We start from the raw sequence: 57,671 nt of genomic DNA, 5'->3' as shown, positions 1-57,671 counted from the left end.
CACGATCATTCCATAGCCACCGGAAACGCCGATGTCAGCCGTGTAGGTGAGACCGCTGGTTGCCTCTGTAGCGGTCACCGTGCCCGATCGAATGGCCTCGCCAATTGAATAGAAATTATCGCCGTCTGTATCCGTGTAAGCGACACCCGTAATGAATGGATTGACGCTGCGAATCCCAAAGTTCTCTGTCACCAGAATCGCGTTGTAGTTGGTACCTGCATCCAGAAACTTACCGTAGCGAATACCAACGCCAATTTCTTCGTAAGGTATATGCAACATATTGGCCCGATGCCCTGGACTCAGGAACAACGCTTCATGCTGCAGATAGACCGCAGCGTTGTTGTCCAGTACTCCGGTTGTGCCTTCCCATGCGATGTTTTCGCCGATGGCTGCGGTCGGATATCCAGCCGCTTGTCCCCGATCGACTTCAGTCAAATTGTCAGGGTTCGTATGATCAAAAAAGTCTCTGTTGATCATGTCCTGAGAATGGAGACCCGCCGCGTTGGTCAGGCTTTGATGAGGTGCCAGAGGCTGTTTGGCGGCGGTAGAAATCTGACCGGGATCAAGCCCCTGATTCAGTGCGACGCCGTATCGATTTGCCTCTGCCTGCGGATTGGCCCGTGCGCGATTGACCAGCTCCAGCAGCAGTTGCTCCTGATCCGTCATCGAAACAGCCGTCAGCAGCTGTCTGAGTTCCAGGGCGTCGCTGACACTGGCCATTGCGAGAGACCGACGTCGACGGTTGCGCCCACGAATGCCCGAATCAGATCCAGGGAGAAGCCGACCAATGGTTCGAGTCCAGACTGACATTCCGATTGCTTTCCGATCTATTTGAATTTCGTCGGGACCGCAGAGCGATCACCCTCACATCAAATATATCGTTAAAGCAGACTCGGATCCATGCGAGTCATATATTCGAACAAATCTCAGCCTGTTGAATCGTTACAGCCCACAAAAACAGAGTAACCCACGCAGAATGCCCCGCCTGAGCAATCTAGGCTGACTAGGCGAGCCCAACGAAGCCCATTGCCGTGAACCGTGGCATTTCAATGGCATCAATAATCTTGATGGCAAGGATTCCATCTAACCCCATGATGACGCGCCGGCCGCCAGCGGCGTCGGGAGTCTTCCTTTCAACGAGGATTAAGTCGCCACACAACATGAAATTGCAGAACGGCAGCGATTCACCGAAGTTGCTGACGATGATTCCCTGCCGTGGGATGCTGGACGGCCATTCAGCAAAAATGCGACGAATGTCTTTCATGGCTTTTCCGGGGTCTCTCTGAACCTCTGTGTTCGATTTAGAATTCGCACGATGACTGAAAGAAACATAAGCCCTGTTTCCCAACCAGCAACTGCCATTTCTGCGGATCCGTGCAACACACTTTTTGCACGGCGTCTCGTTCCTTTCCGCCCTGCCAATCGCCACCTTCGGCATCATCCGAAGAACTCCCTGCCCTCGACCCGTTCTACTCGACTCTTCCAACGAACATGGCAAGTGATGCGCTGAGCCTGCGATAACGCCTCCGGGCTGCGAGTCTGACGTCTTGCTCCTTTCAGAGCATTCAGCAGACAGCGTTCCCCCTTTCCCTTCGAAGATGCACCTGGACGAAGCAACCAGAATACCCGGAATGGAGTTTGCCCACCGTGACTACTGTTGGGGACGGAAAATTCAGCTGGAAAGCACTTCGTGCCGAGACCATCGATGCGTTTGATCCCGATCACCTTCCGAAATCGATCGAACTTCCCGCATTGCCGCACGCCGTAAGTGAATTCGTTGAGAAGGCTGCGAACCCGGATTTTGACATCAAGGTGCTTTCCGCCATCGTCGAACGGGATTCCGGATTGACGGTTGAGCTGCTCAAGCATGTCAATTCAGCCTCATACGCATTGCGCGCACCTGTGCGATCCGTCAAAGATGCTGTCATGCATATCGGAATTAACGCAGCGAAAATGTATCTGCTTGCTGCCGGGATGAGAGCTGCATCCCGCGCCATTAAGTCAAAGCTCATCAATCAACGCAATTTCTGGAATGAATCGCTGCAGCGCGCGCTGTTTGCTCGAGAACTGGCACGAAAACTGAAACTTGACTCTGGCCTCGCATTCCTGGGAGGACTGCTGCAGGACTTTCTTCTGCCGGTGCTGACAAACCACTTCGACGGCGACTACATCAGTTACATGTCCACTGATTTCATGGACGGTCGGGATCTGTGTGACTGGGAGCAGGAACGATTCGGGTGGAATCATGCGTCAGCAGGAGCCTACTGTGCGGCTCGATGGCACTTTCCGGATGACCTGCTTTGTGCCATCCATTTTCATCATTCACTGAATACGACTCTGGAACCTCGCGGGCCGGAATTCTTTAAGCTTTTCCCGGTGGCCATGTCTGGCCTTCTACCCGACCAGCTTCGCCAAACGCAGTACGGCTTTCGCGAACTGATTCAGGTGGACAAACGAAGCGCCTCCATTGGCCTCGAAGAGATCTGTCGAGTTGTCGATGAAGAACAGATGCGTCTCGCTGAGGGGTATGAAATCCCCAATCATCTTTCTAATGTACTCGCAGATACCCGCCGAAAAATGGCGCTGGACTCAGCAATGGCGGGTTAACAGCCTGTTGAATAACGGGACTGGATCGAGCAGGAGACATTAAAACACGATAGTTTCCAGTCGTCCTGCGTGCCTGTCCCGATTTTTTTAACGGACGGATAAAGGTCCTGCATCCGCCACGGAACATTTGTGCTGCGTTCGTTGAGCCAGTTTCTCAAAACATATCTGTCTCCGCGTCCTTTAACGGGTCCGCGGATCGCTTTATTTCAGGCCCTGCTTTCGTTGTCCGTCCTGACGTTCGCCGGATGTCAGGATACTGGGGTGAAGCAGGTCGAAATCTCGCATCCGTTTGAAAATGATGCGAGTCAAACCGTTTCTGCAGATGCGGCGTCCACGGGCGAAACGAACCACACGGCTTCGATCGGCTCAAACACTCCGCTCCCCGGCGAAACGGCCCCGATCATCACGCGATGGGTTGATGTGCCTCAGTTACCAGTGAGCCTTGCAATATTTGAATCGGTCTTCTGGGAGCCGGACGACACCCGCAGCCTGCGTGCAATGATTCAAACAACCAACCTGGTACAAGGTAAAAAAGTGCTCGAAGTTGGAACAGGCAGCGGGCTCATCTCACTTTGCTGCCTGAAATTCGGGGCGGCCCAGGTCGTCGCTACCGACATCAATCCCGCCGCAATTCAGAACGCAATCTTCAACGCAGGAGAACTGGGGTTATCAGAAAATCTCGAATGCCGGCTCGTGCCGCGTCGCGCTCCCGGTGCCTGGACAGTTCTCAGAGATGGTGAGCGTTTTGACCTGATTATCTCAAACCCACCCTGGGAAAATCAGACACCAACGACGGTGGCAGATTTTGCACTCTATGATCCGAATTTCGAACTACTCAAGTCCCTCGTACACGGGGCGCAAGATCGACTGCAACCCGGAGGTCGAATGTTGCTGGCTTATGGCTGCGTTTCCGCAATTCGCAGGATTGAATCGGAGTGCCGCAACCAGGGGCTTCAATTCAGCATACTGGACGACCGGCAGCTGGATCAGTTGCCCGAAGTCTTTCTTCCCGGCATGCTGATGGAGATTTCCGTTCCCGATCGACCGCCCGGGGAACAAGTGGGCTCCGGGAACTGAAGCTTCGCAACAGCTGTTGCAATGTCAGACCGTTGCCATGACGGGCCGCGCGATGTTGAAGCATGCCCTGGATTTCGACTTTGGGGTTGAGCCCGGCCGGTTAGGGCGCATCGGGCAGATTCTTACGGCCTGAACAGAACTTTGCATGCAGGATCCGTTAGCATTGTGCGAAGGCACAACTGAATAACTGATTTCGGGAGCAGGTTCTTGTTCACTCGACTCTTCCTCTGGGCGATCACATCAGCACTGGCTGGATTTCTTTTCGGATTTGACACCGTCGTCATATCCGGGGCCGAGCAGAAGATTCAGGAAGTCTGGAGCCTGGATGGAACGATGCACGGGCGTTGTACCAGTGCCGCCCTTTGGGGGACGGTTCTTGGAGCGGTTTTCGGTGGCATTCCCACTCAGCGATTTGGTCGACGTCGGACCCTGATCTGGATCGGTCTTCTCTATTTCGTTTCAGCGATTGGTTCGGGGCTGGCAACTGGTCCGGTTTTCTTCATGATCGCGAGGCTGATCGGTGGTGTCGGGGTGGGAATCGCGACGGTGGCATCCCCGTTGTACATCTCCGAGATCGCTCCGCCGAATCGTCGAGGGCAGTTGGCCGGTCTGTTCCAGTTCAATATCGTCTTCGGCATCCTTATCGCGCTGGTTTCCAATTACGTCATCGGCAGATTCATGGATGCAGATGTCGCGTGGAGATGGATGCTTGGGGTCGAGGCGATACCAGCATTGCTCTACACACTGATGTGTCTGACGATCCCCGAAAGCCCTCGATGGCTCATCAGCGTCGTCGGAGATCGTGAGTCTGGGACCACAATTCTCAGAAACATCGCTCCGGATCTCTCTGACGTTCAGATTCAGAACCTCGTGGATTCCATCAGCGCTTCTGAGGACGAACCAGCGTCAGGAAGTCGGTTCTTTTCATCCCGACTGAAAATTCCAATCGCGATGGCTTTTCTGGTGGCATTCTTTAATCAGATGTCCGGCATCAATGCCATCCTCTATTACGCTCCTCGAATTTTTGAATGGGCCGGGCTTGGCAGGAATGCAGCGCTGCTACAGTCTGTGGGCATCGGTGTTACCAATCTTATTTTCACATATGTGGGACTTTGGTTGATTGATCGAGCAGGGCGCCGAACGCTGCTTTTCATGGGATCGTTTGGCTACATTGCATCGCTTGGACTGTGCGCCTGGGCGTTCCATGTTCAGAACTTCCAGCTGGTCCCGATTTGCATATTCGCTTTTATTGCCGCACACGCTATCGGTCAGGGGGCTGTTATCTGGGTTCTGATCAGCGAGATTTTTCCCGGCCGGTATCGGGCCGCCGGGCAGGCGTTTGGTAGTTCGACGCACTGGGTTTTCGCTGCCCTGCTGACGATGTATTTTCCGTTGATGGCGGAGAAGTTCGAACCATCGCTGATATTTGGTTTTTTCTGCAGCATGATGGTGCTGCAACTCGCCTGGGTGAAGTTCTTTGTTCCCGAAACCAGGGGTGTGCCGCTGGAACAGATGGAAGCGATGCTCACCAGTCAAGGGAAAGGGATGATATGAACCAGTCAGCCAAATCAACACCGTTACCCATCGTTGTTGGATTGGGGGAGATCCTTTGGGACGTTTTCCCGGAAGGACCACGTTTCGGCGGCGCTCCTTCAAATTTTGCCTGCAGCATTGCAGAACTTGGACAGCCACTGGTTGGGGTCCATATCGTAAGTGCTGTTGGAAACGACGACCTTGGCCGAAACGCCATCGCCGCACTTCAGAGCCATCACGTGCAGGTTGGAAATGTCCAGTTGAAGGAGTTTGCAACGGGACGAGTGGATGTCACCCTCGATGCATCGGGAGTTGCCAGTTACCGGTTCTCTGAAGACATCGCATGGGACCACCTGAGCTGGACTCGTGAATTTGCGGAGCTCGCCGCAAACTGTTCTGCCGTCTGTTTTGGAACGCTCGCCCAACGATCTGAACGATCCCGCCAAACCATTCAGCGTTTCGTCGCGGAGACACCTGAAAATGCTTTCCGCGTCCTGGATATCAATCTCCGCTCGCCTTATTTTGATGTTGGAGTGATTCAGGAATCGTTGCAATTAGCCAACGTACTGAAGCTGAACGATGACGAGCTTCCGCAGGTGGCAGCTGCATGCGGGATTGAAGTCAGTGAGAAACAGGACGACGAAGCTTGTCTGCGGTTTCTGATGGCACAGCTGCGACGGATGTTTTCGCTGCAGCTTGTTGCAGTAACTAGTGGGCCCCGAGGTGCCACGCTTTTGTCTGCCGATGAAATGTCCGAGCACCCGGGCGAAGCCGTCGCAGTTGCGGACACCGTCGGAGCGGGCGATGCATTCACAGCCGCAATGACGCTGGGTCTGTTACGGGGAGACCCCATTGAGAAGATTAATGCTCGTTCTGTTGCCGTAGCCGGTTTTGCCTGTACGCAGCATGGCGGAACAATGTCGTTTCCAGAAGACCTGCGAATTCGTTTTGATGAAGGTCGATCATGAGAGCCCTGATACTACGCCTGTCGCAACTTGTGATGTCGCTACTGACCGCAGGAATCAGCACTGCTTTCGCAGCTGACGACGTATTGATAGAGGATTTCGAATCGGGGACTTATGAGCACTGGAAATTAACGGGCACGGCATTCGGCGATGCCCCGGCCGCGGGCACGCTCCCGAATCAGATGACGGTATCCGGCTTCCGAGGTGCCCGTCTGGTCAATACGTATGCTGGTGGAGACTATTCCGTTGGAACCGCAACAAGCAAAACGTTCACTATTGAACGAAGCCACATCGCGTTTTTGATTGGTGGCGGTCCCCACGCAAACGAAGTGGGTATCGAACTTCTGATCGGCGATGAATCCGTTCGTTCCTCCACCGGGTCCGAATCAGAAGAGCTCGAATGGAAGTCATGGAACGTCAGTGATCTGACTGGTCAACAGGCTCGCATTCGCATCTTTGACCGCGCAACCGGTGGCTGGGGACACATCAACGTCGATCAGATTGTTCAGACTGATACTGTGCCAGGGCGGTTTGATCTCGAACACCAGCTCGCCGCGTACCGAACATCCGCGGACTACATGAATGAACCTCTGCGCCCCCAGTTTCACTTTTCTCCTGAGATCAACTGGATGAACGATCCGAACGGATTGGTCTGGCACGATGGCGAATATCATCTGTTCTACCAGTATAATCCCGCGGGAAACTCATGGGGCCACATGAGCTGGGGGCACGCCGTTAGTTCTGACCTGATGCGCTGGAAACATCTGCCGCTGGCCATTCCGGAGACCGACGGCATCATGGCCTTTAGTGGTTGCTGCGTCGTCGATCACAGGAACTCATCTGGATTTGGTGAAGGCGATCGGCCCCCAATGGTTGCCATCTACACGGGGCACGGCTACGGCAAACAGACGCAGTGCCTCGCGTACAGTAATGACAATGGACGGTCATGGACCATCTACCAGGGTAATCCCGTTCTTGATTTGAACAAGGCAGACTTTCGCGATCCCAAAGTCTTCTGGCACGCGCCGACCGAACGGTGGGTCATGGTGGTGTCGCTTGCGAACGAAAAGATCCTGGTGTTCTACACGTCGAATGATCTGAAGAACTGGACAGAATCGAGCCGATTCGGCCCCGCCGGCGTCACCAGCAAGCCAAACTGGGAATGTCCGGACCTGTTCGAATTGCCGATTGAAGGCACTGACGGAGAAACGCTCTGGGTGCTGGAAGCCGACATGGGAAGCGGGTCAATCGCAGGCGGCAGTGGCGGCGAATACTTCGTGGGACGATTCGATGGTTCCAGGTTCACGGCATTACAGCAGTCACGCTGGGTCGATTTTGGACGCGATTTTTACGCACCCGTGAGCTGGTCCAACATTCCTGAATCTGATGGCCGCCGAATCTGGCTCGGCTGGTTCAACAACTGGGAAACTTGTCTGGTGCCTACTTCTCCCTGGCGCAGTTGTATGTCGATTCCTCGCGAACTAAGCATTAGGAATGTCGGTCTGCCGGAATTTCCCGAGTATGTGCTGGTCCAGCGTCCGGTGCAGGAGCTGGATTCACTTACAACGTCAATTCCGATCAGGCCGGTGACTGCCACCTGGCCACCCGTTGAATTGACCAGCAGCGGTCAGCTGGACGATATGAGATTCCGCATTCAGGCCGAGCTGTTGCCCGGAAAGGCGAGGTCCTGCGGACTGCGAATTCGAACCGGCAATGATGAGTTCACAGAAATCGGATATGACACAAAGGATCAGGCGGTGTACGTTGACCGCAGGAAGTCCGGCAACGTCGATTTCCATCCGGCTTTCGCGGGGCGGCATCACGCTCCCGCGCGTCTTCTGAAGGATTCTGTATTGATCGATGTCGTTGTTGATCGTTCCACAATTGAAGTCTTTATTAACGACGGTGAAGCGGTCATTAGTGATCGAATTTTTCCGGCATCACTTCAGCCAGTGATTGAGGTTTTTGCCGGTGATCCATCGGCCAGCGTTCGATGTTCGTCCCTTCAGGTGATCAATTCCGTCTGGAAAAACTGATGTTCGGATCGTCAGCCCCATACTTCCGTTTCCGTTGGATCAGGAAGTGCCGATTTCGGCAGCCGCAAGTTGCCTGCTACTGTCTGGTGCTGTCCCTGTTTCTTGCCAGCCAGCCCGGATGCATCGAGTTCGCCGATCACTCCAGCGAACCCCGGAACCAGTCTGGCCCGCTGGAAGCAGCAGCCACAGTCGGAATGGTGGCAGACCTCGTTCGCATTGTGGGCGGCGATCAGGTCAGGGTCACACAAATGATGGGAGATGGGGTCGATCCGCATCTTTACCGTGCAACACGCGATGATGTTCGAACAATCATGCTGTCGGATGTTGTCTTTTATTCAGGTTACATGCTTGAAGGGCGTCTGACGGATACACTTCGAAAGACGACCGATTCAACTCCTTCGATCGCAATCACTTCTGCCCTGGCGCCCGATCGCGTGATTCACCCGCCGGATTCCGAAGGTCACGCCGATCCGCATATCTGGATGGATGTCAGCCTCTGGTCGACCTGCGTCGAAACCATCGTTAAAACGCTTTCAGACTTTCGACCGAGTTCGAGGTTGCAGTTCGAGCAAAGAGGAGAAGAACTTCAGGAAGAACTGCTTCACCTGCACGAATACGGCAAATCGGTCCTCGGTTCGGTCCCCGAACAACAGCGCGTCCTGATCACTTCGCACGATGCCTTTCGATACTTCGGGCGAGCTTACGGGCTGGAGGTTGTGGGGGTTCAGGGTTTGTCAACAGAGTCAGAGGCTGGATTACAGCGTATCAACGAACTGGTCGACATGCTGGTTGATCGGAAGGTCGCCGCTGTGTTCGTTGAAAGCAGCGTCCCCAGAAAAAACATCACTGCTTTGATTGATGGTGCGGCCTCCCGAGGACAGCGGGTCGAAATCGGCGGTGAATTGTTTTCAGATGCCATGGGGCCAACTGGTTCGTGGGAAGGGACATACACTGGTATGATGGACCACAACTTTACTTCCATCGCCCGAGCACTCGGTGGGACCGTTCCCTCCGGGGGCTTCAAGGGCTCGCTTCCAAACCATTGACCGCCGACTGTCCGTCTGATGAACCTCACCGACAGCACTCCACTTTCCGTTTATGACCTGACCGTTGCGTATCATCGCAAACCCGTCATCTGGGACGTTGGTTTCGATATCCCTCCGGGGGCACTGGTGGGAGTTGTTGGACCGAATGGTGCCGGCAAAAGCACCCTGTTGAAGGCTGTCCTGGATCTGATCCCTCGCGCATCCGGACGTGTCAGGGTCTTCGGTCAGACTTATCACCAGAATCGACACCGTGTCGGCTATGTCCCACAGCGCGAAAGCGTGGACTGGGATTTTCCGATTAGTGCCCTTGATGTCGTGACAATGGGCCTTTACCGCCAGATTGGATGGTGTCGACCGGTCCGCAGGCGTCACCGTCAGAACGCATTAGAGGCGTTGAATCGAGTCGGGATTGCTGACCTGGCAGGGCGGCAAATCAGCCAGTTGTCGGGCGGACAGCAGCAACGCACATTCCTGGCCCGTGCTCTCGTCCAGAATGCAGATCTTTATCTGATGGATGAACCGTTTGCAGCTGTCGACGCAGCTACCGAGAAAACCATCGTCGAAATCCTGCGAGAGATGAAGCAAAACGGAAAAACGTCACTGGTGATCCATCACGATTTGCATACGGTCCCTGAGTACTTCGACTACGTCATTCTGCTCAATATGCGAGTCGTAGCTCACGGTCCGGTCGACGATGTCTTCACCAGAGAAAACCTGGAAAAGACTTACGGTGGACGTTTAACGCTGCTTGAAGAAGCCACTGAAGCGATGCGTCGCCGAGAACGTTCGATGTAAGCTGACTCGTGCATGCCCAATTGTGCCTGCTTATCAGCAACTCGACCCATTCAGGTTCATAAATCGTGTCCGGAGATCAACCATTACCATTCAATCACTCTGATCGATTCCGGCAGCGATTGAAGATTCTGAAGCGATGTTACACCAAGAAACGTTGGATACAGCATTCTTTGCTTCTTCTCATCTGCGTGCTGACATCCACGATTGTCTTGTGGCCAACTCTGAAGCCAGAGTCTCTGACAACAACCGTTCCCACCGGTTCTACGCAATGCAGTACAGTCCCCGTATTTAATGCGTGTTCGATGTGGTGGAATGCTGATCGGGCCGCTTCCGGTTTCGCCAACTATTGGCACGCGCCTGTTTTCTTTCCTGAGCGGGGGACCTTTGCATTTTCAGAACCACAGCCTGCGACTCTGGTTGTGGCTCCACTATTCTGGCTCAGGGTGCCACCGGTCGTTTCCTACAAAGTCTACATGTTGTTATCACTGACGCTGAACGGCCTCTTCGGGGCGAAGTTGCTGCGAAACAGATTCTCGCTGCCTCCATTCTTGTCTGCCACCGCATCGATCGCGGTGATACTGCTGCCGATTGTCCACCAGCAGATTGACGTCATTCAGTTGATGCCAGTCTGGGCCATTCTCTGGACCTGGGAATCATTCGACCGGCTCTGCGAACGACCTGGCCTGCGGCGCGCTGTCGTTGCCGGTCTCGCCTTCGGAGCGACCTTCTGGCTGAGTATTCATCACGCGATGTTCCTTGGAATCGTGCTCTGCGGCCCGGTTCTTCTCCTGGTCAGAAAACCGCAAGACTGGCACCTTTGGACCGCAGCAGCGGTGGCCATTCTGACCGCTGCAACGATGGTACTGCCCCTGGTGCTGCCGATCCGAAAGTATCTGAGTCAGCATGAATTCGAAAGGCAGGAAAAGACCGTCGCGGCACTGTCAGCAGTAGCCGCCGACTACCTGCATCCTCAATCCAACAGCATCACATCGACTTTCAGGCCCGTCGCTACCCGTCGGCAACTTTCCGTCGGGTGGTTGCGCTGGGGGCTGGGACTATTGGGGATTTTCCTGGGAGTCTGTCGCCCGCGCACGCAAAGGATGACTTTGTTCCTGTGCGCAACAGCAGTTCTTTCATTTTTTCTGTCACTCGGCACTAACCTGCAGGTCAGTGATTTCAATATCTGGAAGTCACTTGTGGAAATTGTTCCCGGGCTTGGCTGGGTACGAAACGTTTTTCGGTTTGCCTATTTTGTCCAGCTGGTTCTGGTGGTGTTTTCCTTCGTAGCAATCCATCGCTTGTCGTTGCAAATTCGTATTCACATACGCCGACTCAACGCACAGCCGAATCGGACAGCAGGGTATCTTTGGTGTGTTGCCGTAGCGGCCGTGTGTTTGATTGCTGTGATCGAACAACCGCCTGCCCCCTTCCTTCTGGTCGCGGTTCCGGATCTGGATTCGGCAAGTGACTGGACCGATTATGTGCAGTCTCATCTGAAACCCGGAAACAGCATTCTATGCCTGCCATTTCCACCGGGACAAACTGTTCGGGATCTGGAGATAACAGCGCACTGGATGTACTACCAGATTCGACATGGCCGACCAATGCTAAACGGCTATTCGGGCTTCTTCCCGGCGAGATGGTTTCAGTTGCAACACGCCGTCAACACTATCCCAACGCCGTCATTCCCTGAGTTCGGGCGACCATCACTCAATACAATTCTCCGGGGGGCCAACGTGCAGCTGATCGTTGTTTCCCGCAAGGATTACGACGCTGCCTCGTTAGTGCAACGGTTGTCGGTTGATTCAGAATGTCGACTTATTTTTTCGTCCGCCGATGGGAAGGACATCTACCAAATCACATGGCATCCAATCACTGCCCGGCAGATTCCCTGAGCTCTCGAATAACAGCAGTCATGTCGATGACAAATTGTTCATCCCCGGCCAGCTCTGGAAACTGGCTCAACCGAAGGTGCCGTTCAAGCCACGCCGTCTCATTCCGTTGTTCATATCGCAGCAACGAAGCGACCAGTGCCGACGCCAGGGCCTGCTGTTCCGGATTGCCTTCGAAGAGGCGGTCTTCAACAGCCGCTCGAACATCACGAAGCGGAAGTTTGCCGCGGCATTGTCGGCTTCCTGCACCACGACAGATTCGCTTTTTGCAGAGCGGGTCGACAATTGTTTCATGACGATCATCCATCGGTCGCTCGCTGCGTCTGACGCAGGCAATCCACTCTGGTCAAGCATTCGGAGCAGATCGATCTGGTCCGTTAACCGCCGCAAATTTGAGGACGGATTGCTTCCCAGTGATTCGCTGTAAACGGTGCCGCTGATGGTTTTCCTGAATTGAACCCAGCCTGGCTGACCTCTCTGAACTTTTGTCAGAGCCCGTGCAACGACATCATTCCGCACCGTGGAGTAGCTGTTCCGATTTCGATTGGAGATCTTCTGATCAGCCAGGAAACGTGCCTGAATCGCACGTGGCGTCCCGATTTCGCCGACGGCGCGTACAAAGACAACGATATCGCCGGTCTCGGCGACGAACTTCTTTGTCGGGAGAGACACGGACCACGTTGGGAAACTCTCACGTACTTCCAGTGTCCCCAACGGTTGATATTCGTTGTCGCGTGATCGAAAAACCGTGACAACATCACCTTCCCTGAGTGAATGTGCGTCGCCCAGGTCAAAAATTGCCCGAGATTCCAGCACCTGCTCGACAGATCCAATAAAGTACACCATCGATTCGGGGAGTTCCTCAGGACTTTTACCCGATACGTTTTCGTCTGCCTTCACAGTGGAAAACAATGACAACATCCCAATATGAACGAAGAGAAGACCAGACAAAAGTAAAAGCGACTTCATCGATAATTCCTGTCTGCCCGGGATTTCATGAACATGAATGACGGCGCGGATTGAAACGGCGTGAAATGAATCACATGGCAGGCGGAATAATACGGCGCGGCGCCGGGGAATCGCAAAGACAAATCAGTCGCCAGCGGCATTGCACCTGAGAAATCAAGCTTCCAACAGATGTCATTCCACATTGGTTCGGACAATCAGACGGTAGGGCTTTGTTGCCGATTCACAACAACTTCTTCAGAAAATCCCGATGATTCCACTTCGCGACAGTATCCCGTCAAGCACAACACCATTCGTTAACTATTCCATGATTGCCGTTTGTATTGCAGTGTTTGCATGGCAACATTCATCTGGCGAAGCAGAATCGGTCCTGCGATTCGGAATGGTTCCCGCGAGGGTTAGTCATCCCGATCAGGATATCCTCGTGAAGGAACCGATTGTCGTCGAAACATCGCTTGGCCGCCGCGAGATCGTTCAGGCGGTCAAATTAAAGAAAGCATCCGTGCCGGAATGGGCCACACTGTTGACCTGTGTTTTTCTCCACGGTGGCCTGATGCATCTGGCTGGCAATCTGTGGTTTCTGCACATATTTGGCGACAATGTGGAAGACCGGCTCGGTCATCTTGGCTATTTCGTGTTCTATATCGTCTGTGGTCTCGCGGCGAGCACCATTCATTACCTCTCATCACCTGAATCCACGGTACCAACAATTGGCGCGAGTGGAGCAATTGCGGGTGTGATGGGGGCGTATATGCTTCTTTATCCGCGTTCACGAGTTGAATCGATTGTCCCAATCTTCTTCATCCTTCAGATCATTGTGATTCCGGCTCCGATCTTCCTTGGTATCTGGTTTGTCATGCAACTGGCCAATGGAACGTTTGCCATGGGGGATGTGTCTGCAGGCGGCGTCGCCTGGTGGGCACACATCGGTGGATTTGTGGCGGGATTCATCATCGCATGGTTCCTGCGCAACGGTGGAGCGACCCGACCGCAGGTCACCGTTATTCGACCAGCTTCCGAACAACGAATCTACTATCGCCGGTAAATCAGAATCACGGGGTTTGCATCTGCAGTCGAACACCACCAGACATTTCATGCCTGCCGCCATCAATCGTTGCCACATTGAATAGTTGCCACAATCATGGTCCCCGAACCTGAAGATACGACGTTTCATCTGATTGGGATGCCACGGGTGAGCGACGAAAAAGGCCTGCGTTCACGCGAACCCTTTGAAGTCCTCGCAACGCAATATGTCGACGAATTGCGTAAGGGACTCCGACCTTCGGTCGAACTTTACGCTCGAAGATTCCCTCCTCACGCAGATCGTATCCGGGAATATTTCCCCGTCTTAAACATTCTCGAACAAGCTCGCGTGGAGAATGAGGCCGGGGTTTTCAGGAGGACCATGCCCGAAAAATTTCCATTCAAACGGCTGGGGGGCTATGAGCTGCATTGCGAAATTGGCCGTGGCGGGATGGGCGTTATTTTTCAGGCCAAAGACACACAGACGCAGCAGATTATTGCCGTGAAGCTGCTTCCATGGCGAACCTCTGTTGTGCCGGAGTGGATGAAGAAGTTTCAACGTGAAGCTCATATCGCCTCTCAGATTCATCATCCCGGAATCGTCCCGGTTTATCAGTGCGGTGAAGAATGGGGCTACGTTTATTATTCGATGCAGTTTATCTACGGTGTTGGTCTGGACCGATTAATCACACGGTTGCAGCACACACGCAGTGTCAGCATCCGGGATGAAATTGAGCTCATGAACCGCGCGCGGCCAACGGGATTTCAGCCGGAGCTTCATGCGAATCATCCGGTGGAACAGTTGCCGCAGTCACGACGGCAACTTTCGCGTGAATCCTGGATTGGATTTGCTGACATAGCCACCAGAACAGCGGGGGCTCTGCAGGCCGCGCATGCCGCCGGCATCCTTCACAATGACATCAAGCCAGGTAATCTACTGGTTGATGGCACCGGTCACGTTTGGGTGACCGACTTTGGTTTGTCACAGCCGTTTGATCCAGTCTCCATCGCTGGATCCATCGCTTCGAACAGCGATGGTGGAAAATCTGCAGGAATCCTCTCGAAACAACAGGCCATTCAGCTGTACGGCATTCGCAATCGCCCAGTACGCAACATGGATGAAGACCATGAGCAGCGCATGGCTGGGACGCTGCGATATATGTCGCCCGAACGCCTCATGGGGAAACCAGCAGATGTCCGAAGCGACATCTATGCTCTTGGAATGACCTTGTATGAACTGAGTCTTCAGCTGCCACCCTTCGCAGCAGTAGGTCGAGACCGTCTGCTGGCCTGCATTCTTGATGAGTCTCCACAACCGCCTCGGGAAATCCGGAAGGAGCTCCCGAAAGATCTCGAATCGATCATTCTTCGATGCATCGCACGCGATCCTGACGAACGCTACCAATCGGCCGAGGCGCTTCACAACGATCTGATGCGTTTTATCGCCGGCCAGCCACTCGCTGCGTCCAGAACATCGCGAGTCGGGAACATGATTCGCAATGTACAAAGCCGCTTGTCCGATCGGAATCCCTGACCCGACACCCTTTCGCTCCTCCCTTCTATTGTGGTAGTGAATGCGGAGCCTCATACAGCCAATCGGTCAGAACGATCGGGTTGGGTATGCGCTGACGACGGTTGATTCCTCTTCGATCACAATCCGAATGAACCGGCATTCCGGATTCTTCTGACGCTGGCCTTCTCGTCCCCCGACGTAACCGACTCGATTGTCCATACGCACGGTGTAAACCAGTCGATCATTCTGACGTTCTTTTCGCACATCCCTGCCCCCTTTTTTCGCTTTCACCCATGCCTTATCAATCAGGGCAAAAACCACATCACGGTCCCCATCACCGTCGAAGACTCCGTGAACCGGTTTCGACGTATCATCCTTTGCATGCTTCATCACATGACGTAGTCGATGCCCGTCAGCGCTGCCCGGAGGATAGATCAGGCCTGCAGATGAACGAAAAGTGTTGTTTCGGATTTCTGTGAACTGCCCGAGTTGAATGTCACCGGACTTGTCCGCCGTGCGGCCTGTTGCTGAATCAGGCTCCGGTTGGGCATTGCCAGAAGTTCGCGATTTCGAATCACTCGCACGATCCCCAAGTCGGGAACTGGAGATCCCAGACGAGTCGTCCTTCCGGGAGGATCCTGCACCTTCATCCCGATTCTTATTCGCAACTCGCACGCTGTTCGCGCTGGAAGGTGACGCGGTGTCATCTTCGTATGGGGACCGGGGAATGACCACATCTGACAGGTCCAGCTCAGCTGTCGCCGGAGCATTGCCTGAACCCGCACGTTCTGGATCATCATTTCGCGGTTCGGCTCGGATCTCGGGGCGTGGTACGTCCGCCCCACCGACCTCAGTGACGTCAACGCCCGCTGTTTCCTCACCTCCCAGCCAGGCGTTGATTCGAGGCCGCAGAGCGGAAACGGCAAGCAGAACGACGACCAGAAGAATCCTTGCAAGAAGACGTTTCTTATATGCAGACGTTAGCATTAGTCTTTGTTCTTACCTTTCTTTCCTTCACGTTTTCCAGTCGACCGTCCCGGGGTGCTGTTCACATCAGCCTTTCCCGGGCCTGCCTTTCGCGCGGTCATGGAAGAAGCTGGAAATGTCATGAGAGAGTCGCCAACAGGCTTTCGAAAATTCTGCGGCAACCCATCCGTTTGTTCCGCAACCTGAAACCAGAGATCGGCCAGCTCTTTGGTAAGCCAGGGCATCTCGGTAGAGCGGTCGTTCAATTCCGTGCGGTCTTCAGCCAGATTATACAGTTCCCACCGTCCCCCGGCAGCGCTCACGACTTTCCAGTCGCCACGACGAAGAGCGCGGTTATTCGCAAACTGGAAGTACAACCATTCATGTGGCTCCCGTTGCTGGCCTTTCAGCAGAGGCAACAGCGATTTTCCCTGGATGGGCGTTGTCCGTATTCCGCCGTATTCCGATGGATACTCAGCGTCAGCTGCATCGACGCAGGTTGCAAGCAAATCAATCAAATGCCCCGGCTGATCACTGACAGAACCCTTCGCTGCAGTAAGTCCGTCTGGCCAGTGTGCAATCAGCGGCGATGAGACTCCGCCTTCATGCTGGTTCTGTTTATACCAGCGAAAAGGTGTGTTGCCGACATGGGCCCAGCCGACATCGTAGCACCAGTAGGAACGGTGATCCCAGGGTTGAAACTCCCGCCCGCGTGTGCGTTCGAACGGACACGCCCCATTGTCAGAAACAAGTAGTATCAGCGTATTATCGAAGACTCCCCTGGATTTCAGGTGAGCAACAAGACGCCCGATGTTCTGGTCCACGCAATCCACCATCGCAGCAAAGACTTCCATGCGGTCTTCTTCCCACCTGCGTTCATCCGCCGTCAGCTCTTCCCATGCCGGGATATAATCGGGCCGCTCACTCAGTTTGAACCTGCTGTTGATGATGCCCAGCTTCAACTGTTTCTCGTAGCGATCATGGCGGACCGCATCCCAGCCATCGGAATAGACGCCCCTGTATTTTTCAATGTCTTGTCTCTTTGCCTGCAGCGGATAGTGTGGCGCATTGAAGGCGATGTAGTGAAAAAATGGCTTCTTTTCTGTGATGGCTTCATCGATGAATTGGATGGCGTAATCGACATTGGCATCCGTTGTGTAGAAGTCCTTCCCAAAGTCACTCCACGGCTCGCCATTCAGTCGAAATGTATTGTCGCCAACAAAATAGTTCGTCGCGCCAGACAGGTGTCCCCAGTAGCGTTCAAATCCACGATCAGTCGGTTGCTGGCGAAGGTGCCACTTGCCTGTCATCGACGTCGCATAACCGTTCGCCTTCATTACCTCCCCCGCAGTCAGCGCCTGATCCATCGCTTCGTTGCCTGCCTGAAAAGTGTACTTTCCGGTCAGCAGGCAGATTCTTGAGGAATGACATTTGGCCGTGTTATAGAACTGAGACATCCGTATCCCGCCGGCGGCCAGCGCATCAACGTTCGGTGTGCGAATTTCGCTGCCATAGCACCCGAAATCAGAAAAACCGAGATCATCAACCATCATCAGCAGAATGTTCGGGCGATCCGAAGCAACGCACACTGGCTCTGGAAAAAGCAGCAGCGTCGCCAGACAAAGTGCCTGCAAAATGATTGCCACGCACCTCCCAGGCATTGCTGAGTAGGAATCGGGCAAAGTTGATATGGGGATTCGGGACTTCTTTCTCATCATTCCGATTGCCTCACCGTTTTGGACTACAACCCTGATCCTGCCACAGGAACCAAGGCTGCCGGGAATATCCGCCGGGAATACAGGGATTCAAACCGGCAATTCGCGTTGGTCGTTGTAACGGAAGTTGCGAGAATTCCGAGGGTTTGCGTCAGACTTTTGCCGTGTTCCGCTGAATTTGCCATGCGCTGATGGTGATTGCGAAGCTTGCCATCAGATCCGTGCGCCACACTTCCGTCGCAGCAAACTTTGCTCCCGATGAAAGTGGGCGGTGCGCCTGAGTTCTTATAGAAGAGATGCATCTTCTGCGAACTCGGTGTGCCAAAGTCTGCGACAGGACAGGGAAACGGAAGTCCCAGATCCTTCATCGAATCTTGTGCGCTGCGGTGAATATGATGCCCGTTCGGGATACCATGGTCCCAGGCAATGGACCGAGGCAGCCGACGCGTTCTTGCGAGAATTCATCGTTGAATTTGACGCAATCGGCAAACATCAGAAAACACAGACAATCGGACAGGTTGACGCAACATGATCAAGCGGTTTATTCGGAATTATTTACCACGCCACCGTAACCGTTTCAATCAGGCACTGCACCTCCTGGGCGTACCTCTGACTTTTGTAGGAACACCATGGTGTATTGCAGCTGGATCTGAGTGGTACTGGGCATTGGCGTGTTTTGCCGGTGGCTATTGTTTGCAATTTGTCGGTCATGCGGTTGAGGGAAACGATGCGGGTGAGGTTGTCTTTGTGAAGAAGTTGCTTGGATTGCCTTATACGGAGTATGGCCCTGGTTCCAATTCATCAAGTGCTGCGAATTCCTCCGTCGATACGAGTTGTGACCAGGCGGTCGATTGATCCAGAGATTTGGATCACGCGTATCGTTCGTTGCGTGCAGAAACTGCCGTCGAGCTGACCTGGTCGACCGAATTCAAATCGAATTTCTCGACGAACAGGTGCTCCTATGCAACTTGGTCCCGTTCAAAGAAGACAGCGCGCGCTCCCTGACGCGTGGATGAGCAGATCTGAAGCAGATTCTCCGGCTGAAGGATGCTCGACATCGTTATTCCTGAAACTTGCGACCCGCATCCTCAAACGCAGCTTTGTCGCTTCGCTCTGCAGCACTCTGCTGTTGAGTGGTTGCTCCACGACGAGGAAGTCCACTGTATCAGATCTTCAGTATCTGCTGGAGCCGGATTGTCGCGTAGACGACAACCGAAACTACGACACGCGGATTTCGTGGCCTAACCTGGATAACACCACGGCGCAGGCGGTTCAGAGCACAATTGAACCTCGAAGTCTTTCGCGACGGGTCGAAGATGAGGTTCGGGAAATACAGCTTTCGGAATGTTTCCACATCGCTCTTTCGCATAACGACATCATCGAAACCAGCGCACTCGGTGGCGTCGGCGCGAAGGTTGTCCTGACGAATCCACAGGGAGCGAATTCAGTTTACGATGCCGCGATTCAGGAAACCGGGATCTTGTTCGGTCGCCGCGGACTGAATGCTGCGTTGTCAGACTTTGACACAACATTCGCCACAGGAATTACCTGGGGGCGTGCCAGCGGACGCAATAACCTAGCCGCGACACCGCTTACCCTGAACACGGCCGAAACGGCTGCATTTCGATCGTCGCTGACGAAGGCCTTTGCATCCGGTGGATCCATTCAGTTTTCACACGACTGGGACTACCTCGGCACCAACAGCCCCGGCGCTTACTATCCATCGTCTTACGCAGGTAGTATCGGAGCACAGATTCGCCAACCTCTGCTTGCCGGAAGCGGCACAGAGTTCACTCGGGTCGCGGGGCCAGTGAATCCATCCTTCGGTTCCATTGCCGGGGTGAGCCAGGGCGTTGTCATCGCCCGCATCAATCAGGATATCACTCTGGCAGATTTCGAAACGGCCGTCCGAAATGCGATGGCTGACATCGAAAATGCATACTGGGATTTGTATCTGGCCTACCACTCGTATGACACCGCCGTTGTCGCGCACAAGAGTGCTCTTGAAACCTGGCGGATTTCCAACATTGCAGTGGAAGTTGGTGGAAACGGAAAGATCGGACCAGTTGACGAACTCCTTGCCAAGGACCGTGTTTACGAAACCAAAGCAAGTACAGAGACGGCTCTGAACGGAATCTTCCGAGCAGAATCTGAGCTGCGTCGCCTGCTGGGAATGCCGATGAATGATGGCACAGTACTGCGACCTGTCGACGAGCCTTCGGTTGCCGAATTTGTCCCTGACTGGCAGGGATCATTGACAAAAGCCCTGACCCAGCGGTCAGAACTGCGTCGCCAGAAATGGCAGATCAAAAGTCTGCAATTGCAGTTGAACGCGGCACGAAGTCTCGTTCGACCTCGCCTGGATGCCGTTGCCAGCTACGACATTAACGGCTTTGGCGATAAGCTGCTGGGGCAGAATACGCAGGATCCCGTGACCGGATTGCCGACTCGAAATGGCTTCGGGTCCATGGCTCATGACGATCTGGAATCATGGACGCTTGGTTTGCAGTTCAGTATGCCAATCGGCTTCCGGCAGGCCCACAGTCAGGTCAGGAATTACGAACTTCAACTAGCAAAGGCCAATGCCGTTCTGGCGGCACAGGAACGAAATATCGCTCACGATGTTGCAAATGCTGTTCAGGAAATCTCGTCCACGTACACGGCGGCCCAATCATCCCTGAAACGCATGAAGGCCGCGGCCGAACGAGTTGAAAAGTATCGTATCATCCTCGAAGTGGGTGGAAGTAATCGGGAAGTGGATAATTCGATGGACGTGGTGGTCAGAGCACAGGAACGACTGGCTGCCGCTGAGATCGCATTCTATCAACAGGTTTCGGCCTACAATAAAGCGATCACATCACTGCATGTGGCCACCGGAGATCTGCTCGAACACAACAATATCTGGCTGGCAGAAGGTGCATGGAATGCAGACGCTTACTGTGATGCTCAGGCAAAATCTGCCGCACGAGCCTACGGAATCGACAACCCCAAAGTCGACGCACATCCGCCGGAGTTCGCGGTCGACCATCCCGTCGGAACCGTGGAATTGTCGCCTCGCGTTATGCCCGGAAATGTCATTTCATCTCCGGTCCCTGAACGGCCATACGAGCCCGTGTCGCCGGTTGAGCCTGCAGCAACGACTGAGCCCTAGGAACTGGGTGCCGTTCATCTGTTCTAAACCGACAGACGAGACGAAAAGTGAAGACGCGGGTTGCGTCTCGTCTGTCCGTGGCAGGGTTCGGCAGGATGATGCTCAACGTGTGACGTAAAGTACGATAGAACGTCGACTGCACGTGGGCAGGAGACCTGCGAGCGGAACTCTTGCAACCGTTGATCTGCCGCAGAAGTCACAGCACCGTTGCCTGCGAATGAATTTCTTCCACCAGGAAAGGTTGGCGGCGGGTCTACCATTGACATCGCCGCCCGCACGGCATCAGGAATCTTCTTCGCGTGAGTCGCATTGCCGGGCGCTGGTGCAATACAGATTCAGAACGCTTTGTCACAGACAACGCATCCCTGTCCACCAACGCATCCCTATCTCGCCAGAGGAAAACGCCAGCCGTCTGATTAAGACGGTCATACGCACCTGCAGCATTCACGTGCCTGCAGCCCGTCCGCGCAAAAAAAATGCGGCGTCGGCCGTCCGTGGCCTGGTGCCGCTAAACCGCATCCATGCAGAGTACCCAATGACCGGGTCGGTCACTGAGCGGGGCGGAGAGTACAGAGATGTGGCAATCGTGTCAAAAGCAGTTTGGACATGTTTTTGAACAACGGACGAAGTCTCTGCAGTTGCGACACAATCGAAGCTTGTAAGTTGACAGTCAAATCAAAGACGTAAACACTTGCACGCGATCAGTGACGCAAAACAGGAGAATCAGATGCGCAGGTTTTTTACGAGTTCATACGACGATCACGCTCTTGCTGTTGCCGATCAACATCAACACGAAGGCACGCGATCCGGAACCCCGATGGACACTTTTCGTTTTTTCCTGAAGATCCTGACTTCTTTCTGTGTCGTCATTGCACATGCCGCCCCGGCTCATTCAGATGAAGGCAATGAAACTGTGGTCCGGTCACCACAGAAGGCAGGCAGCACCGACGCTGATGATGCCACGCCTGCTGTTGACCGATATGAATGGCGAGCCGAGCATGACCCAAATGGAATCGGTAAATTCTACATGGGCCGCGAAATCGCCCATGTCATGGGCTTCCAGGGAGCAGCATGGCTTGAAAGATCCTCAAGAGAAAACGAAGAGCGGCTAACCCTTCTGGTAAAGTCTTTAAATCTTCAGCCCGGTCAGGTCATTGCAGACATCGGCGCAGGAAGCGGAGTGATTTCACTTCGGATGGCAGAAGCCGTTCTGCCGGATGGAAAGATCATGGCGGTGGACGTGCAGGACGAAATGCTCGAACGCCTGAAGAAGCATTGCCGAACCTTTGATATTCGAAATGTCGTTGCCGTGAAAGGGACGCAGAAGTCCCCAAATCTCAAGCCAGGTTCGATTGATCTTGCCATCATGGTTGATGTCTATCACGAGTTTGAATTTCCGTACGAAATGCTTGGGGAACTCTCTAAGACACTGAAACCCGGCGGGCGCATCGCATTTGTTGAGTATCGAATGGAAGACCCAACCGTGCCGATAAAACTCGTTCACAAGATGTCACAGGACCAGGTGAAGAAAGAAGCCAGTCTTCCCGAACATGGTCTCAAATACGTTGAAACGATTGATGTCCTGCCGCGTCAGCACATCATCATCTTCGAACGTCCTGCCGTTCAGCCGTAGATCAATCGTTTCGTCCTGTTACCCTGAATCTCTACCTGCACTCAATCTCTACCGGCATCCGCCAGCAGTTGACACTGAATTTGAGCTGACAAATTGCCGTCGGGTAGAGTGTCAGAAAAAACGGTCGATGATGACCGGGCCATGAGCTATCGGCCAATGGATCCTGAACTGGCCTTTTTGACCCTGGCAGCTTTCAGATCGTAGTTTTCATCCCCCACTGTTTCGGTGAGTGCCTGCAGAAACTCCGGGCCGACATTTACGTGGCAATCGGTTGACGTTGTCATCACATAACGCAGTCGATTGGAAACGGCTGTATCCATGTCCGCTTCGCTCACGGTTGATCCATCATCAGTGGATTGTTCTGCAAACGAATCAACGACCAGCACCACGTTGGTGCTTCCCTGATAACGCCCAAGTATGGCGCGAACGCGTTCGACATCGTCGAACGTATGAATGCCGCGTTCGAATTTGATTGTCACCTGAGCCGTAAACTCCCGGTCGGCCTGATCCAGCGAATAGATCCGGTTTACGATCACGTTAGGTTCTCGACCTCGTCGATCGACCCGCCCCTGAACGAACACCACATTCTCGGTTTTGATCAGGTCTTCGAACCGCGAATAGTCGTCGGGCCAGGCAATGCAGCGAACGATTCCTGTCGGATCGTCCAGATCGAAATTCGCGTACTTCGAATTGCCGTTGCGGCTGGGTTTCTTCGAGTTCGCCATTTTGATTGAAGAGATCATCCCACCAATCATTACCGGAGCGCCGTCTTCCATTTCAGCAAGCTCAGAATTCCTGTTGGCGGCGAATCTTTCCAGCCGGCGTGAATGCTGAGTCAGTGGGTGTGATGTAAGGTAGAAACCAAAGGCCTCTTTCTCAAACGCCAGCATCTGGGTGTGTGTCCAGTCCGGAACATCCGGCAGATTCATTCCCACCGCGTTACCCTGGTCGTCGACTTCGTCTTCGTCATCATCGCCAAAAAGACTTTTCTGTCCCCGCGCTTTGTCTTTGTGCCGTGAAATCGATGATTGCACAGCGCGTTCAACAAGTTCCATCTGCTGTGCACGTGTTCCGGGAAGAGTATCCAGAACGCCGGCTTTGATCAGAGTTTCCAGAGTGCTCTTGTTCAGTACTTTAGGGTCGACGCGTTCGGTCATATCAAACAGATCTTTGAATGGGCCGTTTGCTTCCCGCTCCTCGACCAGCGCACTCACAGCAGACTCACCGACTCCCTTGATGGCCCCCAGACCGAATGTGATCTTGCCGTCAATGAATCCAAAATCCACGATCGAACGATTGATATCGGGAGGCAGAATTTCAATCTGCATTCGGCGAGCATCATCGATATGCTCACTAATTCTCTCGCTGCTTTCCATTTCGCAACTCAGCAGCGCGGCCATGAATTCCACCGGGTAGTGAGCCTTCAGGTAGGCTGTTTCGTACGCGATCAGACCATAGGCCGTTGAGTGCGACTTGTTAAAACCATAGCCCGCGAATGCGATAATCAGATTCCAGAGATCCTGCGCAATTTCTTCTGAAATGCCGTTTGACTTGGCTCCATCAATGTAATCCTGATGGTAGCTGGCGATGATCTTTTCTTTTTTCTTGCTGATGGCCTTAATGCATTTGTATGCATTTGCCAGTTCCACATTTCCGACGCGATTCAGAATTCGCATCACCTGCTCCTGGTAGACCATGACGCCGTACGTTTCGGCGAGAATTTCGTCCACAACAGGATGAACTTTGCGGGGTTCCTTTCTTCCGTTTTTGACGTCGACATATTCCATCACCATGCCACCTTCGAGCGGCCCGGGGCGATAGAGTGCGGACGTTGCGATGATGTCGGCAAAGCAGTCCGGTCGCATCTTGGTCAGGAGATCACGCATCCCGCCGGATTCCAACTGAAACACGCCCTTCGTTTCACCTCGCTGCAAAAGGGCAAACGTTTCCTTGTCCGACAGATTATTCTTGACGTACTCAAGATCGAAGTCCGGGTGCGTTCTCTTCACGTTCTGAACCGCTTTGTCCAGAATAGTCAGGTTTCTGAGCCCGAGAAAATCCATCTTCAGCAGACCGACCGCTTCGACGGTCGGACCATCCCACTGCGTGATGACGTCTTCTTTGCCGGTAATCGTCTGCAGCGGCAAAACCTTCCCCAGTTCGACGTCCGCAATTACGACACCGGCAGCGTGAGTTCCGGCACTGCGGGCCAATCCTTCGACAGCGATTGCGTAGTCCAGCAGTTCTCGGGCTGCGGGGTCTGTGTCATAAGCCATCTTCAGTTCGGGACTTTCATCGATCGCTGTTTTGAGCTTGATGTTCAGCGTGTCCGGAACCATCTTCGCCAGTTCATTGACCCGAGACAGCGGAACATTTAGCGCGCGACCAACATCACGGATCGCATTCTTGGCTTTCAGTGTTCCGTAGGTTCCAATCTGGGCAACGCTGCCTGCACCGTATTTCTCCTTGGTGTAGTCGATGACCATCTGTCGTCTGTCGCGGCAGAAGTCGATATCGATATCGGGTGGTTCCGCACGACTTGGGTCAAGGAAGCGTTCGAATAGAAGGTCGTACTTCAGCGGACACACATCACCCAGCCGCAACAGATAAGCCACAATAGCACCGCATGCAGAACCTCTCGCACCACACGGGATGCCATGTCGCCTCGCAAATTCAACGAAGTCCCAGACGATCAGGAAGTAGCTTGCGTACCCTTTGCTTTCAATCACGCTCAGTTCGTATTGCAGTCGTTTCCAGTGCGCGTCGGTGAGCTCGTCACCGTATCGTTCGTGCATCCGTTTGTCGCAAAGATCTTTCAGATAGTCGATATCCGTCTGGCCATTCTCGGGGCGAAACACGGGATACAGCTTTCGATCGCCCAGCTGAATATCCACACGATCCGCGATCTCCTGAGAACGGGCCACCGCATCTTCAAGTCCTTTAAAAATGCCGTACATCTCGTCCGGAGAACACACGTACAAGCCATCGTGTTCCATCTTCATTCGCCGTGGATCGTCCCGAGTTGTGCGAGTGTTTACGCACAACATCACGTCCTGAACGGCTGCATCTTCGCGTTTCAGATAATGGGCGTCGTTTGTGGCGACCAGCGGCAGGCCCATTCGTTTGGCAAGATCGACCGTTAGTTCGAGGCAGTCTTTCTGAATCTGGAATCCTGCATCCTGGATTTCCATATAGAAACGATCTCCGAACACCCGACTGTACCAAGCGGCAAGTTGTTCGGCTTCGTCCTGCTTCTCTGCAAGCAGCAGCTTTGACAATTCGCTCGATGCGCAACCGGACAAACAAATGATCCCCTCGTTGCACTGTTCCAGCAGTTCACGGTCGATACGTGGCTTGTAGTAGAAGCCTTCCAGATACGCCGCAGACGACATCTGAATGAGGTTATCGAATCCCTGCCGATTCATAGCCAGCAGCGTCAGGTGGGACTGAGCTTCCTTCATCCGGCTCGCGCTTCTGTCTGTTCTGCGTCCGGGAGCGACGTATGCTTCGTACCCGATAATGGGATTGACACCCTTGTCACGGCAAACGTTGTAGAACTCAATCGCTCCATAAAGATTGCCGTGATCAGTGATGGCAACGGAGTTCATCCCCATCGACTTGACGTGGTTCACAAGATCAGGAATGCGATTCACACCGTCCAGAAGACTGTAGTGGGTGTGACAGTGAAGATGGGCAAAGGGGCGAGTCGTTCTCTCAGCGTTTCCACTTGTTTCAGCAACATCAATCATTTTGCAAGCCGCTCCGTCTATCACCGTCTATCAACAATCAGTTATTGCTTTTCGTTACGCCAGTTCGCTTGAGAACTGAATTCAACAAGACATGTGGCGCAGCGTTTCATGGAATTCAAAAGGGCTTCTGATCGGAATCTCTCAGGGCCCTGATTCGAAACGCGTGGCCGACAACAGTCTCTTCACTTGCTCGCTTTGAACGCTTTGCCCCACCATAGGGCATGTTGCATGCAAGCACACCGAGCAAGCTCGATCACCAAATCCCTGGGCTATTGAGAGATTCAAAAGCCAGAGAGGTTCATCACTTTGGCAAATGAATTGACTGCTGGCACACTCTACACAATTCGCCATTCGAATTCTGCTTTGCAGCTCCAGTTCCTGGTGATCGCGGATCGTCAATTCGATCGGATGTCTGAATCCTTCAGAAATTCCGATGAAATGCGACCGAAATCGTGTGCAAACTGTGTGCAGGGCTGCCGCGCAGTTGACAATTGTTAAGCGGCACGGTTTCATCTAGGTTGGAGATTCGGAAATGTGGGTCACCTGCGGGCCAGGCGGACCTGAACAACCACACTTGAAGCCCCCTGCCAGCGTCCAAAGACAGCACGATTGTTTGTCTCTTGAAAGCTCGTCCGGGGTCCTGGGGCGAATGCCCTCATTACGGAGCCAGTCATGAGATCAGCCAGTTCCAGTCGACGTCAATTCTTAAAGTCTGCCGCCAGCAGTGCCGTTGCCGTAGTCGCCGCTCCGGCCATCGCCACCGCAAGTCGAACGTTCAGCGAAATCATCCTGGGCGAAGGGGACCATCGATTCCGGGTTCATCATGCCTACCCCCAACTGCCAGACAATTATTCCTGGCAGACGACGCACAACGTTGCTCTCGATAAGGCTGGTAATCTATACGTCATTCACGAAGGCCGCGCGGATCTGGAGGACCATCCATCCATTTTTGTATTCGACGCCGAAGGCAAATTCATTCGCGCCTTTGGAAATCAATTCCAGGGTGGCGGGCATGGTATTGAAGTACGCGATGAAGGCGGCGAAGAGTTTCTCTACGTGGCCGCATATCAGCAGGTGAAAGCGTTTGCCAAACTCAGCCTCAAGGGCGACGTGGTCTGGACCAAACACGCTCCTATGGAATCGGGCGTCTACGCAGAAGGGGAGGACACGAACCCTCAGAAAGTCTGGGGCGCGGATCGTTTCCTGCCCACGAACTTTGCATTCCTGGACGACGGCGGTTTTCTGCTGGCCGACGGGTACGGGTCCTGCAAGATTCATCGCTACGACAAAGATGCAAAATGGCTCAGCTGCTTCGGCGGTGTTGGCGACGGAAAGGGAACGTTTAAAACCGCGCATGGACTTTGGGTGGATCGTCGCGAGGGTCGCGAGCCATCCATTGTGGTCACGGATCGAGCCCACAACACATTGCAAACCTTTGATATGGAGGGCAATTACCAGGAAACCATCGAAGGATTTGGGCTTCCGGCAAACATCGATACATGGAAGAATCTGATGTTGGTCCCTGAACTGAAAGCGAGGGTGACCTTATTGGATGAAAAGAACCAGGTTGTTGCACAGCTTGGAACAGCCATTGACAGGCTCAATGAAATACAGGGCCTGAGAACTAAACCAGACCAATGGATTAATGGGCAGTTTGTTCACCCGCACGACGCCTGCTTTGCCCCCAACGGTGACATTTTTGTTGCGGAATGGGTTGGTACGGGACGAGTGACAAAGCTGGAGCGGGTCTAGCCTGGCTGTCCGTTGAAAAACCGGGACAGGCACGCAGGACGACTGGAAATTACCGTGTTTTCAGGTCTCCTGCTCGATCCAGTCCCTTGTTCAACAGACTGCTAACTGGGGCACGACAGAGCTTGTTTTTTGACGTCTGTTTCACGCATGATCGCACCGAAGCTGCCTGACAGGCGGCTGCGGTGCGGTGCGTTTCTGCTTTGAGCGATCAGATTTATGAATGCCATGCAATCTGTCAGGACCAACGGAACCTTCAACTGCTCAACCATTCCGTTGCGTTCACGCAACTTGCCTGTAGAACCGCTCGGGTTCGCATTTCGAATGATCATCGCCGCCACTTCGCTCGCCTGTGTTTTTTCACCAGAACTGCTGGCCGACGAAGCGACGACAGCAAACCAAAGCGCCGAAGTGATTGATTTCAATCGACAGATTCGCCCTCTGCTTTCGGATCGCTGTATGTCATGCCACGGGCCGGACGAAAACGATCGTGAAGGCAATCTGCGGATCGACAGTTTTGAAAGCCTGACAGAAGACAGAAACGGACGCCAGGTTGTTGTGCCTGGCAACGCTGGAAACAGCGTGCTGATCGAGCGAATCGTAGCCATGGACCATGACATCAGAATGCCGCCGCCGGACTCCGGTAAATCACTGACGTCTCAGGAAGTTCAGCTGTTGCGGGCATGGATAGACCAGGGGGCCCGTTGGGAAAACCACTGGGCATACGAAAAACCAGTCGCTGTTTCGCCCCCGATACTGAATGGAGTTCTGGCGAACTGGCCCGTTAACTGGGTGGACAATTTCATCGGATTCAATCTGCAGCGCAGGAATCTGAAGCCAGCAGAAGATGCAGATCCTGCGGCCCTCATTCGCCGGGTCCATTTCGACCTGATTGGCTTACCACCCGCTTCAGAGGTTGTGACGGCATTCGTCGAAGAACCGACACAGAGGGCGTACGATGAAGTGGTCGACCAACTGCTCGCAAGTGACGCCTATGGTGAGCGAATGGCGATGTTCTGGCTGGATCTTGTCCGCTATGCTGACACGGTCGGGTACCATGGTGACCAGGATCATAACAGCTCACCGTATCGCGACTGGGTGATCGATTCGTTTGCATCGAACATGCCGTTTGATCAGTTCACACGTGAGCAACTGGCCGGTGACCTGATCGCTGATAGTGACGTCGATCAGAAAATTGCATCGTGTTATAATCGACTGCTGCAGACCACGCATGAAGGTGGACTGCAGCCCAAAGAATATCTTGCCATCTACGCGGCTGATCGTGTTCGAAATCTGTCCGCAGTGTGGATGGGAGCGACCGTAGGTTGTGCACAGTGCCATAACCACAAATTCGATCCCTACACATCGAAGGACTTCTATTCTCTGGCAGCGTTTTTTGCAGACGTTGATGAAGAGGATCACTTCAGAACCGGCACGAATGCATTGCCAACAAAACGGGCGCCCGAAATGCGTGTACTGACTGCCCGGGAACGCCAATCGCTCGCTGAATTGCAGAAACAACTGTCACGTCTGAATCAAGACGGGGCAACGACATCCGACGACAAGTCTCAATCGGAAGAGATCCGGAGAATCAAGCATGCCATCGAAGATCTCGAAGCCTCTGCACGATCCTGCATGATTACTGTGGCAAAGCCAGTCCCACGCACGACACGCGTTTTTCCACGTGGCAACTGGATGGACGAATCCGGAGAAGTCGTACAGCCAGCTGTGCCCGCTTTTCTAAGGCCCGCTGCAGTATCGGTGGATTCGGGCCTGGATAAGAATCGCCGCCTCACTCGGCTTGATCTTGCGAATTGGCTGGTTGATGAAGACGGTATCGGATTGCTTACGGCACGCGTGATGGTCAATCGACTTTGGGCCATCGGTTTTGGAACGGGAATCAGTCCGTCTCTTGACGATTTTGGCGGTCAGGGTTTTCCTCCTGAACACCCTGAACTGCTCGACCAGTTGGCCATCGAATTCGTACGCAGCGGGTGGAACGTCCGTCATCTGATGAAACTCATCGTCACAAGCCGAACATACCAACAAAGTTCAGACCTGCGGACGGACCTGAATTTGATTGATCCGCAAAACAAATGGCTGGCCCGTCAGAATTCATTCCGTCTGCCCGCTGAGATGATTCGTGACAACGCTCTGGCTGTTTCGGGATTGCTTGTCAAACAGGTAGGAGGTGGCAGTGTTCGACCCTACCAGCCAGCAGGTTACTATCGTCATTTGAACTTTCCGATTCGAAAGTACTCGCATCATGCCGATCAGCGGCAGTGGCGACGCGGTGTTTACATGCACTGGCAGCGTCAATTCCTGCATCCCATGTTGCGAGCATTCGATGCGCCAAGTCGCGAGGAATGTACGGCCCAGCGAGCCCGAAGCAACACGCCGCTGGCTGCGCTCGTCCTTCTGAACGATCCAACATTCGTCGAGGCATCGCGAGTCTTTGCTGCACGCGTCCTGCAGACGACGGCCCATGAAGAGTCTGACGCTGCAAGAATTTCGTGGACGTTTCGGGAATGTGTTTCGCGACCGCCCGACGCAGAAGAACTGCGGTTGCTCGAATTGCTCCTGAATCGCAGTCGCAACGAGTATCTCTCGAATCCGGAAAGGGCGGCAGCATTGATGGAAACCGGCATTGCGCCGAAGCCAGAACCATCGAGCACCGATTCTGCGATCACCGAACTGGCGGCATGGACGACGGTCTGTCGAGCCATCCTGAACCTGGATGAAGTCGTCACGCGTTACTAAGCAATGCCACGACACTAAGCGATGCCATGACGCTTAGCGATCCGGGATACTGAGCGATCCGGGACAGCATCCGAGCAGTTACTGCTTAGTTCCTGACAGTATCCACACGTGACACAAGGGGCACTGACTGTTTATCAGGCATCAGCTGCGCGATCTGCGGGCAAGCATGTCCATGAATTATTGAAAATAATGACTTTTGGCTCATGCAAACAAATCAGGAAAGTCTTTTTGGCGTGGTGTTTTGCTTGCAAAATGATCGAAAGTGACCTTCTTCGCAGGTTTATATGGCAGACCTTTTTTCCTTTGGCACACTGCTTGCTTTCCCCTTTCCTCGTCGTGCTCACATCTGGGCGAGAAAATTACAGGCGAATTCGGAGCGAAAAGGGGAAAGGCTTCAATGTTTGGATCAGATTTCTTTCGAGGACTACGAATCCTGCTGCCAGCGTTCGTGGTATTGACTCTAGCTGGCAGTGGTACTGCGTTTGCTTTTGACGAAGCGGCTCCTGCCGCGGTTGCCTCAGAGGAGCCTGCGGCTCTCGAAGTCGAAGCCGCCGCGCCAGAAGCTGAGGCAGAGTCGCCGTACTACGAGAAGAAGGAGCTGGATTACACCATCAACACATTGGTGATGTTTATTTGTGCGGTGCTCGTCCTGTTCATGCAGGCCGGGTTTGCGATGGTGGAAGTGGGCTTAAATGCAGCCAAGAATGCCGTCAACATTCTCTTCAAAAACCTGATGGACCTGGCGATCGGCGTCATGCTGTTCATGCTGGTCGGATACGGTTTGATGTACCCCGGGGGAGACTTTGAAGGCAAGTGGTTTGGTTTCGGAGGTGTTTGGGGCGGTCGCGATTCGGTGGAAACCGTCAGCGAACTTGCTGATTACAGTGCTTCTGCCGACTTCCTGTTTCAGGTCGCCTTCGCGGCAACGGCAGCAACTATTGTTTCGGGTGCCGTCGCAGGTCGTCTGAAGTTTTCTGCTTACCTGGTTTACAGTGCTATTCTGACGGGCTTCATCTACCCGGTCAGTGGAATGTGGAAGTGGGGCGGCGGAGCTTTGGCTTCGTGGGGCTTTGCTGACTTCGCTGGATCTGTCGTGGTGCACGCTGTGGGTGGTTGTGCCGGACTGGCTGGGGCAATGCTGCTCGGCCCTCGAATTGGAAGATACTCAGCTGACGGTAAGTCTCAACCGATGCTCCCGCACAACATGCCAATGGCTGCACTGGGAGTCTTCATCCTCTGGGTGGGCTGGTACGGGTTCAATCCGGGCAGCCAGTTGACCTACAACGGTGCCAGCAATGCAGAAGTGACAACCTACATCGCGGTCACAACGACACTTTCTGCTGCAGTGGCCTGTTTCGTCGCCATGGTCCTGTCGTGGATTGTGTTCAAGAAACCAGATCTCTCAATGGCGTTGAATGGTGCTCTGGCTGGTCTGGTGGGAATTACCGCTAACTGCGATCAGGTCACACTGATGGGAGCACTGATCATCGGTGCGGTTTCCGGCGGACTTGTGTTCGGAGGCATCGTGCTTCTGGACAAGCTGAAGATCGACGACCCGGTTGGTGCTTTCCCTGTCCATGGAATGTGCGGCGTCTGGGGTGGAATTGCCACTGGTATCTTCGGTACAGCAATGCCTGAGGTCGATGGTGTCGAACTCACGCGAATGGCTTACATCATCATGCAGACCAAGTGCACGCTCATCATCTGTGCCTGGGCCTTCACGACCATGTTTGGACTGTTCTTCCTGCTCAAACAAGTCGGCATGCTGCGAGTGCCTGCTCACGAAGAAATTGAGGGTCTGGACATCGTGGAACACGGAATGCCAGCCTATTCGAACGCCACACCATCTCCATCCGCAACTTTGAAGGGTGGACCTGTCATGGCATAACGAGACTCGCCTGTTCCCGCTCACATGGGTGCGTTGCCCGAGCGGGACGCTCCGGCCGTGGTGTTTGTGCAAACAAACTAAACGGCTGAAAGGGGGAAGGACTTGTCCTTCCCCCTTTCGTTTTTTATGCCCCAGACAAACCCCGGTCGCAGAACCACGCTTCGGCAGGTACGAAACACGGGAACTGTGATCGAGCAGAGAATGCTCAGGTGATTTGATGTCACCTCAATTCAAAGATCCTTCGAAGTCACTGGCTGATGCTGCAAACAGATCAGATGCCGCTGTGACGACCCCGCCTGATTCTCAGGCTGCCGGAGGTCGTCTGCCACAATCTCACTCTGGCGACCGTAAGCCCATTCCAGCGATGGCTGTCGCGATCCACATTCCGGCTGATTCTGACCGCTGGACAGATACCAGGGCGTGTCTTCAGAGCTTCAGTCTTTGCGGCGAAATTGAAGGCAAACGCAATGTTCAACGACATTCTCCGGCACACATTTAATAGCGACGTGGAGACGTCAGACGGATGCCCGCAAGTTCGTAACCTAACCCTCGCTGTAATGCGCATCCGGCAAGAAAATCGGTTCCCTGCCCAACAATCCAGCGCACGGTTCCATTCAGGTTGACGCTGGGAGCATTCGATGGGTGCAGCTCAAATGCAGATGCAATTCGGGCTGGATGATGCGTCTGAAAACAAAGCCCATAGCGTGAGTAGTTTAAGACTTTCACTGTGCTCCGAACATTTGCGTCTGACCAGATCACTTCTGCCGATTCGCTGCATTGATAGCGAATACTCTCGCGCTCGCACCCCGGATGCAACAGTTTGAATTCGTCCGGAACCGGTACATCCAGCGCAATACCAATCTCGAACGAGGTTTCCCGGCGAGCGGTCCAGTGAATCAAACCGGAGATGTTGACCTCAACAGTCGGAACAGAGGTCAGAAAAATCGCTTCGACTCGAGTGCATTGTGGAATGGTGGTGCGTGTTCTCACCATCAGATCGTACCCGGTCGCTTCGATCACTGTTGCGTCGTGTCGAACGCCTTTCGCGAAGACAAAAGCTGGTACGCGCCGTTTCGTCCGCAGGTCGGGAGCGTTTCGGATAAGACGAGATTGTTCGAATGCGCTGTGCAGTATGGAGAATCGAGGTGAGTTCAACATGATGGAATCCTGCTGGTGCTTCGTCGAAACAGAGGTACCTAGAGTTTCGATTGCTTTTTTGCCTGACGTGTCCGGAAAACGACATTTTTTGTGGTGAAGCGGGAATGCCCCCGGGACTTTTGAGCCATCGTCTTGCAGGCGTTAGTCTGCACCGCTCAAAAGGGTAGTAAATTACCCCACCGCTACCATTCTTCCGGAACATACGGCAACATTCATCGCTTCCATGAGTCTTCATCACCAAAGACTGACGGATCGAAGTGGTAAAGCGTTTCGAGGGCCGAACAAGTCCGACTTCGTGTTTATCCGGATCCACTTCCGGGACGCTGAATACCGCGGCAAGTCAGGGAATTGGGTTTCTCGGCGAGATCATTTAAGGGGCAATCCACTCTTGTTGCATCACATCCGTGGATCGGATTGTTCATCGGGCGGCAGAGGAGATGGAAATTGCCGCATGAGCAGCACGCATCCACACAGTTCCTGGTGAAGAGTCCGTCGGCCTTCCAGCTGTGTTTGGGCATTCTACGGCTTCGTCATGCGCACCCGTACCGGGCAATCGTCGCGTGTCTCCATAATTTCCGCGCGGTAACCTGCGATCATTACCGTATCGCCGCAGTGCAGAATCCGCTCAGCCTGATTCATCAGCAGTCCGGCGAACGTGTCGACATCCGCTTCAATCGGCCGAATGCCCAGCGCCTCATAGACATCATCAATGGGTGTACTGCCGAGAACAATCCATGCGTTGGGCCCGGCCGCAATGATGTCACGTTGTTGTTCGTCGAACTCATCATCGACCTCCCCGATGATTTCTTCAAGAACATTCTCCAGGGTCACGATACCGATATTCATTCCGTATTCATCAACCACAATCGCCATCAACTGGTGCGTCGCCTGAAAGTGCTTCAGCAGTTTGCTGATGGGCATGTTCTCCGGAACTTTGCGTGGCGGACGAATGATCGACTGCAGATCAAAATCAGAATCCGGAGAAATCCCGATGAGGTCTTTGATGTGGACAATTCCCCGGACCTCATCAAGTGATCCGTCGCAAACCGGGAACCGGGTGTGTTTGGTACGACGAACCTGTTCCAGAAATGTCGACAGCGAATCCTTGAGGTCGAAATACTCCACTTCATTGCGTGGAACCATGATTCGACGACACACCATGTCATCGAATTCGAAAACAGCATCAATAAGACTATGCTCAGAGCGGGTAATGAAACCGTGTCGGTGGGACTCTGAAAGCATCAGTCGCAATTCTGCTTCTGAAACAGGTTCCCCATGCTCGCCAGCCTGCTCCAGCCCCATTCGCGCCAGCAGTGATGAGGTCGTCCAGTTTAACATTGCCATTAAAGGGTACGACAGAATGAAAAACACTCGCATTGGCGCTGCACACCAAAGCAACATGACCTCAGGCTTCCGTATGGCGAAGATCTTCGGAGCTTGTTCACCAATGACCAGATGCAGTGCGGTGATTGTTGTGAACGCGATGATGAAGCCGAGTGTGTGAATCACGCCTTCCGATGTGATTCCAAACCAGCCGAAAACAGGCTCCAGAAGATGTGCAAACGCGGGCTCTCCGACCCAGCCCAATGCAAGTGAAGCCATCGTGATGCCAAGCTGACATGCGGAGAGCGATTGTTCGAGCCTCTCCATCAGCCAGAGCGCGGACTTTGCGAATGGCCGTTTCTGCTCGAGCAGTTCATTGATCTGACTGCCGCGCACCTTTACCAGCGCAAACTCCGCTGCAACGAAGAATCCGTTGACAGCTACAAGAAACAGAGCGATTGCAATCTGAATCAGGTCCGTCACCCAGGGTGGCATCGGCCATTACTTTCATTGTCGCGGGGAGGAACGAATGGGAGGCAGGCTTTCTGCCCCACGCCACACTTGATGCTGTTTCCGCTCAGATGAAACATCAGCATCGCGCAAACCGCGTGTCTTAGTCGATTGTCCCTTCGACCGCTACTTGTCCGGCCGTATTCCCTGACATTCATCAAAACGAAGCGTCCTCGAGCCTGGCTGTCCGTTGAAAAACCGGGACAGGCATGCTGGCGGACTCGAAACCATTGTGTTTTAAGGTCTCCTGCTCGAGCCAGTCCCGATTCTTAACACGCTGCCGGGCGGCATGTGGCCGTCTTGACACCGTTGTCTACGACACCTGTACTGTTCCCTGCGATGTCAGCATTGATCGAACCACACTCAGTTTACGTACACCCGCTCAGGATTTCAGCTTGTCTGTGATTCACACAGTGTCCTCACCCATTCTTATGAGGGAAAATTGAGTTCACGATATTGAGCAGCCCGGTATTGCCCTACGTGCATTCCCCAAAATCAATGCGAGGAATAACAGGGCAGCATCGCTGGACGCGATGTTCGTCGCGTTCGGTAAGTTGCTTAACGCCCGACAGATCGAGACAATTCATTCCCCGCAGACTCAAGCCAGCCAAATTCTACCGACCTCGTGTGACCATGATGAATTTCCGCAACGCACATTTGTCGCCATTCTTCGTCTGCAGTTCATTGAACTGCCCAAGCCCCTTTGGCGCAAAGAGCCGATATCGTCAGTTGACACACTGGCTGTTGCTTCTGCTCCTGCACTTCCATTGTCAACTGGCTCGCGGGGAAGATCCGAAACTGGAATTCTTTGAGTCACGGATCCGACCAGTATTGATCCGCGAATGTTATGAATGCCATAACTCTGTTGACGTCGCTGAAGGCGGGCTCACGCTGGATAATCGCAGCGGTCTGCTGACTGGTGGAGACAGCGGGCCTGCTGTGGTGCCCGGCAACCTGAAACGAAGCATCCTGCTGAAAGCCATCCGACATGAGACGGCCGGAATCGAGATGCCTCAGGGAGGCCCGAAGCTTTCCGAAAATGTCATTGATGATTTCGAACGATGGATTGCAGACGGAGCCATTGATCCTCGAGAAGAACCACCCAGCCCGGAAGAGCTGGCCCGCACAAATTCCTGGGAAAGCGCGTTCAGGGATCGTTTGCAATGGTGGAGTTTTCGACCTGTCAACGCGGTAGAACCGCCGCAGATTGAGGGTATCGACCACCCCGTCGATCGATTCATTCAGGCCCGACTCACCGAAAACGGGCTTCATCCTGCTCGCTCTGCCTCCGACCACGTACTCATCCGAAGACTTTTTTTTGCTCTTACGGGATTACCGCCCACACCGACGGAAGTCCGTACGTGGTCCGATCGTTTTCTGGAGGCAGGCGCGGCTGGCGACAGGCCACGTGCCGTTGCTGAACTGATTGATGAACTGCTGGCTTCATCCGCTTTTGGAGAACACTGGGCTCGGCACTGGATGGACTGGATTCGCTATGCCGACTCACATGGGTCGGAGGGCGATCCGATCATCGAAAATGCATGGCATTACCGCGACTACCTGATTCGCGCGTTGAACGCCGACGTGCCCTACGATCAACTGGTTCGGGAGCATATTGCCGGTGATTTACTTGAGCATCCGCGGTTGAATCATGAGCTGCAGATTGACGAGTCTTTGGTTGGCACAGCCCACTGGCGAATGGTCTTTCACGGATTCGCACCAACCGACGCTCTGGATGAACGTGTTCGTTTTATGGACGACCAGGTAAACACCTTCAGCAAGGCATTTCTGGGCCTGACCATTTCCTGCGCGCGTTGCCACAACCACAAGTTCGATCCCGTGAGTCAGGCAGACTACTACGCACTCTACGGCGTGCTGAATTCGTGTCGTCCCGGGCGAAATGTCATGGACTTGCCGGATTCACAATCTGAAGACCGCGATGAAATGCATGCTCTGCGAATGCAGATTCAGCAGATCGTTGCAGAACGCTGGATCTCCTGCGCCGAACAGTTTTCTGAACGTTTGTTGTCGGATCGTTCGGTTTGGGAAAATGCATCAACGCCAGGTTGGTTGCTGCACGACTGGTATCAGCTGCAACAAGCGATGCAGAAGAATGAGCCACTACGAAATGATCCAGCGGCGCTGAACGCCTGGATGACTTCGACCAGAGATCGCTGGCAGCAGGACGCAGATCGTCGAAAACAATGGGCCGAAGCAACCGCCCATGCAGCTCGACGGGACGTTCCTGGAAACGATCAAAACACGACGGCGACGGGCGCTGAGGATGACATTCAGCGAGAACCCAGGAGCTCCCTGCGATGGTGGGACTTCGCAGAAGAAAACACTACCGACGAATGGATTTTCAATGGCAATTCCTGGTTGAATCAGGCTGGGTTGCCCGCCGGGGCACCATGGACAATTTCAAGTGATGGCGTCTCTGTCATCGATGCTGTGTACCCAGCCGGTATCTACTCACACCTTGCTTCATCGAAAGATGTTGCCAGGTTGACTTCCCCTGACGTTGAGTTGACGGAGCCGGTTGATATCTGGCTTCAGGTCATCGGGGACGGCACGGCATCTCATCGTTACGTCGTACAGAATTATCCCAGGAACGGCACCGTCTACCCGGTCCCCAGGATTCTGAACCAGTGGAACTGGCAACGTTTCGATGCCAGTTACTGGAAGGGAGATACCATCCATCTGGAGATCGCGACGGCGCAAATGGCACCACTCCTGGCGACGAAAGTTGACCGATCATGGTTTGGTATTCGCAAAGCGGTCATTGTCCCGAACGGACAGCCCGCACCACCGTCATTCGATTCTGAATTCAACGATGCGCTGCTTTCTGAGGTAGATATTTCGCTGATGAAGTCGGTGGAGGACATTGCCAGATTGTATGGCCGGACTCTGCGTGACGCTGTTGTTGCCTGGCGAAATAACACGGCGACGGATTCGCAGTTAGTTTTCCTGGGTACGTGCCTGCGACAGAATCTGCTTCCAAATTCAGTCGACCAGGTGCCGGACGTTACTGAAGCACTCAATCAATACCGTTCTGTTGAGGTGCGGTTAAAGACGCCAACGACGGTGCCAGGGCTGGAAGAATCCGGGGGCATAGACCAGCGGCTGTATGTTCGTGGAAACCACAAGCAACCAGCTGAAGTAGTTCCGCGAAGATTTTTACAGGCGATAGATGATTCCCCCTACCAGGTATCCGGCAGTGGACGGCGACAGCTGGCTGAGGATGTGCTTCGAAGTGACAACCCACTCACGCGGCGCGTGATTGTGAATCGGATCTGGCACCACCTCTTCGGTCAGGGAATCGTCCCAACCCCGGACAACTTTGGACGCATGGGACAAACCCCATCACATCCGGATTTGCTGGACTGGATGGCAGACGAACTGGTCCATCAGCAGTGGTCGATCAAAGCGATGATTCGTCTGGTGCTGACATCTCAAACGTGGCAACAATCGTCAGAAGCAACACAGCAGGCAACGACAGTTGACCCGGATAACCGCCTTCTGTCTCGGATGTCGGTGCACCGCCTTGAGGCGGAATCAATTCGTGACGCGTTGCTCATGACTTCAGGTGCACTGGACAGGACTATGTTCGGCCCACCGGTTGCCGGAAGTCAGGGGCGACGGGGAGTCTACGTGCAAGTGCGACGTAATTCTCTTGATGCGTTCCTGCGTGTCTTTGACTTTCCCGAACCATTCAGTGCCGTTGGGCGTCGCGATGCGACTAACGTTCCCGCCCAGTCTCTCGCACTGCTGAACGATCCGCTTATCCATCGTTTGTCGGAATTGCTGGCACGGGAACTCACGAAAGATTCCGCGGAGATATCAGACTCGATGATCCAGCAATTATTCGTGCGTTTGCTCGCTCGTTTGCCGACAGCCGAAGAAACTGAATCTTCGCTGAAGTATCTGAGTGAAATCAGAGGCGAACTACAACAATTACAACGGCAAGCGGCGATGCTGAAAGAGGATGTGAAAACAAAGGAACGGGAGATCAACCTGATTAAAGCTCCTTTGCGTGAATTGCTCCTTGGGAAGGCCAGAGAGTTACGGGAGGCTGCGAATCCCGGGACTCAGCCTCTGCAGGCTACTGCCGTGCCGACTCCGGTTGCGGCGTGGGATTTCACGCGATCCCCGGAAGATCAAGTAGGCGACGCTGATGTGGAATTGAAAAACGGAGCCAGACTGGCGAGTCATGGATTGGATGTGACGAACCAATCTGCGTATGCGGTTTCGAAACCATTATCCAAAACACTCCATGCCAAGACTCTGGAAGCGCGCGTGCAGCTGAAAGACCTGCAGCAGCGGGCCGGCGGGGTCTTGAGTGTGCAATCACTGAACGGGGCAACATTTGATGCCATCGTATACGCTGAACAAGCTCCACAGCAGTGGCTGGCGGGAAGCAATGTGTTCGCACGAACGCAGTCTTTTGGCGGCTCTGTGGAATCCAATGCCGATCAGCAATCTGTGCATATCGCGATCGTTTATACAGAGGACGGAAAGATCTCGGGTTATCGGAATGGGCAGCCGTACGGGAAGCCTTACCAAAGCAGCGGTCCACAGGAATTTGAAAAAGACGGTACCGTTGCAACTTTCGGACTGCGACACCTTCCTGCCGGCGGCAATCGCTTCCTGCAGGGAGTCATTCAGGCCGCCCGAATTTATGACGTCGCGTTAACCGGGGAGCAGGTTCAGGCATCGTATCATGGGGGAGATATCTTTGTGACGGAGGATCAGGTGCAACAGGCGATGTCCGAAGTGGAGCGTCTTCGGGTGGCTGAACTGAAGGAAAAGATCCGCCAGGCAAACGGTCAACTCAGCGAGATCGGTGAGATTCCCGACATGATTGACGATGTCGCCGTTCTCAGCGAACTGATCCACTCCATGTACTGCTTCAAAGAGTTCATCTACCTGCAATAAAACTCAATGCGGCAGGGCAAAACATCAGGAAAGCAAGAGAGCTATGGCAAGGATACGACGGCGGGCGGGGACCTGAGTCAGTCGGACAAACCTTCCGTTCTATCAAGTGCTTCAATTGCGGCCAATGCAGATGACTTCCTTCATCGTATGCATCCAGAGTCTCCCGTTCGCGTAGCTGAATGATGCCAAAGTCCAGGTTTGCCCAGCTGGGCCAAGGTCGTTGACAGCGATCAATGCCTGCTGATCGAGCGTACTGGCATAGGCATCGATGACGTAGACGGTGCCGTTCATGATCGGAAAGAAAAGGTGCTGGTTGACCAGAATTGGACTGGCCGCGGAGACGTGCCCCCATCCTGTCCCCTGAGATCGTTTGTCCGCCGCAATATCGATCCCGCGTGAATTCTTCGTGTCGTTCTGGATGGCATTCTGCTTTTCACGGATTCGTACGGGGGGGTGTCCTGCGGCTAATTGTACCGGGACACGCAGATACTCAGTCCTGCCGGTTTCGACATTCACTCGGCCGATGGCGGGGAAGTCGTGAGCAAGGAAATAGTGCCAGTCGCCCACAACGATATTGGACTGGTTTGTCATCGGCATATTCCTGCCGACCCGGATCGGAATCCCTTTCTCACTAGCACCTGTTTCGGCATCCACGATGTCCACGTTTTCACTGAGGCTCTGCTTCCGCAGCACCTGGCCTGTTTCGCTATCCAGCACCAGGTGATTCTGCCTGTCAAACCAATAAACGTGTTTCGAATTCCAGTGGGAATTCCAGGAACAATCGGCCGTAACTTCGTGGCTCCAGAGCAACCTGCCCGTCTCCAGCAATGTCAGACTGACGCCATATGGTTTCTCCAGAGGGGCATGTCCACCACCACGGCCATGAGCGATCGCCCAGCGTCCATCGCTCAACTGACCTGCCATCGGCGAATTATGAATCGATGTTCCAGCTTCGCCTACCCACACTAATTCACCTGTCGTTTTGTCGATGGCATGCAGATACGTCCAGACGTCCCGGGGATCGACATCTTCCGGGACTGCCTGGTGTCTGACCAGCCGTTGTCCAGCCTCCTTGTTGCGGACTTCGACGGTGATGATCTTGTCGCCCACCATCATCGGTTCGCACTGTCGATTCGTGTGGCGTCTACGTGGGTGAAACTCTCGAAGCCAAACGCGGTTGCCCTGGTAATCAAAGCAGCCCATCGAACCGCAGCGATTGAAGAACCAGACATGCTGACCATCGGTAATGGGTGCGAATACGGTTGCATCGCTGAAAATCCCTGCCGTTTGAACCGGGACCGTGCCAGGAAGGTCGACCGTCCACAGGATCTTCCCCGAAGTGGAATCCAGACAATATCCAACGATGTTGGGTTCCATTCGATCGCTGGGTTTATCCATCGGGCGATGTGTCGTCACGAATGCTTTTTCGCCCCAGACGGTCACGGCACTTTGTCCGCCTTCCGAAAGGGGCGTCCGCCAGAGAATATTTGTGCCATCCACAACCGACCAGTTCAAAGGAGGCGCAGCACCTTTCGCCTGAAAATTCAGATTTGGTCCCGATGCCTGCGGCCAGTCCTGAGCGTAAGCGACTGTGGCAGCGCAAACCATGTGGCAGAAAACAAGAAATCTCATCACGCAAATCTTTCCGTGAGCCAGCAACGGGCGCGCTTGTGGGGGGAAGGGGTCAGGATCGAACTTCCCGCCGAAAAATGCAACTGTACAACGCGTCCGAGATTGCCGTACTCTTGTCTGCCTTGCGCTGGTTTCGGCTGCAACATTCAAAATGTCGGCGTTCTGCTGTACGGTTCCACGCGTCACAGAGAAAGGGCGTTTTACGAGGATCTCAACCGAGGACGGCAATCCCGTAGCGGCAGGGCGAAGTATTTCGCCAGGAATTCTCTTCTGATTCACTCGCGTGGCCGACTCAGCCCTTTTGAGACCAACATTGAACACCGTGTTGGACACTCAACACCGTGTTAGACATTGAATCAGGGCCCGGGCTCGCCGTGTCATCCGCGTGGCCTGGTCCATTGTCTGTTTTTCAGGGTGAGTTACGATGTCGTTTCCTTGACCACAACGTCAATTCTGGTCACCCTGTCATTCCCACCGGGAGATGGCTCCCTGAAATCATCGCGAATCAGCATTCAACACACTTGCTGTCGCGTCTAAATTCTCTCCACCAACGAGGTCTATACTGATGTCATCCTCAATGAGTTCCGAAGGCCAATCCAATGTATCGAGGCGAATGTTCATGGCGACTGGAGCCGCAGCCGTCGCAACCAGTGCTGTGCCAGGTAATCTGAATGCGGCCATCTATGCAGACGGGAGCGATCGACTGAAAGTTGGCCTTATTGGCTGTGGCGGGCGAGGCTCCGGAGCAGCCAGCCAGGCACTGTCGGCCTATGAGGGGGCTGAGCTTGTCGCTTTCGGTGATGTTTTTGACGACATTCTGGAGAGTTGCCGACGGAGATTGACCAGGAGTTTCAACAAGGAAGGGAAGCCTGATCGCGTCACGGCCGACGATGCTCATTGCTACGTTGGCTTCGATGCCTACAAGCAGGTGATTGATGCATCAGATGTCGTCTTGCTGGCAACAACGCCTCATTTTCGCCCGTTACATCTGCGGGCCGCTGTCGACGCGGGAAAACATGTCTTTTGCGAAAAGCCAGTCGCCGTCGATGCACCGGGCGTTCGGTCTGTGCTGGAATCAACGGAGATTGCACGACAGAAGAATCTGTCGCTCGTCTCAGGACTTTGCTGGCGGTACCACCACGGAAAACGAGCGACATTCGAACAAATTAGAAACGGCGCCATCGGCGATATTGTGTCAATGCAATGCAGCTACATGACTGGCGGTGTTTGGGACCCACGTCGAACTCCGGATCAGTGTAAGAATCAAATGGAATACCAGCTTCGCAACTGGTACTACTACACGTGGCTTTCGGGCGACTTCAATGTCGAGCAGCACATCCACAGTCTCGACAAGATGATGTGGGCGATGGGCGATGAGCCTCCGGTATCGATCAGTGGCAGTGGCGGGCGTCAGGTGCGGACCGACGAACGCTACGGCAATATCTACGACCACTTCAATGTGGTCTATCAATGGGCAAATGGTGTGAAAGCGTTCGCAAGATGCCGACACTGGCCAAATTGTGAAACAGAAGTCGAAGACTACATCATTGGAACGAAAGGCCGTGTTGACGTCATGGCCCACAAGATCTTCGATCACAGCGGCAATGAAATCTGGAGCTTCAAGGGTGAAGGCGGCGACATGTATCAGATTGAACATGACGAACTGTTCGCCGGAATTCTCGCTGGTAAACCGATCAACAACGGCGACTACATGTCCAAAAGCACCATGATGGCAATTGCAGGTCGGATGGCATCCTACACAGGGCAAAAACTGACCTGGGATCAGGTGATGAATTCGAAAGAGGACCTGTCCCCGGCGTCATACGAATGGACTGATGTCCCGGTGCCAGAAGTCGCAATCCCTGGCAAAACAAAGTTCATCTAGGCCACGGTTGTTCTTCGAGAGTCAGCTTTGACATCGGTTGATTGACAGGGCCGGAGTGGCTCGTTGCTAAGACGCTCATCAGAAAACGGCGGTCACGGAAGTGGCCGCCGTTGTCGTTTCTGGTGGAAGGAATTCATAAACAATTCTCAATTCGCCTCCTTTTGCGTTGGGTCAAACCGGACAGATGAGTCTGGGCTTGCCAGGAATGCGTGCACGGGCATTGGTGTCTGCACGAATGCGTTCCTCAAATCTTCCCGTCGGATTCGGGCCAGCTCACATGGACTCACTGCCAGCAGATTGACGGTGGGCAGTCCGTGAACAATCTATGCTGGAACAGCTTCGATGCCTGTTGGAATGAAGCCTCGCCTCAGTGTGGCGTTCGCGAACCCTCGGCGATTGATCTTGCGGGCAACCTGATGGGCTGCTCTTTCAATGGCGATACCAACCGCGCGTTCGAAAGTGTCGCATTGCTCGTGGATGATGATATCCGGACGTTTGGATATCTGAATGCGAACGACGCATCGTATGCTCTCGCCGCCTCTGGGCCCGTTTTCGTCTGTCAGCGTGACAAAGACTTCATCGATTGACGACTCAAACCGGCTGAATGCAAAACTGCATCGCCGATGAATCAAGTCCGAAGCACTGGATGAAATACTGGAATCGATGTGAACGTTGATCTTCATTGCAAGTACCTTTGTTACTGGAGCAATAGCCTAGTTCCAAAGGTCCGACATCCTGGCTCAGTTCCTGCCAGAAGTCAGGCCTTAACCACATCACACAACCCAACGGGATTTCAAAATCCCTCAGATCTGTTCAGGGGTGATGACTCGCCACCTGAACGCATTTCACTCCCTTCTGGTTCAAAGTTCTTTTTCAGATTTTCGTGAGGATCACGTCTATCAGCTACCCATGAATACTGCCGTATATCTTCTGTTACGGCTAGTCTTTTTTTAGTACGTTCGACCAACGGATTCAATTTGCAAAATCTGCCCGGAAATCTTTACCCGGTCGTCTCCGGCGGGTTTTTCGGCTAAAAGGTGCATATTTGGTGAAATCTGACTGTTGCACTCGGGGAAATTCCCCTCTTTTCCGGAGCATAATGTTCCCAAATGTCAACGCTTTCCAAAAAAGTTGCAATTGTTACTGGCGCGAGTCGCGGTATTGGATTCGGACTTGCCCTTGCGCTGCTGAAAGAAGGTTGTCGAGTTGTGATCTGCTCTCGCCGCGAGGATCAGATCCAGTCGGCCGCGGAGGAATTGGTGTCGCGAGCGGCAGTTCCGGCGGGATTTGTGTTCGCTGTGGCTGCCGATGTTGGGGTTGAATCGGACGTCGAACGACTCTTTGCATCGACAGTTGAGAGGTTCGGGTGCGTGGATCTTGTGATCAACAACGCGGGAAACTTCGATGGCGGTCCAATTGAATCCCTCACGATGGAGGAATGGGAAAATGTTCTGGGGGCCTGCCTGACAGGGCCATTCCTTTGTACTCGTGAAGCATTCCGACTCATGAAACCTCGTCGAAGCGGCCGCGTTCTGAATATTGGATCGATTTCTGCACAGCGTGCCAGAATGCACTCCGTCCCTTACACTTCTGCAAAATTTGGCGTTCAGGGGTTGACGCATGCTGCTGCCCTGGAAGGGCGTGAATTTGGAATTATCGTCAGCTGCCTTCACCCTGGGAATGTTTCCGTCGAACGCAGGTGTGATTCTGATGCAGAATCGGATCGCGAACCTATGATGTCCGTGCAGACAATCGTCAAAGCAGCAATGGCAATGCTGACAATGCCGGATGACGTGAACTTTCTGGATGCCATCGTGCTTCCTTCAAAACAGGATTACATTGGGCGAGGTTAGTGATCTCGGGTATTGGGATTTCGGAAGAGCCTATTGCAGCAAAGGGGTCGGACGCGTGTCCGCATTGATTGAACTCAACGACCTTTCAAAGAGTTATGGCAGCTTCCAGGCACTGCATAATGTCTCATTGAAAATTGAGGAGGGCATCACTGGCTTGCTGGGGCCAAATGGCGCCGGGAAAAGCACCCTGATCAAAGTGTTGCTGGGACTGGTGAAGGTTAATTCCGGAAGCGGACAGATTCTGGGAAGCGCGCTGGGGACGCAGCAGCAGTTGATTCGCTCACAGATTGGATACATGCCGGAAGATGATTGCTACATGCACGGTTTGTCCGGAATCGAATCCATGCAGGTTGCCGCACAACTGTCCCGTATGGCTTCAACGGAAGCGCTGCGGCGGGGGCATGAAATTCTGGATTTTTGCGGCATGGGTCAGGAGCGTTATCGAAACGTCGAGACCTATTCGACCGGCATGCGTCAGAAACTGCGATTCGGAATGGCAATCGTCCACGATCCGCGGCTGTTGATTCTGGATGAGCCAACGTCTGGACTTGATCCGCAGGAACGCGACGCGATGTTAAACCGAATTCGGATTCTTCACCGACAATTCGGCAAGGCCATCATCCTCTGCACCCACATACTGCGTGATGTTCAGACGGTGTGTGATGCAGTAACCATTCTGGCAAACGGCAGAGTTCAGTTGTCCGACAGTCTGGAGTCTCTGTGCACAGTGCGAGAGCCGTCGCTCACTCTGCAGTTCACCGGCGACCTGGAGGCGATGGCCAATCAGTTGACCGAAAATGGTTTACGATTTGAACACCAACCGGCCCGCAGCCTGAAGGTGTTTGGTTCACTCGAAGAAGTGAGCTCAATCATCTGGAAGTGTGCCGAATCAACCGGTGCCGTCATCCGCAGTATTCAGCCATCCCGCAATTCACTCGAGCAGATTTTTCTGGACGCCGTACGGGAGGTGAAAGTTGCCCATTCATAATCTGGGGTACCGGCGATGGACCGGGCGTCTTGAGTCATCGATGAGTCGCTGGTCGGTGGTGGCTGGCATCGGGATTCGTCGCGCCTGGCAGAGTTCGTGGCTGCGTCGCGTTGTTTTCTTTGCATGGGTCCCGGCTGCCGCCATGGGTTTCATGATCTTCCTGTTCGAACGCAGTGCTGAAGACGGTGGCGCTTCGCCCGAGTTCTTTCGAGGATTGTCTCGATTGTTGCTCGCCCAGCGTGGCCCGACGGATATGGTGCAGGAACTCATTCAGTCAGCCCAAAGCAGCACAACACCGGAAACACTGGCACAAAGTCGTCATCAGTTCTGGACGACGCTGATGCTGAGCCTGTTTCAGCGGTCCCAGGCATTCATCATGATTCCGATCATTGGATTGATCGCCCCGCCGCTTATTTCGCAGGATGTTCGCTCACGCGCATTCCTTCTTTATTTTTCGCGACCACTCACACAGTTTCAGTACCTGCTGGGCAAGCTTGCCACAATACTGTTATACACGACTCTGGTGACACTGGTCCCCGGTCTATTGCTTTACACGGTCGGAGTCCTGCTTTCTCCTGGCATCGGTATCGTCATGCACACATGGGATATTCCACTGCGAGTGTTTGCGGCATCCGCAGTGATTACGATCCCCAGTGCAATTCTTGCACTGACTTTTTCTTCACTCACGACAGAGTCTCGTTATGCATCGTTCGCATGGTTTGCGATCTGGATTTTTGGCTATGCGACCCATGGAGCCCTGATGGCATTCTCTTCATCAGACACAAGTGTAGTGCTGCAATCGTTAAGTTTGTTTCATCTGTTTCGGGATCTGACGGGATGGATTCTGGATGTGAATACGGGGGTCGAAGACATTCAGACGCGGCTGTCGATGTTGTTCGCGCTGACGGGCATTTCGCTCGCCATTTTGGTCCGCCGCATTTCGGCTCCGATGAAGGTCTGACCAGGTGATAGAGTTCGACAGCGTCACGCGCCTTTATGGCAAAGTCCTCGGCGTCAATGATATCAGTATGTCGCTGCCGCCCGGCGCATACGGCCTGCTGGGACCGAATGGGGCGGGCAAGAGCACGATGCTCAATCTTCTGACGGGACAGCTGCGCCCAACGCGCGGTACAGTGCATGTGCTCGGCGAGAATCCTCGCAACAATCACAGTCTCATGAAACGAATTGGTTACTGCCCCAGTTTTGAAGGCATGTATTCGGGGGTCAAAGGCCTGGATTGGGTCATATTCCTGCTTCGAATGCATGGATACCAGGCGGCGGAAGCGCGTGCAAGAGCCATGTCCGCGCTGGATCGTGTAGGGATGACACACGCCATGCGCCGGCCAATCTCGGGCTATTCTCGCGGCATGCGTCAGCGAACAAAACTGGCTCAGGCGATTGCCCACGACCCGGAGTTGCTGATTCTGGATGAACCACTCAGTGGGCTGGACCCCGTCGGCCGGGCACAGATGACAGAACTGCTGCGCGAATGGATTGACCGGGGAAGAAGTATTGTCATTGCAAGCCATGTTCTGCACGAAATTGAAGCGCTGACCGAGTCTTTCCTGCTGATTTCGGGCGGACGACTGCTGGCATCAGGCACGGCATCCGAAGTCTACGAACTGCTGTTTAATGTCCCCATGGAGATGCATATTCGATGCGACAAGCCTCGAGTTCTGGCAGGAATGCTCGTTCAGCATGACCTGGCAGATTCGACCAGAATCAGTCTCAATGATGCTGGTCAGGATGTACTCATTCTGCAAACTCGCGCGACGGGAAAGCTGGCGAGCACACTGCCTCAGTGGGTGCGTGAGAACGATTTGACCATTTTCGAAATGCGAACAGCGGATGACTCACTTCAATCCCTGTTCAACTCACTGATGAAGATTCATCGGGGGGAACTGTGAACTCACTCAGCGCTGTGTTCTTCTACGAATGGCGTCGCACACTGACATTCGCCCGGCTTGGCTGGTGGTTTGTTCTTGCGATGTTTCCCGTTGCAATCACGTTCATGATTCGTCGTCAGCCTCGGTTTGCGGCGGGCATGCGTCCCGATGAAATTGCCACGGTATGGTCAATTGTATTCTATCTGCTGATTCCATCCGTCTGTTGCATGCTGGGTGTGTTCCTGAATGCGGCTCCCGCCATTGCAAGTGAACTTGAGCAACGAAGCTGGATCTATCTCGCGACCCGGCCTCGTGGGGTGATGTGGATGATGCTGGGCAAATTTCTGGTGGCCGTCGTGTGGGCGGTAACATCGGCAGTGCTGAGTATTACTCTGGCAACGATCGTCAGCCAGATGGATTTTGCCGCCTGGCGTGGAGCCGAAACAGTTTCTGAAGGGCTGATCAGGCTGTTCAGTAGTTCTCTCACAGAAACACTTTATTCCGACCAGAGCCCGGCAATTTTTCGAACGTGGTGGACAATGGTGCGACTCAGCATCCTGTCCGCCTGCGCCTACTCAGCCCTGTTTCTGATGATCGGAGCATCATTTCCCAATCGGTCGATGGTATTCAGTGTCGGCTACGTCGCACTCGTTGAAGTTGTGCTGAGCCTCATTCCGGCCGTCATCAATCGTATCACGGTGCAGTATCGCCTGCGGTCGTTGATGATCAATTGGGCCGACCCCGTCCGTCGCGATCAAATGCAGGGCAATATGTTTTTTAAATACGTCTTCGCTGACGGCGGAAACACTGAGCAGATCCTCTGGCTGATTGGACTTACAGTTTGCTTTCTGGGTGCAGCACTTCTTATCGCGGAAAAGCGGGAATTTACATCTGCGGCAGAGAGCGACATATGACAACGAACAACTTCTGGAATCGAGTTTTGCGGACTGCGCAGAAGAGATGGTCGACCGCCACCGTTTTCATGGGATTAATCTGTCTGGTCGGGGTGACCGCCAGCAGTTCAATTCGGCCTTCGACAACGATTGACGATGATGCTGAAGGACGATTCAACCAGGTTTGTATTGTCGACGATGAAAGAATCAATGAGGCGAGCGGTTTGGCATGCTCAATCCGCGATCCTGCACTTCTCTGGATGCACAATGATTCTGGTGACCTGCCTCGTCTGTTCTGTGTTGATCAAACCGGAAAGACCCGGGCAGTCGTCACTCTGGCGGGCGTCAATCCATTCGACTGGGAAGACATGTGTTCGTTCGAGTGGCAGGGGGAATCATGGTTGCTGGTCGCCGACTTCGGAGACAATGCCAGGAAACGAGGGGCTGGGAATGTCGCCGGAACAAACCCCGTTTGCCAGTTGTTGCTGATCCCCGAACCACAGATTCCGACACTGGTCGACCAGGTTGCAGAACTGACCGTCAAACCGACCGCGGTTGTTGATTTTATCTGGGAGGACGGAGCTCACAATTGCGAGAGCATCGGTGTCGATACATCGAGCGGCCAGGTTTTGATGGTACTGAAGTCCCTTCCGCATAAATGTGGCCTGTATTCATTTGATCTCAGCACTCTGATGCCGAGAAATCACAGCTCCGAAGCTAAGCCGACCGGATTAGTCACGGCTCGGCGGGTTGTCGGGTTTGGTGTACCATTCGCCACGGGAATGGATGTTTCTGCCGACAACAGGTACATGGCCGTTGTGACTCCGCTCACCGGTTTTCTCATTCATCGTCAGCTGGATGAATCATGGGTTGATGCTTTGCAGCGGCCGCCAACATCTCTCATCCTTCCCCCGCGAAAACAGGGAGAGACAGTCTGCTTCAGTCGCGACGGAAAATTCCTCCTGCTGAATAGTGAGCTGGAACAGCAACCGCTCTGGCGGATGCAGATCGTCGCAGATAAGAATTAGGCGTTTAGCTGTCCGTTGAAGAACCGCGACAGACACGCAGGACGTTGCAAACCATCGTGTTTTAAGGTCTCCTGCTCGAGTCAGTCCGGTTGTTCAACAGGCGTCTTAGCCCGAGCTGTCACGAAATTCGACGGCGTATTGTGGCACGGTTAAGATCGGAACCGGGATGATTTGCTGAGCGGCAGGGTCTGCACGTAATAATGGGGCTGCTAACCCCGGGCCGATTCTGCCATAATCTGAACGGAACTGCGTGAACGACAGTCGGGTAGATTTTAGTGAGATCAAAAACGCTGAGGTAACAGATGAAGACTTTGTTGAGCGGATCATTCACATTAAGACGAGTCTGTGTATTGGCGTGCCTGATTCTCCTGCCAATGGCGGGTTGCCAGAATCCGAGCGTCGATGTCTCGATGGCTGATTGTCCAGACGGTGCCGTGGAGATCATCTCCACGGAGAAGGAAGGGGAAGATGACCATGATCACCCCACAGACCAATTCCTCGCACAAGTGCGAAGAAATGACCAAACTCCAGTCATCGTGGATTTCTGGGCTCCCTGGTGCGGTCCTTGCGTGCAGCTGGGTGCTGAGTTGCAGAAGGTCAAGAATGACTGGGGCGACAGCCTTGTGCTTGTGAAAGCAAATGTTGATGAATTGTCGAATGCCAAACTAACTCGCTACTTTGGAGTCGAAGGCATTCCGCACCTTGTCATATTCAGGAATGGAGAACCCGTGAAAGCTTTGGTTGGATGGAGAAGTGCGAAGGACATTGACAGTATTCTGAAATCGCTTTGATAATCCCTGAAAGTGTGCAGGGCTCTTCAATTTTCATTCACATGGAGGAAATGTCATGACCGGGATTACAGTTCGCAAATTGCTGGTCGCATGCGTTCTGTTATTCGCGTGTGTGGATTCGGTCGAAACCGCAGAAGCTCAATTGAAGGCTCCCAGGCAGTTGCAGACAGTTTCGGGGCAGATTCTCGTTCCTCGGACCGGCAGTCCGGCTGACAAAGGTTCTTTCGAGAACAGCAGTCAGCTTCCCGCCGGCATCTACGACAACGAAGGGCTCACTCCCGACGAAGCGGCTTCGGTTTTCGTGTATGAAAGCAACAACCGCAGCGTCGCCAATATCGCGACGCGGATCGGAGCGGCTCGGGTAATGTTCATGGACAACCCAACAGCTGACGCCGGGTCCGGGTTTGTGATTGACCACGAAGGACATGTGCTGACGAACTTTCACGTGGTTGAAGATGCTGAGCGAATTCAAGTCACACTTTACAACGGTGAGTCATACGAGGCGGAACCTGTCGGGGTCGATCCCATCAATGACATGGCTGTTGTAAAAGTGAACGCCCCCGCTGATGTGTTGTATCCAGTTCGGCTTGGAGATTCTTCCCGACTGAAAGTTGGGATGAAGGTCTACGCCATCGGCAACCCGTTCGGGCTCGAACGCACAATGACAACCGGGATCATCAGCAGCCTGAACCGTACTTTGCCGGTAACCAGAGCTCGGTCGATCAAATCCGTGATACAGACCGACGCTGCGATCAATCCTGGAAACTCAGGCGGCCCGCTCTTCAATTCTCACGGTGCCTTAATTGGAATGAACACGGCGATCGCAAGTAAGACCGGACAGAATTCGGGAATTGGCTTCGCGATTCCGGTGAACCTGATTCGTCGAGTTGTACCAGAGCTGATTGAACACGGCCGGGTAATCCGCCCGGATAGCGGGATTCTGGAAGTCATGCGAACTGAAGCGGGGCTCAGAATCCTTCGGCTCGATCCTGATGGTGCGGCGATTCGCTCCGGGTTGAAAGGCCCCGAGATCCGTCGGGTTAAGCGCGGGTTTGTGATCTTCGAATCGGAGGATCGAAACGCGGCCGATCTGATAGTGGGTGTAAATGGAAAGAAGACCATCGAAGTCGATGAGTTTCTTTCAGAGGTTGAGAGCCATCGCCCCGGCGATCAGATCCGAATTGAAGTGATTCGAGATGGCAAACAGATTTCAATTCCGCTGACACTGAAATAGTTCATCGTTGAGTTCGCTCCAGCGCGATGAAATTCTAAGGACCGTTGCTTCTAAGGACCGTTGCATTGAGCAAGAAACTGATCATCGATACAGACTCTGGCATTGGCGACACGCTTGCAGTGCTGGTTGCAATGGTGGATCCAACCATTGATGTGCTGGGGTTGACCGCCACTGGCGGCACTGTATCCGGAGTTCAGGCGACCCGTAATCTGCAGTTCATCACCGGACTTGCTGACCCGCTCCGGCACCCTCGGATTGGCCAGTCGGAAATTGAAGAAGCCCCTGGAGAGCATGTGCCACCGGGAGCTCCTGCCCATTCATTGCTCAACGGTAGGTTTGGTTTGGGAGACGCGGACCCTCGCGTACCCGATCTTCATAATCGTCGGGAATCCGCAAAACTTATCGTTGATATCGTGCGTGAACACCCTCAGGAAGTTCGAATCCTGTCGCTCGGACCACTGACAAATATCGCGATGGCTTTCGAGTTTGACCCGGAGTTGCCAATGATTCTTGGTGGACTCACTTGTCTTGGTGGTGCGATTCATTGTCCAGGCGACGTAACAGCGGTCGCTGAATTCAACATGTGGGCAGATCCCCTGGCAGCCCGCAGCGTACTGAATTCTCCTGCCGGGAAAGTGATGGTCCCGCTGGATGTCAGCCTGCAGCCCATGCTGACATTTGAAGATATCGATCGAATCAGTGGGCTCATCCCGTCAACTGCTATCGGAGAATTTGTAACCGCATTAATGCATTATTCACTCCGGGCAACGCGGCAGCATATGCCACAGGAAGGCCTGGCATTGAGCGCAGTGACAGCGCTGGCGGTTGCAGTTCGAGCTGAACGCTTCAGTTTCGAAACGGCCTCTGTCGATGTCGAAACCGCCGGCAATCTGACGACGGGAATGACGGTTGTGGATGGCCGAAGAACTCGGACTTCTCAGAATATGATCGACGTCGTAACTCAGGTGGACGAGCAAGCTGTAGTGGACTATTTCTGCAGAAGTATTCGTCGAGTGAGCATGTAATGAAACATCAGCCTGTGGTTTGTTGTTTTGAAAGTCGTCGAGCAGAAGAGATGGCGACGCTGATTGAACGGAACGGAGGCAGCCCTTTAACCGCCCCTTCGATGCAGGAAATCCCGATTGAAGACAACCCGGAGGCGTTGTCATTCATCACTCAGGCGATCGAAGGGCAATTTCCCCTGTTGATTCTGATGACTGGTGTGGGTACCGCCGCCTTGTTCGATGTCGCAAAGGTCCATCAATTGTTCGATCCACTGATTGCCGCAATGCAGTCGATGGACATCATCGTTCGAGGCCCAAAACCGGTTCCCGTCCTGTCGAACGCGGGCTTGAAGTTTGCCATCAAAGCGCCTGAACCGAATACCTGGCGTGAACTACTGCAGTCAATGGATGAAGCCGCCGAGTCTGAGCCGGAAAGGTTTCGACTCTCGGGAAGACGGATTGCGATACAGGAGTATGGATTGCCGAACAATCGGTTGTATGAAGAATTGCGGTCGCGTGGTGCGTTGGTCACTCGAGTGCCTGTATATCGCTGGGCTCTTCCGGATGACACCACTCCGCTCGAATCTGCGATCAGGAAAATCGTTGATAACAATGTCGATATCCTGATGTTTACAAGTGCCAACCAGGTTAGCAACGTCTTGTCGGTCGCAGAATCACTAAGCCTGGATTCCGCGTTCCGGACTGCTTGCGGCCGAACAATGGTGGCATCGATAGGTCCCACATGTTCGGAGGCACTAACCGATCAGGGATTTCGGGTAGAGTTCGAAGCGAGCCCGCCCAAGATGGGACAAATGGTCCGTGGATCAATCATGCACTGGCGGGAAAATTGCGAGGCCCCGCGCTAACACCTCATGCCCCATGCTCCGGGGAATTCCTGATTCAGGGCGGACATATGAACCGCAGTCAGTTAATTTTCCGGGATGCGTCCGCCATGTTCCAATCGCATTGGGGGCATCGTCTCTGGTTTTAGCTGGTCTTGTTTTCTGGCCTGAAAGGCCCGACTCCTGACTCTCGACATTGCTGCCCGGACCGGCCTTCCACTTCCCCGGATTCATTATGCCGACAAACCATAAGGAGTTGAAAATGAGGTCTGCACACCGGGGCGTTCGTGGGCTGTTGCTGGGAACGCTGACACTGATGGCCTGCAACATCTGGTTGGTTCAGGACGTAAGCGCGGACGATATTGACGCCGTCGTTGTCAAAGCGGTTCCGCGACCCAACATCGTCTTCATACTGACAGACGCCCACCGTTGGGATGGACTCTCCTGCGCCGGGAATGAATTTCTCCAGACGCCGAATCTCGATCGGATAGCCGGGCGGGGAACACGATTCAGGAACGCATTCGTGACGCAGGCGAAACATTCGTCAACTCGAGCGGCGTGTCTTACCGGGCGATACGGGAACGCCCGCAGCATTGCCACCGACCACGCCGTCTCGTTGCGGAATCCAGGTCGTTCTTTCGCGCATGCTCTGAGAGCAGCTGGATATCTGACTGGCGTCGCAGGCAAGTGGCACCTGAATAATTCACCCGAAGACTGCGGATTTGAATTTGCTTCCACATTCTGGTCGGATGGAGCGTGGTACGATCGAGACTTCAGGATAGATGGACGCCAGCAGAAAACACGCGGTTTCGTGGACGATGTAGTCGCAGAGGAGTCTGCACGATTCGTTCATTCAGCGTTGAGTCAGAAGAAGCCATTTGTCTTGTGGCTGTGCACGCAGGTACCGCATTGTGACCAAAACGGTATCTGGCCCGCGGATGACGAACACAAAAACGTGTTCGACCTGGCGCAAATGCCCGTACCTGCAAACTGGAATGATGAGCTGAATGGCAAACCGGACATACTGAAAACGTCGCGAAACCGAATCCTTGCATCCGAGTTTGGCTACGAAAAAACGGACGCGATTGCTCGGCACTTACGGGATTACTATGCAGCGGTTGAGCAAATGGACATCGCAATTGGACGCTTTCTGGATGAACTGGAAAGCCTTCAGCTTCAGAACAACACCTGGTTTATTCTGATGGGAGACAATGGCTGGTTGCTTGGTGAACACGGAATGGCCGGCAACGGACTTCCGTATGAAGAATCGATCCGTATCCCCATGGCAATCTCTGCTCCATCGATCGCTCCACGCGTGTGCGACGAGTTGGTGCTGAACATCGACATCGCTGCCACAATCTACGAACTCGCCGGGCTGGAGCCCCCATCCGCCGTTCACGGAAAAAGTCTGGTTCCACTGGTTGGGGGAATCACCAACTCAAAATGGAGAGACCGCGTTCTGATTGAGGTTCCGGCACCTGAAGCGGCGGACGGGCCAGTTTGGACTCTTCGTGATCACCGCTGGAAGTACATCGAAACGGTCATGAAAGACTCACTCGACCAGAATGGAACAAGAGACAGATTTGTTGAGCTTTATGATCTGCAAAATGATCCAGGCGAAATGCACAACCTCGCCAGCAAAGAAGCGGCAGTCCTGGAAATACTGGCCGAGCAATTGAGACGACAGGTACGCTCGCTGAACGAAACAGACACCAGGACGAAACCAACGCATGAGCCCTCGACAAAAGAGTAATGCAATTACCCCCGGTGACTGACACGTTCCTTACGCAACACCAGAGATTTGTCGCAACACCGGATTCCGTGTAACACGAAACCGAAGATTGCGACGAGACCTGGGCAGCAATCGAGTCAGAGAACACGTGACTCTACGGGTATCATTGTGCTTGTAACTCGTCAATTCAGACCGGTGAGAGTACCGAACAGGCCTGCTTATGGCGGATGAGGTTAGCCAGTCAAAAGAAAAAGACGACCCGAAAATCCCGGGTCGTCTCAAGCGATCATTCTTTGGCTGGCCGATGGTGCTAATTTGATCCGGGTAGTGCAAACGGATCTTGTGCCTGTGGCTTAGTGATTGCGCCAGATCGAATCAGACTGACGGGCACAGTTCGGCGAACCACAGCGCCGTTTTCGACAACTCGTATCTTCTTCAAGTTCTTTCTGAACTTGCGTTTGGTGATACCAGTTGTCTTTCGGCCGTTCCCGCCCAGATACTTCGCCTTACCTCGCTCACACTTCTTCACGCCGTGGGCAGGCTTCAGGTCGCCGTAGAGTTCGAGCTGTGCGGCTCGCTTAATTCGTTTGTTTTTCTTCAGAGTACTCATAGCGTTAAGTGATTTCTCGTCAAGACGTTAAGGCGACTGGTCCATTGTCACCATGCTGCTCAGACGTCCGGTTTCAGGTTGTCAGGACCGGCGGAAGCGTGGGAAGGTAATGAGTCGACGCCGGAAGTTCAATTGAGTTTTCGATTTACGAGGGCTGTTTACTGAAGCAATTCACCAATTTTGCAGGAACTGGAATCAGAAACGGCGTTCGATTCAGAATTCAACAGAAAAGCTGGATGAGGATTACCCCATCCAGCTCTCATGAAGATTCTCAGCTTTGTATCAGGCAGCCAAATCAGTTGG

General features: G+C 53.7%; 42 protein-coding genes (2 of these 42 cut by a window edge). 30 read left to right on the top strand and 12 right to left on the bottom strand.

Annotated features, from left to right (window positions below; translation table 11 throughout):
• On the bottom strand, positions 1-720 hold the 5' end (the start) of the coding sequence (locus tag R3C20_16890; protein ID MEZ6042182.1) for a CAP domain-containing protein. It extends 1,254 nt beyond the left edge of the window; the window shows 720 of its 1,974 coding nt (coding positions 1-720); the start codon lies at positions 718-720; its stop codon lies beyond the left edge, outside the window.
• A 283-nt stretch (positions 721-1,003) separates the two neighbouring features.
• Positions 1,004-1,264, bottom strand: coding sequence for a hypothetical protein (locus R3C20_16885; GenBank protein ID MEZ6042181.1), 261 nt, complete (start codon positions 1,262-1,264; stop codon positions 1,004-1,006).
• A 383-nt stretch (positions 1,265-1,647) separates the two neighbouring features.
• Between R3C20_16885 and R3C20_16880 the strand changes: the two genes are divergently transcribed.
• The 8 genes from R3C20_16880 to R3C20_16845 all read left to right on the top strand — a co-directional run bounded on the left by R3C20_16880 (position 1,648) and on the right by R3C20_16845 (position 11,954).
• Positions 1,648-2,607 carry an HDOD domain-containing protein gene (locus R3C20_16880; GenBank protein ID MEZ6042180.1) on the top strand — a complete coding sequence of 320 codons (960 nt, stop codon included), beginning with the start codon at positions 1,648-1,650 and terminating at the stop codon, positions 2,605-2,607.
• Between the two features lie 129 nt (positions 2,608-2,736).
• Positions 2,737-3,684, top strand: a complete 948-nt coding sequence (locus R3C20_16875) for a 50S ribosomal protein L11 methyltransferase (protein ID MEZ6042179.1) — start codon at positions 2,737-2,739, stop codon at positions 3,682-3,684.
• Positions 3,685-3,891: 207 nt separating this feature from the next.
• On the top strand, positions 3,892-5,238 hold the full coding sequence (locus R3C20_16870; GenBank protein MEZ6042178.1) for a sugar porter family MFS transporter: 1,347 nt from the start codon (positions 3,892-3,894) through the stop codon (positions 5,236-5,238).
• Positions 5,235-6,185, top strand: coding sequence for a PfkB family carbohydrate kinase (locus tag R3C20_16865; protein ID MEZ6042177.1), 951 nt, complete (start codon positions 5,235-5,237; stop codon positions 6,183-6,185). The genes R3C20_16870 and R3C20_16865 overlap by 4 nt, the downstream gene beginning before the upstream one ends.
• The gene (locus R3C20_16860) at positions 6,182-8,218 is read left to right on the top strand and encodes a glycoside hydrolase family 32 protein (GenBank protein MEZ6042176.1); all 2,037 of its coding nucleotides are present in this window, start codon (positions 6,182-6,184) and stop codon (positions 8,216-8,218) included. Before R3C20_16865 ends, R3C20_16860 begins: the two co-directional genes overlap by 4 nt.
• An 86-nt stretch (positions 8,219-8,304) precedes the next feature.
• On the top strand, positions 8,305-9,264 hold the full coding sequence (locus tag R3C20_16855) for a zinc ABC transporter substrate-binding protein (protein MEZ6042175.1): 960 nt from the start codon (positions 8,305-8,307) through the stop codon (positions 9,262-9,264).
• Positions 9,265-9,282: 18 nt separating this feature from the next.
• A complete protein-coding gene (locus tag R3C20_16850; protein MEZ6042174.1) occupies positions 9,283-10,059 on the top strand; it encodes an ABC transporter ATP-binding protein in 777 nt (258 codons plus the stop codon).
• A 170-nt stretch (positions 10,060-10,229) separates the two neighbouring features.
• Positions 10,230-11,954, top strand: coding sequence for a hypothetical protein (locus tag R3C20_16845; protein MEZ6042173.1), 1,725 nt, complete (start codon positions 10,230-10,232; stop codon positions 11,952-11,954).
• A 66-nt stretch (positions 11,955-12,020) separates the two neighbouring features.
• Here the strand turns inward: R3C20_16845 and R3C20_16840 are convergent, their stop codons facing one another.
• Complete coding sequence (locus R3C20_16840; protein ID MEZ6042172.1) at positions 12,021-12,920, bottom strand: hypothetical protein; 900 nt, start codon at positions 12,918-12,920, stop codon at positions 12,021-12,023.
• A 247-nt stretch (positions 12,921-13,167) separates the two neighbouring features.
• Between R3C20_16840 and R3C20_16835 the strand changes: the two genes are divergently transcribed.
• The gene (locus R3C20_16835; protein ID MEZ6042171.1) at positions 13,168-13,962 is read left to right on the top strand and encodes a rhomboid family intramembrane serine protease; all 795 of its coding nucleotides are present in this window, start codon (positions 13,168-13,170) and stop codon (positions 13,960-13,962) included.
• A gap of 96 nt (positions 13,963-14,058) precedes the next feature.
• On the top strand, positions 14,059-15,474 hold the full coding sequence (locus R3C20_16830) for a serine/threonine-protein kinase (GenBank protein ID MEZ6042170.1): 1,416 nt from the start codon (positions 14,059-14,061) through the stop codon (positions 15,472-15,474).
• Positions 15,475-15,540: 66 nt separating this feature from the next.
• Here the strand turns inward: R3C20_16830 and R3C20_16825 are convergent, their stop codons facing one another.
• The gene (locus R3C20_16825) at positions 15,541-16,440 is read right to left on the bottom strand and encodes a hypothetical protein (GenBank protein ID MEZ6042169.1); all 900 of its coding nucleotides are present in this window, start codon (positions 16,438-16,440) and stop codon (positions 15,541-15,543) included.
• Positions 16,440-18,065 (bottom strand): arylsulfatase, encoded by a 1,626-nt coding sequence (locus R3C20_16820; GenBank protein MEZ6042168.1) that lies wholly within the window; start codon positions 18,063-18,065, stop codon positions 16,440-16,442. The genes R3C20_16825 and R3C20_16820 overlap by 1 nt, the downstream gene beginning before the upstream one ends.
• A gap of 597 nt (positions 18,066-18,662) precedes the next feature.
• Between R3C20_16820 and R3C20_16815 the strand changes: the two genes are divergently transcribed.
• The 3 genes from R3C20_16815 (at position 18,663) to R3C20_16805 (ending at position 22,918) form a co-directional block, all read left to right on the top strand.
• Positions 18,663-18,989, top strand: coding sequence for an Mpo1-like protein (locus tag R3C20_16815; GenBank protein MEZ6042167.1), 327 nt, complete (start codon positions 18,663-18,665; stop codon positions 18,987-18,989).
• Between the two features lie 157 nt (positions 18,990-19,146).
• Positions 19,147-21,285 (top strand): TolC family protein, encoded by a 2,139-nt coding sequence (locus R3C20_16810; protein ID MEZ6042166.1) that lies wholly within the window; start codon positions 19,147-19,149, stop codon positions 21,283-21,285.
• A 727-nt stretch (positions 21,286-22,012) separates the two neighbouring features.
• Complete coding sequence (locus tag R3C20_16805; protein MEZ6042165.1) at positions 22,013-22,918, top strand: methyltransferase domain-containing protein; 906 nt, start codon at positions 22,013-22,015, stop codon at positions 22,916-22,918.
• Between the two features lie 146 nt (positions 22,919-23,064).
• On the opposite strand, the gene dnaE is transcribed toward R3C20_16805, so the two are convergent.
• Entirely contained in the window at positions 23,065-26,667 is a 3,603-nt protein-coding gene (gene dnaE / locus R3C20_16800; protein MEZ6042164.1) for a DNA polymerase III subunit alpha, read from the bottom strand.
• 672 nt (positions 26,668-27,339) lie between these two features.
• On the opposite strand from dnaE, the gene R3C20_16795 reads away from it, so the two are divergent.
• The 4 genes from R3C20_16795 to R3C20_16780 all read left to right on the top strand — a co-directional run bounded on the left by R3C20_16795 (position 27,340) and on the right by R3C20_16780 (position 33,563).
• A complete protein-coding gene (locus tag R3C20_16795; protein ID MEZ6042163.1) occupies positions 27,340-28,419 on the top strand; it encodes a hypothetical protein in 1,080 nt (359 codons plus the stop codon).
• 216 nt (positions 28,420-28,635) lie between these two features.
• Positions 28,636-31,176, top strand: coding sequence for a PSD1 and planctomycete cytochrome C domain-containing protein (locus R3C20_16790; GenBank protein MEZ6042162.1), 2,541 nt, complete (start codon positions 28,636-28,638; stop codon positions 31,174-31,176).
• 397 nt (positions 31,177-31,573) lie between these two features.
• Positions 31,574-33,064, top strand: coding sequence for an ammonium transporter (locus tag R3C20_16785; GenBank protein ID MEZ6042161.1), 1,491 nt, complete (start codon positions 31,574-31,576; stop codon positions 33,062-33,064).
• Positions 33,065-33,281: 217 nt separating this feature from the next.
• Positions 33,282-33,563, top strand: coding sequence for a hypothetical protein (locus R3C20_16780; protein ID MEZ6042160.1), 282 nt, complete (start codon positions 33,282-33,284; stop codon positions 33,561-33,563).
• Here R3C20_16780 and R3C20_16775 read toward each other — a convergent pair.
• A complete protein-coding gene (locus R3C20_16775) occupies positions 33,560-34,222 on the bottom strand; it encodes a hypothetical protein (GenBank protein MEZ6042159.1) in 663 nt (220 codons plus the stop codon). The genes R3C20_16780 and R3C20_16775 overlap by 4 nt on opposite strands.
• Before the next feature lie 519 nt (positions 34,223-34,741).
• Complete coding sequence (locus tag R3C20_16770; protein ID MEZ6042158.1) at positions 34,742-36,040, bottom strand: hemolysin family protein; 1,299 nt, start codon at positions 36,038-36,040, stop codon at positions 34,742-34,744.
• Between the two features lie 648 nt (positions 36,041-36,688).
• Here R3C20_16770 and R3C20_16765 point away from each other — a divergent pair.
• Positions 36,689-40,990, top strand: coding sequence for a DUF1553 domain-containing protein (locus R3C20_16765; GenBank protein ID MEZ6042157.1), 4,302 nt, complete (start codon positions 36,689-36,691; stop codon positions 40,988-40,990).
• Positions 40,991-41,101: 111 nt separating this feature from the next.
• On the opposite strand, the gene R3C20_16760 is transcribed toward R3C20_16765, so the two are convergent.
• A complete protein-coding gene (locus tag R3C20_16760) occupies positions 41,102-42,622 on the bottom strand; it encodes a hypothetical protein (protein ID MEZ6042156.1) in 1,521 nt (506 codons plus the stop codon).
• Between the two features lie 565 nt (positions 42,623-43,187).
• On the opposite strand from R3C20_16760, the gene R3C20_16755 reads away from it, so the two are divergent.
• The gene (locus R3C20_16755; protein ID MEZ6042155.1) at positions 43,188-44,507 is read left to right on the top strand and encodes a Gfo/Idh/MocA family oxidoreductase; all 1,320 of its coding nucleotides are present in this window, start codon (positions 43,188-43,190) and stop codon (positions 44,505-44,507) included.
• Between the two features lie 323 nt (positions 44,508-44,830).
• Here the strand turns inward: R3C20_16755 and R3C20_16750 are convergent, their stop codons facing one another.
• Entirely contained in the window at positions 44,831-45,190 is a 360-nt protein-coding gene (locus R3C20_16750) for a hypothetical protein (GenBank protein MEZ6042154.1), read from the bottom strand.
• 426 nt (positions 45,191-45,616) lie between these two features.
• Here R3C20_16750 and R3C20_16745 point away from each other — a divergent pair, with 426 nt between their 5' ends.
• The 11 genes from R3C20_16745 to R3C20_16695 all read left to right on the top strand — a co-directional run bounded on the left by R3C20_16745 (position 45,617) and on the right by R3C20_16695 (position 56,779).
• Positions 45,617-46,360, top strand: a complete 744-nt coding sequence (locus tag R3C20_16745) for an SDR family oxidoreductase (GenBank protein ID MEZ6042153.1) — start codon at positions 45,617-45,619, stop codon at positions 46,358-46,360.
• Positions 46,361-46,415: 55 nt separating this feature from the next.
• The gene (locus R3C20_16740) at positions 46,416-47,348 is read left to right on the top strand and encodes an ABC transporter ATP-binding protein (protein ID MEZ6042152.1); all 933 of its coding nucleotides are present in this window, start codon (positions 46,416-46,418) and stop codon (positions 47,346-47,348) included.
• Positions 47,335-48,309: a hypothetical protein gene (locus R3C20_16735; protein MEZ6042151.1), complete on the top strand. Its 975-nt coding sequence runs from the start codon at positions 47,335-47,337 to the stop codon at positions 48,307-48,309. The genes R3C20_16740 and R3C20_16735 overlap by 14 nt, the downstream gene beginning before the upstream one ends.
• A gap of 4 nt (positions 48,310-48,313) precedes the next feature.
• A complete protein-coding gene (locus tag R3C20_16730; protein ID MEZ6042150.1) occupies positions 48,314-49,255 on the top strand; it encodes an ABC transporter ATP-binding protein in 942 nt (313 codons plus the stop codon).
• Positions 49,252-50,148, top strand: coding sequence for a hypothetical protein (locus R3C20_16725; GenBank protein MEZ6042149.1), 897 nt, complete (start codon positions 49,252-49,254; stop codon positions 50,146-50,148). The genes R3C20_16730 and R3C20_16725 overlap by 4 nt, the downstream gene beginning before the upstream one ends.
• Positions 50,145-51,155 (top strand): hypothetical protein, encoded by a 1,011-nt coding sequence (locus tag R3C20_16720; GenBank protein ID MEZ6042148.1) that lies wholly within the window; start codon positions 50,145-50,147, stop codon positions 51,153-51,155. Before R3C20_16725 ends, R3C20_16720 begins: the two co-directional genes overlap by 4 nt.
• 302 nt (positions 51,156-51,457) lie before the next feature.
• The gene (locus tag R3C20_16715; protein ID MEZ6042147.1) at positions 51,458-51,946 is read left to right on the top strand and encodes a thioredoxin domain-containing protein; all 489 of its coding nucleotides are present in this window, start codon (positions 51,458-51,460) and stop codon (positions 51,944-51,946) included.
• A 55-nt stretch (positions 51,947-52,001) separates the two neighbouring features.
• Positions 52,002-53,180 carry a trypsin-like peptidase domain-containing protein gene (locus R3C20_16710; protein MEZ6042146.1) on the top strand — a complete coding sequence of 393 codons (1,179 nt, stop codon included), beginning with the start codon at positions 52,002-52,004 and terminating at the stop codon, positions 53,178-53,180.
• Between the two features lie 65 nt (positions 53,181-53,245).
• A complete protein-coding gene (locus tag R3C20_16705; GenBank protein ID MEZ6042145.1) occupies positions 53,246-54,205 on the top strand; it encodes a nucleoside hydrolase in 960 nt (319 codons plus the stop codon).
• The gene (locus R3C20_16700) at positions 54,205-55,050 is read left to right on the top strand and encodes a uroporphyrinogen-III synthase (GenBank protein MEZ6042144.1); all 846 of its coding nucleotides are present in this window, start codon (positions 54,205-54,207) and stop codon (positions 55,048-55,050) included. The genes R3C20_16705 and R3C20_16700 overlap by 1 nt, the downstream gene beginning before the upstream one ends.
• Positions 55,051-55,288: 238 nt before the next feature.
• Complete coding sequence (locus R3C20_16695; protein ID MEZ6042143.1) at positions 55,289-56,779, top strand: sulfatase-like hydrolase/transferase; 1,491 nt, start codon at positions 55,289-55,291, stop codon at positions 56,777-56,779.
• Between the two features lie 289 nt (positions 56,780-57,068).
• Here the strand turns inward: R3C20_16695 and R3C20_16690 are convergent, their stop codons facing one another.
• Positions 57,069-57,368 carry a 50S ribosomal protein L28 gene (locus R3C20_16690; protein MEZ6042142.1) on the bottom strand — a complete coding sequence of 100 codons (300 nt, stop codon included), beginning with the start codon at positions 57,366-57,368 and terminating at the stop codon, positions 57,069-57,071.
• A gap of 295 nt (positions 57,369-57,663) precedes the next feature.
• Positions 57,664-57,671, bottom strand: partial view of a hypothetical protein gene (locus tag R3C20_16685; GenBank protein MEZ6042141.1) — the 3' end only. The gene runs 382 nt beyond the window's last position; 8 of the gene's 390 nt are visible here — the last part of the coding sequence; its start codon lies beyond the right edge, outside the window; the stop codon is at positions 57,664-57,666.

The sequence above is a fragment of the Planctomycetaceae bacterium genome (assembly GCA_041398825.1).
GTDB lineage: Bacteria > Planctomycetota > Planctomycetia > Planctomycetales > Planctomycetaceae > F1-80-MAGs062.
The sequence above is the reverse complement of the archived record's forward strand: the minus strand, read 5'-3'. Positions and strand labels throughout refer to the sequence as shown.

What these genes read in the sequence shown, in the direction of transcription:
- R3C20_16825 (MEZ6042169.1), bottom strand. Translation starts at nt 16,440, where the DNA reads ATGCTAACGTCTGCATATAAGAAACGTCTTCTTGCAAGGATTCTTCTG.
- R3C20_16750 (MEZ6042154.1), bottom strand. Translation starts at nt 45,190, where the DNA reads ATGAAGATCAACGTTCACATCGATTCCAGTATTTCATCCAGTGCTTCG.
- R3C20_16700 (MEZ6042144.1), top strand. Translation starts at nt 54,205, where the DNA reads ATGAAACATCAGCCTGTGGTTTGTTGTTTTGAAAGTCGTCGAGCAGAA.
- R3C20_16770 (MEZ6042158.1), bottom strand. Translation starts at nt 36,040, where the DNA reads ATGCCACCCTGGGTGACGGACCTGATTCAGATTGCAATCGCTCTGTTT.
- R3C20_16720 (MEZ6042148.1), top strand. Translation starts at nt 50,145, where the DNA reads ATGACAACGAACAACTTCTGGAATCGAGTTTTGCGGACTGCGCAGAAG.
- R3C20_16760 (MEZ6042156.1), bottom strand. Translation starts at nt 42,622, where the DNA reads ATGAGATTTCTTGTTTTCTGCCACATGGTTTGCGCTGCCACAGTCGCT.
- R3C20_16885 (MEZ6042181.1), bottom strand. Translation starts at nt 1,264, where the DNA reads ATGAAAGACATTCGTCGCATTTTTGCTGAATGGCCGTCCAGCATCCCA.
- R3C20_16850 (MEZ6042174.1), top strand. Translation starts at nt 9,283, where the DNA reads ATGAACCTCACCGACAGCACTCCACTTTCCGTTTATGACCTGACCGTT.
- R3C20_16710 (MEZ6042146.1), top strand. Translation starts at nt 52,002, where the DNA reads ATGACCGGGATTACAGTTCGCAAATTGCTGGTCGCATGCGTTCTGTTA.
- R3C20_16805 (MEZ6042165.1), top strand. Translation starts at nt 22,013, where the DNA reads ATGCGCAGGTTTTTTACGAGTTCATACGACGATCACGCTCTTGCTGTT.
- R3C20_16695 (MEZ6042143.1), top strand. Translation starts at nt 55,289, where the DNA reads ATGAGGTCTGCACACCGGGGCGTTCGTGGGCTGTTGCTGGGAACGCTG.
- R3C20_16790 (MEZ6042162.1), top strand. Translation starts at nt 28,636, where the DNA reads ATGAATGCCATGCAATCTGTCAGGACCAACGGAACCTTCAACTGCTCA.
- R3C20_16755 (MEZ6042155.1), top strand. Translation starts at nt 43,188, where the DNA reads ATGTCATCCTCAATGAGTTCCGAAGGCCAATCCAATGTATCGAGGCGA.
- R3C20_16860 (MEZ6042176.1), top strand. Translation starts at nt 6,182, where the DNA reads ATGAGAGCCCTGATACTACGCCTGTCGCAACTTGTGATGTCGCTACTG.
- R3C20_16835 (MEZ6042171.1), top strand. Translation starts at nt 13,168, where the DNA reads ATGATTCCACTTCGCGACAGTATCCCGTCAAGCACAACACCATTCGTT.
- R3C20_16815 (MEZ6042167.1), top strand. Translation starts at nt 18,663, where the DNA reads ATGATCAAGCGGTTTATTCGGAATTATTTACCACGCCACCGTAACCGT.
- R3C20_16690 (MEZ6042142.1), bottom strand. Translation starts at nt 57,368, where the DNA reads ATGAGTACTCTGAAGAAAAACAAACGAATTAAGCGAGCCGCACAGCTC.
- R3C20_16840 (MEZ6042172.1), bottom strand. Translation starts at nt 12,920, where the DNA reads ATGAAGTCGCTTTTACTTTTGTCTGGTCTTCTCTTCGTTCATATTGGG.
- R3C20_16745 (MEZ6042153.1), top strand. Translation starts at nt 45,617, where the DNA reads ATGTCAACGCTTTCCAAAAAAGTTGCAATTGTTACTGGCGCGAGTCGC.
- dnaE (MEZ6042164.1), bottom strand. Translation starts at nt 26,667, where the DNA reads ATGATTGATGTTGCTGAAACAAGTGGAAACGCTGAGAGAACGACTCGC.
- R3C20_16715 (MEZ6042147.1), top strand. Translation starts at nt 51,458, where the DNA reads ATGAAGACTTTGTTGAGCGGATCATTCACATTAAGACGAGTCTGTGTA.
- R3C20_16775 (MEZ6042159.1), bottom strand. Translation starts at nt 34,222, where the DNA reads ATGTTGAACTCACCTCGATTCTCCATACTGCACAGCGCATTCGAACAA.
- R3C20_16810 (MEZ6042166.1), top strand. Translation starts at nt 19,147, where the DNA reads ATGAGCAGATCTGAAGCAGATTCTCCGGCTGAAGGATGCTCGACATCG.
- R3C20_16785 (MEZ6042161.1), top strand. Translation starts at nt 31,574, where the DNA reads ATGTTTGGATCAGATTTCTTTCGAGGACTACGAATCCTGCTGCCAGCG.
- R3C20_16865 (MEZ6042177.1), top strand. Translation starts at nt 5,235, where the DNA reads ATGAACCAGTCAGCCAAATCAACACCGTTACCCATCGTTGTTGGATTG.
- R3C20_16830 (MEZ6042170.1), top strand. Translation starts at nt 14,059, where the DNA reads ATGGTCCCCGAACCTGAAGATACGACGTTTCATCTGATTGGGATGCCA.
- R3C20_16780 (MEZ6042160.1), top strand. Translation starts at nt 33,282, where the DNA reads ATGTCACCTCAATTCAAAGATCCTTCGAAGTCACTGGCTGATGCTGCA.
- R3C20_16795 (MEZ6042163.1), top strand. Translation starts at nt 27,340, where the DNA reads ATGAGATCAGCCAGTTCCAGTCGACGTCAATTCTTAAAGTCTGCCGCC.
- R3C20_16765 (MEZ6042157.1), top strand. Translation starts at nt 36,689, where the DNA reads ATGATGAATTTCCGCAACGCACATTTGTCGCCATTCTTCGTCTGCAGT.